The organism is Nakamurella sp. GG22 (assembly GCF_052976845.2).
This window is the reverse complement of the sequence record NZ_JBRIIO020000011.1, coordinates 1-57244: the sequence shown is the minus strand read 5'-3', so window position 1 is coordinate 57244 and position 57244 is coordinate 1. Positions and strand designations below refer to the sequence as shown.

Sequence of the window (57244 nt, the reverse complement as noted above, 5' to 3'; positions counted from 1 at the left end):
CGTTGAGCGTGCTACCGCTACCCGCGAAGCCCCGGGATCGATGGAGGGATGAGTACCGGGCCGAGATCGTCGGGCTGCCTTGGATCCGACAGGTTGCGGAGGCTGCCAGCGCGCTGGCCGGGGCGATCAACCTGCGCTCTGCCTTGCAGGCCGCTGAGGGGGACGAAGTCCTCGCTCCGACGAAGACCTTGTCATGCCGGCTCGGACGCCATCACTTCCGCACCGTCAACCAGGACAACCCGGAGAACCGGAAGTACCAGTTCCGCGAATGCATCTCCTGCGGAAAGTTCAAGGAAGGCCCCGGCGCAGACTTCCCGCGTAACGATCGACCCTTCATGGGCGGCGTCAGCCCATTGAGCTGACCGAAGATGCCATCAGCTTCGCCGCCGAACGGACGCCTGATCCCGCCCACATCTGGCCGGGGACGCCGAGCAGACTCAGGCAGGCTGCGGATGTGCCACCAAGGCGAAACAGTGATCGGTCAGCCGGTGAACACCAACCGATCAAGGTAGGCGTTGCGGAACACCCCGGTGGGATCCAATTCGGTGGCCAGCGCACGGAAGTCGGTGAGCCGGGGGTAGGCCGTGGTCAGCGCGGCAGCGTCGGCCGCGAAGAGCTTGCCCCAGTGCGGGCGCGGGTGGCAGTCCACGATGGCAGTCTCGATGTCGACCAGCAACGCCTCCACCGCCGGTTGCTCGCGTCGCCAGGTGAAGTGGAACGCGACGGTGTCGCGGCCGTAGGCGGGGCTCAACCAGAGATCGTCGGCTGCCACGGTGCGGATCTCGCAGACCTGCAGCAGCGGGGCGATCCGTGGGGCCATCTTGCGCAGCGCGGCGACCACCTCGGACGCGCGGTCCCGGGCGACCAGGTACTCGGTCTGCACCTCGTCGCCGTTGCTCGGGGTGAAGTCGAGCTGGAAATGCGGAAGCCGGTCGTGCCAGGGGCCGGCGATGCCGAACTGACCGGTGCAGACGTCACCGGGCAGACCGGGCAGGGGATGCCGGGCCACCGTCGCCGGAGTCGCACCGAAGAACGATTCCCGGACCCGCCCCGCGGAATCGAAAACTGCTGACCCGGAGTCGTTCTCGCCCATTCTGGTCTTGCACCAGACCTGCGTCACGGTGTCGCCCTGCAGGTCGGTGAACAGGCTGACGCTGTAGGCCGAGGACACGATGTCGGCGATGTGTTCCTCCAGCGCCGACCACGGGAGGTCCTCGAAGACGTCCTGCCGGACGTCGAAGGTCGGTTCGACGTCCAGCGTCACCCGGCTGACGATGCCGAGCGCGCCGAGGGAGACCACCGCGCCGTCGAAGAACTCTTCGCCGCGGGTCAGCGTCCGCAACTCGCCGTCCGCCAGCACGAATTCCAGCGCGCGCACCGCGCCGCCGAGCGCCTGATTCCGCACGCCTGATCCGTGAGTGCCGGTGGCGACCGCCCCGGCGACGCTGATGTGCGGCAACGAGGCCAGGTTCGGCAGCGCCAGGGACCGCGCTTGCAGGGCGGTGGCGAGCCGGCCGTAGTTGATGGATCCGGACACCGTGACGGTGCCGGTCCCGTCCGCCCCCGCATCGATCCGGATGTCGTCGGGAAGACCGGTGGTGTCGATGAGATCGCCAGGAGTGTCGGCGATGTCGTTGAAGCAGTGCCGGCTGCCCAGGGCCTTGGCGTGCTCTGCGCCCGCGACGATGTCCTGCAACTCGGCAACGGAGCCCGGCCGATGGAGCCGGGGCGCCTGGTAACTGTAGTTGCCGGACCAGTTGGTCAACGATGTCATCGCTTCAGGATCCACCGGACCTCGCCGTCGACGATGTGCGGGGTCGGCGCGAGACCCACCCGCCGCGCCACCGCCGCCGACGCCGCGTGCTCGGGATGCACGTGCGCCGTGATGACGTCGGCCCCCTTGACCCGGAGCCATTCGATCATCGCGGCGGCTGCCTCTCCGGCGAAGCCGCTGCCCTGCGCGCCGGTGGCGACCACCCACGCGACGTCCGCCGTCGTCCAGCCCTCCTCCGCCGTGACGGTGGCCTGGACGTATCCGACCGCGCGTCCGTCGTGGCGCAGGATCCAGTTCAGCCAGCACTCGCCGCCGTCCGCCGACCGGCCGGTCACCTGCCGGGCGTAACGCTGACGGAGCTCGTCGATGCCGGGCGGCTCGCCGCCGGTGAAGGCGTACAGAGCGGGATCGCCGAGCACCACGGACATCTCGTCGGCATGATCGACGCGCAGCGGTTCCAGCTCCAGCCGCGCCGTGCTCAGTGGTGCGGCGAGCACCCGCTATCCGATCGCGTCGAGCAGCGCCCCGGCGGCGGACTGCAACTGCGCGGTGGTCAGGCCGGTCGGCGCCGCTGGCACACCCGCTGACGCGGTCGGACCACCGACGGCCACCTCGAACCCGTCCCCGTAGGCGAAGGCCGTGACGGTTCCGGCCGCATCGGTGCCGACATACTCGCCCTCAGCCGACTGACCGTCACCCGCCGCGACGCATCGGCTGACCGCCTCGCCCGATGCGCGCGCGCAGGCTCCGGCTGCGGCCTTCGACACCCGCACGACCAGCTCGGTGCCCGGACCGGTGCCGGGCAGACTGGCCCCGGCGACCGGGTCCGCACCGCAGTCCTGCAGCAACGGCTGCGGTTTCCCGAACGCCCCGGCAGGCAGGGCTGACGTCAGGGCCGCGGCAGCCGTGGGACTCAATGCCGGCCAACAGGATTCTGCGGTGGTCGAGCCCGGCTCGGCGGCGTCCGGCTGCGCCTCGGCACTGCCCGCGGCACTCCCCGCCGCATCCGAATTCGCCCTGCCCGAACTCGCGTCGCCCGAATTCGCGCTGCCCGAATGTGCGCTGCCCGAACCGACGTCGGACGCCGCTGGGGCGGACAGATCCGCCGCGGGCGGCGCCGGAGCCGCCTGCATCGCCGCCTCCGTCGGCGCAGTGGCCGACTGGGAATCGGCGGCCGCCTCCCGGCCGCCGAGCGCCGATGTGTTGGTCGCTCCCGTGTTCAGGGTCAGCGGGATGACGACCGCTGCGACCGCCGCCACCGACGCCGCGGCGACCAGTGCGATCAGCCCGGTGCGGCGCCGGGGGGTCCCGGCGGCACCGCCGCCGATCACCCGCAACCCGCGCCGCGGCGCATCGTCGGCCGGCCGCTCGCTCTGACCGGCCTGGCCGGCCCGGGCCGCGGCGATGACCGAAGCCGCCGTCACGGTGCTGGGTGGGGCCTCCGGATCGTCCGCCAGGTCGGCGAGCAAACCGGCAAGCGTCTGTGCTTCGGGGTCGTCTCCCTGTCCGTCCCGCACCGTCATTCACCTCCCGATGTCGCCGTGCCGAGCCGGGCCAGCGCGGCCTTGAGCGCCGCGAGACCACGGGCGGTCTGCGACTTCACGTTGCCCTCCGAACACTCCAGCGCCGTCGCGGTGCCCGCGACGTCCATTCCCTCGTAGTACCGCAGCACCAGCACGGCCCGTTGACCCGGCGGCACCTCCTCCAGCGCCTGACGCATCAGCTGCCGGTCGACCACCCCGGACGCGATGTCCCCGGCGAAGCTCTCGTCCGACACCTCCGGCAGTGCCTCGACCGCCCGCTCCCGCCGCCAGGGCCGTCGCGACTCGTCGACCGTCGCCCTGACCAGGCACTTCCGCACGAAGGCATCGAGCGCGGCTCGATCACGGATCTGTAGCCACGCTCCGTAGAGCTTGACGAAGGCGATCTGCGTGAGGTCGTCGGCCCGGTGCCAGTCACCGCACAGCAGGTAGGCCGTCCGCCGCACCCGATCACGGCGCGCGGTGACGTACGCGGAGAATTCCGCCTCCTCCTCCGGACTCACCGAGCCTCCCGCTGTGATGGTTGGACGGACCGTGTCCGGTGGATGGTTGCACGGACCTCCCGCCCGTACCGCCCGGCGCGTCGTCGGGCACCATCAACAGTCGTGCCCGCTCCCCTGTCGATGTCCACCCGCACCACCGGGTGGGCGCTGTTCGGGCTGCTCGCCGTCGCCGCCGCGTGGGGCTCCAGCTTCCCGCTGACCAAGGCCCTGCTCGACCGGATGACGGCGGTGAACTTCCTGGCCGTCCGGTTCTCCCTCGCCGCCCTGCTGATGATCATCGTCTTCTTCCCCGCGCTGCGTCGGTTGTCCCGCAGGTCACTGGTGCGCGGGCTGTGGCTCGGAGTGGCCTACGGCATCGCGCAACTGCTGCAGACCGTGGGCCTGCAGTACACCCCGGCCAGCATCTCCGGCTTCATCACCGGCATGTACGTCGTGCTGACGCCGCTCTGCGCGGCGCTGCTGCTGCGCAGCCGGATCGGCCGGCGGGTGTGGCTGGGCGCGGGCATCGCCACCGTCGGGCTCGCCCTGCTGGGACTCAACGGGCTGTCGATCGGCTTCGGCGAGGCGATCACCCTCGCGTCGGCGCTGATCTACGCCGTGCACATCGTCGGGTTGAGCGCCTGGTCCGACGCCCGGGAGGCACTGGGCCTGGCGACCGTGCAGCTCACCGTGACGGCGCTGGTCAGCGTGCTGGCGGCGTTCGTCGTCGACGGTGGGATCGTCCTGCCGAGCACGGGTTTCGACTGGCTGGCGATCCTCTACATGGCCGTGGTCTCCGGCGCGGTCGCGATGATCGTGCAGTCCTGGGCACAGGCCCACCTCGCTCCGTCACGGGCGGCGATCACGATGGCCACCGAACCGGCCTGGGCGGCGCTGTTCTCGATCCTCTTCCTGCACGAGGCACTCACCTGGCGGATGGCGGTCGGCGGCGGGCTGATGCTCGCCGCGATGATCATCGTCGAATCCGGGCCGCCGCCGAGAGAGCCGTCACCCGAGGTTGCGCCGGCGCCGACGGCCACCGGATGACGGACTCCGCCTACGGAATCAGATTGACGGCCTCAGATTGACGGACTCCGGTTGACGCAGACGCGTCAGCCGGCTCCCAGCCCGGACCGCAGTCCTGCAACCCCGAGGGCTGGACCGGCGGGCGGCCAGTCCAGCCACACCGCCCACGGGCCACCGCCGACGAGCAGCCGCCGCAGACCAGGTGGCACTTCCGCGCGGAACTCGTAAGGCGGTTCCGATCCGGTGCCGGCCGCTCCGTTCCCGTCGACGGACATCAGAGGAAGGTCTGCGGTGGCCGGGGGACCACCCCTCGACCCACCGGCCGGCCGTGACGACCGTGTGCGGTCGATCAACCGACGGACCGCCGCACTGGCTCCCCACGGCCACCGCTGGCCGGTCTGCACGGAGGACCTCGACGTGAGGTCGGCGGCGCCCAGCCGGGCGATCGCCAGGTACTCCTGCACCCTGTCCTGCGCCGCGATCTCCGCCGGTTCCGGATGGGTGGTGTCGAACAACGCGACGGTCGTCCCCACGGCGGTGATCGCGACCGATGACACCGAATCAGGGGCCGCAGGAACGGTGATCCTGTGCTCGCCGAGTCCGACGGTGTGCCACGGCCCGTGCACCGGCGCCGCCACCCACCAGCAATTGCGGCCGGACTCGCCGTCGCCGGCCGGCAGGACCCCGTGCGACGCGAAGCGGTCCGGGAACCCGTCGAGCAACAGCTCCGCGGACGGCACCGACGCGGCCCCGCCGATCAGCAGGAAGGACTGGTGTCCCCGCGCCCACACCCCGGAAGTCGCCAGTGCGAGCTGCGCGGCCGGCGAGGACCAGGTCAGGCTGCCATCCCCGGTGACCCGGAAGCCGTCGGCACGCGGACGCGGCGCGAGAGCGAGCTCGGTGAGCAAATCCGGCCGGACCGTCAGCGGGACACGGGGATCCCGGCCGCACGGGTCCGCGAGCACCGCCGTGTAGGCACCGACCGGCAGCCGCCCGGCGATCGAGCCCACCCCGACCGCGCACCTCGCCCCGGACCCGTCCTCGATGATCAGCATCGCGTTCGGGTCCGGAGAGCGCAGATGCACATCTCCCTGGGCCGCCGATGCCAGCACCGGCGGCACATCCGAGTCCTGCCCGAAAGAGCCCTGCACCGCCGGGCCCTGCACCGCCGGGCCCTGCACCGCCGACCCGTCCGACGGTTGAGGCACCTGGCTCACGCGTGGGCCGTCCCGGTCGACGGCCGCCGCGAACGGTGCGAGGACCAGCGACGGATTCGGGCCGGTCACGAACGGGGTAACGGGCAGCACCGACGTCAGGTACGGCTCCAGCGAGGACCATCGAACGCCCATCCGATCGCCCACCGCGGCGCTACCGGGACCGTCCACACTCAGCGCGGCGAGCAGCGCCGCCGTCAATCGACCGGTCCTCTCGCGGCCGGACAGCCCGTCGGTCCCGGCGGGTGGAAACGTCTCGAGCCGGAACTGCATCGCCGTGCCCGCGCGTCTTCTCGGCGCCGCGGTGCGCTCCAGCGAGCGCACCGCCGGGTGCGGGCCGGGCAGCCCGGGCGCGCCGCGATCGGCGTCGATGATGGTGACCACCGCACGAAAGTCCATCTGGGCCAGGCATCCGGCGAGCTCCTCGACCGCAACCCCGACGGCTGCGGCCGGCGTGTTCCCGGAGTCCGCCACCGGCACGTCCGCCACCGGCGAGTCCCCGACCGGTAGCAGGATCAGCGGCTGCGCCAGGTATGTCGCGCGGATGGAGGGACATCCGCGTGCGGCGATGTAGACGTACAGCCGGTCGCCGGAGCTGCTACCGAGAAGGCGGTCGATCTCCGCGGCGAGCCGGCCGTGATCCGCGGGACCATCGACCCGGACATCGTCCGGCAGCGTCGTCCCAGGGCCGGCGCTCACCAGCATCCGCAGGTCCGACGGCGCGACGCCGCCCTCGATCAGCAACCACTCGCGCATCGCCAATGCGTCCAGAACCGCGCTCTCCCAGCCTGCTTCGGGGCCGGCGCGGTGGCGTACGTCGGAATAGTCGTCGCACCCGACGACGAGCGCGGCGACCTTCATCGGGGGGCTCGTGAAGCCCACACCTTCGGCCGGCCGGGTGGCCCTCCACGGTGCTGCTGCCAGGCTCTCATCGTGCGGGTGTCCTCCGGATCCGGGCGGGGTCGGGCATCCCCCGAATCTTGGGACACCCGACCCGGGCCCGCTCGGCGAGCACACCCGATCGACCCAGCCCGGAGCGCACCGGGTCGACCGCGCCGGATCAGGACGCCAGCGTCGCCTGCCAGAGGATCGGCAGGGTCGGCTGTGCGGACCCACCGGCCGGCTCGGCGGTGATGGCGACAACGTTCTCGCCGGCCTGGGTCTGCGCCGCGACGATCTGCTGCTGGCCGGCCGAGGCCTCCGGCAGAACGCCGAGCGAACGCGGTTGCTCGCCCGCGATCGCCCACAGCTGGTACGTGCGGTCCGACGGCAGAGCCGGTAGGCCGGTGACGTCCACCAGTGCAGCCCCGCAGGACGGCGCGTAACTGACCGATCCGCGGCCGGTGGCCGGGGTGATCTGCGTCCGGTCCGCGGCCTGCGCGATGCACTGCTCCGGGGTCGGTGCGGCCTCGTTGTCATCGCCCGTCCGGTTGACCGCGACGAAGGTTCCGGCGCCGATGACCACCGCGGCAACAGCGGCCGCGATCAGCGCTGCCGGCCGCCGGTACCACTCGAGCCTGACGACTTCTCCATCGGGCTTGTCTTCGGCGGCGTGCCGTCCGCGCGGCCTGCCCGAGTTCTCGCGCGCGGGCGGGCCGGGTGTGACCGGAGGTTCCGGTGTGGACGGTGGCGGTGCACTTTCCTCCGCCGGCTCAACTGGCCGGACCGGTGACGAACCGGTGAGCGGCGGCAGCTGCGCGGTGACGGCGATGCGGGCCATGATCGCCTGACGCAGGGATGCGGGCGGCACCTCGGCGGCGGCGGAGCCGAGCAGCGCGGCGGTCTCCAGGAAACCGACCAGCTCGGCCGAGCAGGATTCGCAGGAGTCGAGGTGATCTCTGACCTCGGTCACCTCGTCGGCCGGCACGGCGTGCAGTGCGAAGGCTGCGGTGTCCAGGTGCGGATCAGCGGTCATGACGCCACCCCCAGGCAGTCGCGCAGCCGGATGAGGCCGTCCCGGAGCCGGGTCTTGATCGTCGGCAGCGGAACCGTCAGCAGTTCCGCCACCTCGCGGTAGGTGTAGCCGCTGTAGTAGGCGAGGGTGACCGATTCGCGTTGCAGCTCGGTCAGCGTCTTCAGGCAGCGACGGACGGCGGTCCGCTCGAACGCCGACTCCACCGCTTCCACGACCGAGTCGACGTCCCGCTCGGTGGAGGCGTGCGCCACCTTGGCGTCGCGGTCGGCGGATGCCTGTGCTGACCGCACCCGGTCGACCGACCTGGCGTGCGTCAACGTCATGATCCAGGAGGTTGCCGAACCCCTTCCGGCGTCGAAACGGCTTGCCCGGCGCCAGATCTCGAGAAAGACCTCCTGGGCGACCTCCTCGGACTGGCTGGGGTCGCGGACGATTCGCCTCGCCAGGCCGAACACCCGGGCGCCGAACGTGTCGTAGAGCCGCTCGAAGGCGTCCTGACGACCCATTGCGGTCAGGCGGAGAAGGTCTTCGGCTGCGGTGGGCAGGCCAGTCGGCGGGTCGGGAACAGCGGACAGTGACCGCCGCGCCGTTCCCGGCGCGGACCGGTCCTGCCAGGAGGACTCCGGGGGAGGCATCGGCTCATCCTTTCGGCCCGGCTCGAAGGTTCACCGGGCGGGTGTTCTGTGGTGGTGGTTCGGTACGGAGCCCGCCCCGGATGGCTCATTGCTCGTGATGATCTTGTGACGGCACAGGTAGGGCCGGCCACCGATCAACGGACCGTTCCTTACGAAACGGTGACACACCGGTAGATCCGCCCGTGGGAGGCGGACGATGAAAGCGTGACCGAGCCGACTCCGCAGCAGCCCGTGAAAGTTTCTCCACGTTCGGCCCATCCGGAGGCTGCCGGAGCGCGAATCCCTGGCATGACCCGATCAACGCCCCCCAGCACCGAGCGTCCCGGCCCCGCGTCGGGCACCGGTGCCCCGGAGGACCGGCAGCCGTGGCGGCCCGGAATCGCCGCGGCGGCACTGGTCGGCGTCATCGCCATGGGCATCGCGATCGGACTGGCAGAGCTGCTGGCGGCCCTGGGTCAGTGGTTCGGCCTGCTGAACACGCCCTCCGCTCCGATCTTCTCGCTCGGCCAGACCTTCATCCAGTTCACTCCGGAGTGGCTCAAGGAATTCGCCATCCGGACCTTCGGTGAGAACGACAAGAACGCACTGACTGCAGGAATGGGGATCACCCTGGTGGTGGTCGCGGTCGTCATCGGCATCATCGGCAGACGCAGCCCGAGGCTTGCCGTCGCCATCACCGGCGCGCTGATCCTGGTCACCGCCGCTGCCGTCCTCAGCCGGACCGGCGCCTCGATCCTCGATGTGCTGCCGATCCTGATCGGCGGCGCGGCCGGCATCTACTTCCTGGTGGTCGTCTTCCGGCGCCAGCTCGACCCCGCTGCTGCATCGCCGGCCGCGGCCGCAGTCACCGGTACCGCTACCGGCACCGGCACCGGCACCGGCACAGTCGGCCCGGAAACCGATACCGCCACGACCACCGACGACAACCCGAAGGCGCTGCTGACCGGTGCGTCGCATCCGATGGGTCGGGCCGGTTCCGCGACGCACCCGATGAGGAGTGTCGCTGCCGCGACGGCGAGCCGCCGGCAGTTCTTCAAGATCGCCGGAATCGGCGCCCTGGTCGCCGTCGCAGCCGGCGCACTGACCCGCTGGATCCCCAGCTCCGCCGAGGTGGCCGCCAGCCGCGACCGGGTCGCCCTTCCCACCCCTGTCGAGGTCGAGAAGGTCGACGTCGCCGCCATCAGGCTGGACGTCCCCGGCATCACGCCGTTCGTCACCGACAACGCCGAGTTCTACCGCGTCGACACCGCCTTCGCGGTGCCGCGGGTGACCACCGACGACTGGCAGCTGCGAATCCACGGCGGGGTCGACCAGCAGATCACGCTCACCTACGACGACCTGGTCGCGATGCCGACGGTCGAGCGCATGATCACCCTGACCTGCGTCTCCAACGAGATCGGTGGCGACCTGGCCGGGAACGCCCGCTGGCAGGGCGTCCGGATCGCCGACGTGCTGGCGATGGCCGGCCCGCAGGCCGGATTCGACTGTGTGCTGTCCACCAGCGCCGACGGGTTCACCGTCACCACGCCCATCGAGGCGCTCACCGACGACCGGGACGCCCTGCTGGCGTTCGGGATGAACGGCGAGCCGCTGCCCGTGGAGCACGGTTTCCCGGTCCGGATGGTCGTTCCCGGACTGTACGGATACGTCTCGGCCACCAAGTGGGTCGTCGACCTCGAGGTGACCAACTTCGCCGATCAGAACGCGTACTGGACCGACCGCGGATGGTCCGCCACGGCGCCGATCAAGACCTCGTCGCGGATCGACGTGCCCAAGAGCTTCGAGCAGGTCTCGAAGGGCAAGGTCGCCGTCGCCGGTGTGGCGTGGGCTCAGCATCGCGGCGTCACCGGTGTGCAGGTGCAGATCGACGACGGCGAGTGGCAGGACGCCACCCTCTCCGGCGATGTCAGCATCGACACCTGGCGGCAGTGGGTCTACGAGTGGGACGCGACCACCAGCGGTACCCACACCATCCGCTGCCGGGCGGTCGATCCCACCGGGCCGCAGACCGATCAGGTGCAGGGGGTGATGCCGGACGGCGCGACGGGATGGGATTCCCGATCGGTCACCGTGACCGCCTGACGCAGCCGCGTACACCGGAAACCCGCGCAACGAACCGCCCCGCACCGCATCCGTAGGGAGCAATGGGTCGGTAGTAACACGCAGTACCTGCATCGTCACCCGGTGCAGCCTCACCTGTGAGCAGACAAGCCTCACCACCCCGGCGCCGACACTCGGCGCCCACTCTCCAAGGAGCACACATGATGATGAAGCGCGCCCTCACCCTGGTCGCAGGTGCCGCACTGGCCCTGACACTGGCCGCCTGCGGATCCAATTCGACCACCGCATCGAGCAGCACCTCCGCCGCCGGCTCGGCGGCCAGCTCGGAAGCGATGACGTCCGAGGCGATGACCTCCGGCGCGATGACCTCCGACGCCACGGAGTCGGGCGACATGTCGTCCGAGGCGATGGAGTCGGGCGCGATGTCGTCAGACGCCATGTCCTCCGGCGAGATGGCCGCTCCCGCCCTGGTCGGCGCGGGCTGTGCCGATTACGCCAAGGCCGTCCCGACAGGTGCCGGCTCGGTCGACGGAATGGCCCAGGACCCGGTGGCGACCGCAGCGTCGAACAACCCGATCCTGACCACCCTCACCGCAGCCGTCTCCGGCAAGGTGAACAAGGACGTCGACCTCGTCACGACCCTGAACAACGGGGAGTTCACCGTCTTCGCACCCGTCGACGATGCCTTCAAGAAGATCGACGCCGCGACGATGACCAAGCTCACCACCGACGCGAAGCTGCTCAGCGGCATCTTGACCTACCACGTCGTCCCCGGCCAGCTCTCGCCGACCGACGTCGTCGGCACCCATGCCACGGCCAACGGTGCCGAGCTGACCGTCACCGGTTCCGGTGACAACCTCGAGGTCAACGGTGCCAAGGTGATCTGCGGCGGCGTCAAGACCAAGAACGCGACCGTCTACCTCATCGACACCGTGCTGAGCCCGCCGGCCAGCTGACAGTTGCAGTTCCCGCCGGCCGTGCGCCGGTGGGCCGGGGCCGCCGATGGATTCATCCATCGGCGGCCCTTTTTTCGACCCCGGATCCATGCGGCCGCCGGTCCCACGCAGTGCCTGTCCGGACGGTGCTGTCTTGCATCATCCGGCTCCGGGGATCACTCTCAGGGGTCGGCGAAGAACGGTCGGCGATGGTCGACCACCGATGGGAGTTCCCGATGAGCACGCCCGCCGAGCCGCCGGAACGAACTTCCGCGACGGCGCTGGCCGAGGCGGTGCGGCGCGCCGCCGCCCGCAGGTCAGCCGTCGATCCGACGACCGCGGCGATCGAGATGGCCACCGAGTCGGGGCCCTGCGACGCGGCCTCGATCACCCTGCTCGGCCGGAACAGATCGCTGACGACGGTCGCCTCGTCGAACGATCTGGTCAGAGCGGCGGACAGCCTGCAGTACGAGCTGGACGAGGGCCCGTGCCTGGACGCGGTATGGACCGACGGCCTGTTCGTCGTCCCGGACCTGATCGCGGACGGCCGATGGCCGCGCTGGGCGCCGCGGGCGGCGGAGCTCGGGGTCGCCGGGATCATGGCGGTGCACCTGTTCACGGACAGTGCCCTCGGCGCGCTGAACCTGTACTCGCTGCAGCCCCGCACCTACGACCACAGCGACGTCGAGGCGGCGCGGATCATCGCCGCGCACGCCTCGGTGGTGTTGGCGTACTCCCGCACGGAGCAGAACCTCTGGCAGGCGATCGACTCGCGGAACCTGATCGGCCAGGCGCAGGGCATCCTCATGGAGCGGTTCGGGCTGAGCCCCGACTCCGCCTTCGCGGTGCTGCGCCGCTACTCGCAACACCACAATCGCAAGCTGGCCGTACTTGCCGAGGAACTGGTCAGCACCGGACGGCTGCCGGGGCTCGGCAACCAGGACGGCGAAGCCGGCGGCCAGCACGACCTGGACGACTTGGATGATGCCGAAAGAGATGAGATGACCGGTTCCGCAGGTTAAATCCGCGAAACATGCGCCGTGTAGCTTCGACCCACCGCGGAGTCGGCATCGCGTTCAGGCGGTCACGGTATGAGGAAAAGGGGACATCGTGTGCGGACTGAGCGGTGAGTTCAGGTTCGACGGCGGCGCCGCCGATGTTCCGGCCGTCGCCTGCATCTCCGCCGTCATGGAGCCCCGCGGACCGGATGGGCACGGCCTGTGGCACGAGGGACCGGTCGCGCTGGCACACCGCCGGCTCGCGATCATCGACCTCTCCGAGACCGGCGCACAGCCGATGGTGGACGCCGAACTGCGGTTGGTGACGGTCTTCAACGGCTGCATCTACAACTACAAGCAACTGCGCGAGGAACTGCGGGGCTACGGCTACCGGTTCTTCTCCACCTCGGACACCGAGGTGCTGGCCAAGGCCTACCACCGCTGGGGGGTGCGCTGCGTCGACCACTTCTTCGGGATGTTCGCCTTCGCGATCCTCGAGCAGGACACCGGCCGGTTGATCCTGGGCCGGGACCGCCTCGGCATCAAGCCGATGTACCTGTCGCACACGGCGAACCGGTTGCGTTTCGCCTCGTCGTTGCCGGCGCTGCTGGCCGGGGGCGACATCGACACCTCCATCGACCCGGTCGCACTGAACCACTACATGACCTTCCACGCCGTCGTTCCCGCACCACTGACGATCCTGTCCGGTGTCCGGAAGCTGCCGCCGGCCACCGTCCGGACGGTCGAACCGGATGGCCGGACAACCGATCTGACGTATTGGTCGCCGTCCCACGCACGCCAGGAGGCGTACGCCGGGCTGACCGAGGACGACTGGGAGCAGCTCACGCTGGAGACCCTGCAGACCGCTGTGCAGCGCCGGATGGTGGCCGACGTGCCGGTCGGGGTGCTGCTCTCCGGTGGCATCGACTCGAGCGTCATCGTCGCCCTGCTGGCCGACGCCGGGCAGCACGGGCTGCAGACGTTCAGCATCGGGTTCGAGCGGGTGGGCGACCGGGAAGGCGACGAGTTCGAATTCTCCGACATCGTCGCAAAGGAGTTCGACACCGACCACCATCAGCTGCTGATGCCGTCCGGGGTCGTGCTCGACGGCCTGGACGGCGCGGTGCAGGCGATGAGTGAGCCGATGGTGAGCCACGACTGCATCGCGTTCTACCTGCTGTCGGAAGCGGTGTCCAAGCACGTCACCGTGGTGCAGTCCGGCCAGGGCGCCGACGAGCTGCTGGCCGGTTACGACTGGTATCCGCCGCTCGACGGCATACCGCCGGAGCAGGCGCTGGACGTGTACGCCGCGCACTTCTTCGACCGCGATCACCGCACCATGGCCGGCATTCTGCAGCCGCGCTGGTTGACGCCCGACGACCCCAGCCGAGATTTCGTGCGGGAGCACCTCTCCCGGCCCGGCGCCACCACCGCACTGGACAAGGTGCTCCGGCTCGATTCGCAGATCATGCTCGTCGACGACCCGGTCAAGCGGGTCGACAACATGACCATGGCCTGGGGACTGGAGGCGCGGACACCGTTCCTGGACCACGAATTCGCCGAACTCGCCGCCGCCTGCCCGCCGGAGTTGAAACTGGCGCACGGCGGGAAGGGTGTGCTCAAGGAGGCCTCCCGCAAGGTCCTGCCGGCGGCCATCATCGACCGCAAGAAGGGCCACTTCCCGGTACCGGCGATCATCAACCTCGAGGGGCCGTATCTGGATCGGGTCCGTGAAGCACTGACCGCACCGGCCGCCAGGGAACGCGATCTCTTCCGGCCGGAGTACGTGAAGATGCTGCTGGACGCGCCGAACACCCACCGCACGACTCTCGGTTCCAACCAGCTCTGGCAGCTCGGGCTGCTCGAGATGTGGCTGCAGAAGCTCGGGATCGGCTGACGCTGTGCTCGACAGCTCGTTCCCGTCGGTTCCGGAACGGTCGACGGGACCCGACATCGCCGCGATCGTCGAGGAGATCGCCGGCGTCGTCGGGGCGTGGTGCCCTTCGCTGTCCCCGGACGGGCACCGCATCGCCTACGTCACCGATCGGTCCGGACTTCCGCGCCTCGAGGTCGCCCAGCTCGACGCGTCCGGCGAACACGCGAACGCGGCCCCGCGCACCGTCTCGCTGCCCGATCAGGAGGTGGTGTCCGTCGCGTGGTCCCCGGACGGTGAATGGCTGACCTACCTGGTCTCACCGAACGGGTTGATCCGCGCCGAGCTGCACGCCATCCGGCCGGACGGCACCGATGCCAGGGTGCTCGCCGGAACGGACCCGCTCGCAACGGTTTTCGCCGGCTGCTGGACGAGCATCCCGAACACCTACGCCTTCTCGATGGCCGACGGCACAGGCCCGGACGCGGACGTCTGCCTGGTCGACGTCACCTCGCGCACCGTCCGGATCGTGACCAGGGGCGGCTTCCACACCGTGACGTCGGTGTCCCCGGACGGGCGGCGGTTCCTGGCCCGGCGGGGCACCCGCGGACGCCGCCACCTCGTGCTCGGCGACCTGCCCGACGACTGGACCCGCGACATCGACACCGCACCGCCGGCCCCACCGATGCGCCTGCTGGCGGCCGACTTCCCCGAGCCCGGAACGGATCTCGCCGAGGAGGGCAGGTTCTCCCCGGATGGCACCGCCGTCTACCTGCGGACCTCCGCCGGACGGGATCGGGCCGCGCTGGGCGTCGTCCCCCTGCTCCCCGACGGCAGGCCGGGGCGGCTGCGGATCCTGGCGGCGCGGGAGGACGCCGACCTCGAGTCCTACGCCATCCTGCGCGGCGCCCCGACCGGCGCCGATCCGGATCCCACCGGCGGGGATCTCGAGGCGCTGCTGATCTGGAACGTGTGCGGCGTCAGTGAGATCGAGATGGCCGACCTCCCGTCCGCCGGTTCCGGAGTTCCCGGCGCGGAAACGGCGCGGCGGGTGCGGTACCGGGTGGACATCGGCGACCGGGTGATACCCGGGTGGTCGATTCCGCGGGACAGCAGGTCCGGCATCCTCGAGCTCACCGAACCTGTTGCCCCGCGCAGCCTTTATCACGTCGACCTGTTCCACCCGGGCGAGCCGGGCAGGAAACCGGAGATCCCGCGGCGGATCACCGGCCTCCCTGTTCCCGAACTCGACCCGCAGCGGTTGGTCGTGCCGGACTCGATCACCTACCGCTCGCTGGACGGGCTGGCCCTGCAGGGGCTGCTCTACCGGCCGACAGGCACCACCGCGCCGGGACCGACCGTCGTGCTGTTGCACGGCGGCCCGGAAAGTCAGGAGCGGCCGGCCTTCTCGATCCTGATCCAGTCGCTGGCGGCCGTCGGCATCACAGTCTTCGCGCCGAACGTCCGCGGCTCGACCGGTTTCGGCGGCGCCTTCACCGCGATGGACGACCTCGCCCGCCGGGAATCGTCCTTCCAGGACGTACCGGCGACGGTGGCCTTCCTGATCGCCGCCGGCATCGCCCATCCGCGCCAGATCGGCGTGCACGGCTGGTCCTACGGCGGCTACCTGGCGCTGATAGCACTGACACGCTGGCCCGAACTGTTCGCGTCCGGCTCGAGCCACGCCGGGATGTCGGACCTGCTCAGCTTCTTCCGCGAAACGGAACCATGGATGGCTGCGGCCTCGGTCACCGAGTACGGCGATCCCGAAACGGACAGGGCGATGCTGACCGATCTCTCACCCCTGCACTCCCTGCACCTGGTGCAGGGTCCGACCCTGCTGGTGCACGGCGAGCAGGACACGAACGTCCCGGTGGGCGAATCCGTCCGGGCACACGCCGCGCTGCTGGCCGCCGGCGTGCCCACCGAATTGCTGCTGCTGCCCGGGGAAGGGCACACGATCGTCGGGCACGACGGCCGCATCTCCTCCACCCAATCGATCGTCGAGTGGCACACCAGGTGGCTCCAGTGACTGCCGACCCCGCCGACACCGATGCACCCGCGATCCTCGAGGGATACCCCGCCGGACCATTGGACGAGGCCGTCACCCCGGAAGGCCGGGTGCGGGAGGGATATCGGGACATCGTTGACGCGCTGGAGAGCACCGGCATCGACAAGCTCCGCGCCGCAGCGGCGGACCTGGACCGGGTGCGGGTCACCGAGGGCATCTCCTTCATCGCCGACGTCGAGGGTGAACTCCGCGAGCAGCCCTTCCCGCTCGATCCCGTCCCGCGGGTGCTGTCGGCAGCGGACTGGACCACCATCGGCGCGGGGTTGCGGCAGCGAACCCGGGCACTCAACGCTTTTCTCGCCGACGTGTACGGCGAGGCGCGGATCGTCAGCGACGGGGTGATCTCGGCAGCGGTGGTGCACAACTGCCCCGGCTTCCTCCCTGCTGCGCGCGATCTGGCGCCCGGCGGGCGGCCGCGGGCCACCGTCCTCGGGTTCGACCTGCTGCACGCACCGTCCGGTGAATGGGTGGTCCTGGAGGACAACCTGCGGGTGCCGTCGGGCCTGGGATACGCGGTGGCCAATCGGCGCACCGCCGCCGCGGCACTGCCGATGCTGCATCCGTGGCGGAACCTGCTCTCCCCCGAAACCGTGGGCGGCGCGCTGCACGAGGCACTGTCCGCGGCGGCGCCGCCGGGGTGCCGCCGGCCGACTCCACAGGTCGCGGTGCTGTCCGACGGGCCGGAGAACTCCGCGTGGTACGAACACCGCCTGCTCGCCGACGCGATGGCGGTCCCGGTCGTCACCCCGGCGGACCTGCGCGGCGACGCCGACGGTGTGACGACCGAGATCGACGGCCTGTCGGTCGGTCTCGACGTCCTGTACCGCAGACTCGGGGATGACGAGATCGTCGTCGGCCCGGCGACGTCGCCCGATGTCAATGCGATGCTGGCCCGGGCAGCGGCGGCCGGCTCGGTGTCCCTGGTCAACGTGCCGGGCAACGGCGTCGCGGACGACAAGGCGATGTACGCGTTCGTACACACGATGATCGGCTACTACCTGGCTGAGGACCCGCTGATCGGTGATGTCGGCACCTGGGTACTGGCCGACCCCGCCCAGTACGCCGGGGTCCGGGACCGGCTGCACGAACTGGTCGTCAAACCCGTCGACGGGTCGGGCGGCGCGGGGGTGATGATCGGCCCCGACCTGACTGCGCAGCAGGTCGCCTCCATGCGGGCCGAGGTCGCCGCCGCCCCTGAGCGGTTCATCGCGCAGGAGGTGATCCGGTTCTCCTCGCATCCGACCCTGACGCCGGAGGGGCTGCGGCCGCGGCACGTCGACCTGCGGGCGTTCGCGCTCGCCGGCCCGGATGGTGCCGTCACCGTTCCCGACGTCGCACTGAGCCGGGTCGCCCTGGAATCGGACGGCCTGCTGGTCAACTCGTCCCGCGGTGGCGGCTCCAAGGACACCTGGCTGCGCCGCTGACCCACCGCGGTCCCTCACCGCCAGTGGCCAGTTACTCACAGCTCGAAAGCAGCGCGGCCCAATGCGGCGCTGGGGGCGGGTGCACGGCGTCTGCCGGACGGTTTGAACCGCGACGAGCCGGGCTACATGACTACCGGAGTGTTAAAAAGCAGCGCTTCACGGTTCGTCCCACACGAGGTATGACGCATGCGTGTGCTCGGTGTCAATGCCATCTTTCACGACCCGTCGGCCGCTCTGGTCATCGACGGCGAAATCGTGGCAGCAGCCGAAGAGGAACGTTTCAGCCGGCGTAAGCACGGCAAGCGGCCGGTGCCGTTCTCGGCCTGGGAACTCCCCGAAGCAGCGATGCGCTGGTGCCTGTCGGAGGCCGGCCTGCGTCCGCAGGACATCGACGCGGTCGCCTACTCGTTCGACCCGGCGCTCGCGAAACCGGCTGACTCCATGGGCCTGTCGGATCCGTGGGATCACCTGCGCGTCACCTATGCCGAGAACGCCCCCGGATTCCTCGCGACCGCGCTTCCCGGGCTGGATCGCGAAGCCGTGCGATTCGTCCCTCACCACGTCGCGCACGCGGCATCGGCCGGGCTGGCCGCACCGCACCGCAGCAGTGCCGTGCTGGTCCTTGACGGCCGCGGCGAGCGGGCTTCGCACCTCGGCGGCCGGTATGTCGACGGTCGACTGGAGATCCTTGCCTCGCAGGAACTTCCGCACTCCCTGGGGCTGTTGTACGAATCGCTGACCGAGCACCTGGGCTTCCTGCGCAGCAGCGATGAGTACAAGGTGATGGCGCTGGCCTCCTACGGCCGTCCGCGGTTCCTCGAAGAACTGCGCGAGTCCATCTACGCGGACGGCAACGGCGGCTTTGTCGCCGAAGTGCCCGACTGGTCGAAGTGGTCGGCGCCGCGTATCGATGACGGCAGCTGGGGCGGCGACGATGCCGACCTCGCGTGCTCTGTGCAGCACCGACTGGAAGAGGTGCTGGTCGACCTCGCCTCGTGGCTGTACGACCAGACCGGCGAGAAGGTGCTGACGATGGCCGGCGGCACCGCACTGAACTGTGTCGCCAACTCGCGCATCTGGCGCGAAACCGGCTTCGAGGACGTCTGGGTGCAACCCGCCGCCGGCGATGCCGGGACGGCGCTCGGTGCTGCACTGCAGGTGTCGGCCGACAACGACGAACCACCGTCGACGATGAGCACGGCCGCCCTGGGCCGCGGCTGGCGCGACGACGACCTCGCGGCCTGGTTGCGCGCCGCGAATGTCCCGTTCAGCACTCCGGACGACCTGTCCGGCGAGGTGGCCGACGTGCTGGCCGCGGACGGCGTGATCGCCTGGTTCGACGGCCGCAGCGAATTCGGTCCGCGGGCGCTCGGCCACCGGTCACTGCTCGCGCATCCCGGCCGCGCCGAGAACCTGGAGCGGCTCAACGACGTCAAGGGCAGGGAGCAGTTCCGCCCGGTGGCGCCGATGGTGCTGCTGGAGGACGCCGCGGAGATCTTTTCCGGCGGGCCGATCCCCAGTCCCTTCATGCTGTTCGTTCACGAGGTCGCGCCGCAGTGGCGGGACCGGATCCCGGCTGCCGTGCACGTCGACGGCACCGCCCGGATCCAGACGGTCGACGCGGCGACGCAGCCCCGGCTGGCGTCGATGCTGCGCGAGTTCCGTGCCAGGACAGGCCTTCCCGTCGTCATCAACACCAGCCTGAACACCGCCGGCCGGCCGATGGTCGACGACCCGCGGGACGCGCTGGAACTGTTCGGCTCGGCCCCGGTCGACCTGCTGGTCCTCGGGCCCCACCTGGTGCGCCGCGGAACGCTCTTCGGGACGGCCTCCGGGTGACGGAGATCCAGTACTCGATCGTCATCCCGACCATCGGCAGGCCGTCGCTGGACCGGTTGTTGGCCGGGCTCGTCGTCGCCTCCGCTCGCGGTCCCGTGCCGGAGCAGGTCGTGCTCGTCGACGATCGGCCCTTCGACGGGGCGGACAACGCCCCGCTGCGGATCCCCGATGAAGCCTCGACCGGACTGCCGTGGCCGGTGCAGGTCGTGCGGTCCGGCGGCCGCGGGCCGGCAGCGGCCCGCAACGCCGGCTGGCGGTCCGCGCCGTCGCCGTGGATCGCGTTCCTGGACGACGATGTCGAGGTCGGGGACGACTGGGCCGAGTGCCTGGCGGCCGACGTCGCGTTGGCAGCGGACACCGTCGGCGGCATCCAGGCCGAACTGGTCGTGCCGTTGCCCGAGTGGCGCCGGCCCACCGACTGGGAGCGGAACACGGCCGGCCTGCAGAACGCCGCCTGGATCACGGCCGACATGGTCTACCGGCGTGCGGCTCTGGAGTCGGTGCACGGTTTCGACGAACGCTTCCCCAGGGCCTACCGGGAGGATGCCGACCTCGCGCTCCGGGTGCAGCGGGCCGGCTGGCGGCTGACCAGGGGAAGCAGGCTGACCACACATCCGGTCAGGCCGGCGGACGACCTGGTCTCCGTCCGGCTGCAGGCCGGGGCAGCCGATGACGCATTGCTGCGGGCCCTGTACGGCCGGGACTGGCGCGACGCCGCCGCGACCGGCCGCGGCCGTTTCCGTTGGCACGTCGCAACTGTCGGAGCCGCAGCCGGCGCGCTGACCGCGGCGCTCGGCCGGCGACCGCGGGCGGCCGCCGTGCTCGCTGCCGGCTGGTCCTTGCTGACGGCCGACTTCCTCCGCCGGCGGCTGGTCCCCGGGCCCCGTCCGGGCGATGAGGTATGGCCCGCCGAGTTCCGCCGGATGGCCACCACCAGTGCCGTCATCCCGTTCGCGGCGGTGGGCCACCGACTGACCGGCACTGCCCGACATGGACTCTCGGCGCCGGCCTGGCCGGTTCCGATCGCCGCGGTGCTCTTCGACCGGGACGGCACTCTCGTCCATGACGTGCCGTACAACGGCGACCCCGACAAGGTTCGGGTCGTCGACGGTGCCCGCGAGGTGCTGGATGCGCTGCGCTCCGCCGGCATCCGGATCGGCGTCATCAGCAACCAGTCGGGCATCGCCCGCGGGCTGCTGACCGCCGAAGACGTGACCGCGGTCAACCGTCGGATCGAGAACGAGCTGGGGCCGTTCGACGTGTGGGAGATCTGCCCGCACGGCCCGGATGACGGCTGCGTCTGCCGTAAACCCATGGGCGGCATGGTCCTTCGGGCGGCCGCTGCGCTGGGCGTCGCCCCGTTCGAGTGCGCGGTGATCGGCGACATCGAGGCGGACATGCTGGCGGCGCGAGCCGCCGGAGCGACCGGGGTCCTGGTGCCGACACCGGTGACGCTGGCCGTCGAAATCGACCGCGCGGACCTGGTCGCCAGCTCCCTTCGGGACGCCGTGGACATGGCAACCGCCGTTCGCACAGGCACCGCAGAGCCGGCGACAGCCGCTCGCCCCGCGGAACGGGTGGCGGCATGAACCGGGTCCTCGGGGTACGACTGGACAGCGACGGCGATGTGCTGATCACCGGGCCGGCCGTCCGGTCACTCGCCCACACCGCCGACCGGCTGGACATGCTGGTGTCACCGGCCGGCCGCGCGGCCGCCGAACTGCTGCCGTCCGTCGAGGACGTGCTGGTCTTCGACGCACCGTGGACCGGCTTCGCGCCGTCCGACGTCGACCAGGGCGCGATCCGGGCGCTGGTCTCCCGGCTCCGGCGCCGGCACTACTCGAAGGCGGTCATCTTCACCTCCTTCCACCAGAGCCCGCTGCCGATGGCACTGCTCGCGCGGATGGCCCGCATCCCGTTCGTCGCCGCCACCAGCGTCGACTACCCGGGCTCGCTGCTCGATGTCCGGCATCACCGGCGCGACGGCCACGAGGTGCAGGCCGCGCTCGACCTGGCCAGTGCCGCGGGTGGCCGGCTGCCGGCCGGCGACGACGGCCGACTGAAGCTGAAACAGCCACTGCCGCAGCACAATCCGGTGCCGATCAAGCCGTACGTGGTGGTCCATCCCGGCGCGTCCGTACCGTCCCGGGCACTGACCGCCGAACACGCGGCCGGGCTGGTCGGGGCACTGTCCCGGGCCGGCTGGCCGGTCGTGGTGACCGGTGGGCCGGGCGAGCGCGACCTCGCCGAGCTCGCTGCCGGGGTGACCGCGATCGATCTATCGGGTCGCACCGACCTGCCCCAGTTGGCCAGGGTGCTCACCGATGCCGCGTGTGTCGTCGTGGGCAACACCGGGCCGGCGCACCTGGCCGCAGCGGTCGGCACACCCGTCGTCTCGCTCTTCTCGCCCGTCGTGCCGTCGGAGTGGTGGCGCCCCTACGGAGTGCCGACGGTGCAACTGGGCAATCAGCTCGCCGGGTGCCGGGACACCAGGGCCCGTGACTGCCCGTTGCCCGGACACCCGTGCCTGAGCCAGGTCTCGGGCGATGACGTGGTCGCGGCCGTCGATCGGCTGACCGCGCATGCCGTTGCGGGGGTGCCCGGATGAGAGTGCTGATCTGGCATGTCCACGGCTCGTGGACGACTTCGTTCGTCGCCGGCCCCGACCAGTACCTGATACCGGTGCTGCCGGACCGCGGGCCCGACGGCCGCGGCCGGGCACGGACCTGGGACTGGCCGCCGAATGCTGTCGAGCTCACCCCGGAACAGCTGCGAGACAGCTCGATCGATGTGGTCGTGCTGCAACGCCCGGTCGACCTGGAACTGTTGCAGCGCTGGACCGGGCTCAGGGCCGGCATCGACATCCCGGCTGTCTACGTCGAACACAACGCCCCGGGCGGGACCGCCGCGGGCAGCCGGCACCCGCTGACGGAGCGGTCCGACATCACCGTCGTCCACGTCACCGCGTTCAACCGGTTGATGTGGGACTGCGGGGTCGCGCCGACGACCGTCGTCGAGCACGGAATCGCGGACCCCGGTCACCTCTACACCGGGGAGTCGGCGCGGGTCGCGGTCGTCGTCAACGAACCGGTGCGCCGGTGGCGTGTCGCGGGAACCGACCTGGTGCAACAGCTCTCGCGCGACATCCCGCTGGAGGTCTACGGCATGGGGATGGCGGCGCTCGCCGAGTTGCTGCCCGTATCGGCCGGTCACCTGCACGACGACGTCCCGCAGCGACAGATGCATTCGCTGCTGGCGACCAACCGGGCCTACCTGCATCCGTACCGGTGGACCAGCCTGGGTCTGTCCCTGATCGAGGCGATGACGATGGGGATGCCGGTGATCGCGCTTCCGGTCACCGCAGCCCCCGAAGCGGTCCCGCCGGACGCCGGGGTGCTCAGCTCCGATCCCGCCGTCCTCGCAGCGACCGCGCGGCGGTGGCTCGCCGATCCCGCCGAAGCCGCGGAGCGCGGGGCCGCGGCCCGGCGGCACGCGCTGGCCACCTTCGGACTCGACCGTTTCCTGACCGATTGGCAGCACGTCTTGAAGGAGGTGACCGCATGAGGATCGCCATGGTGTCCGAACACGCCAGCCCGCTGGCCGCACTGGGTGGCGTCGACGCGGGTGGGCAGAACGTGCACGTCGCCGCACTCGCGCTGGGCCTGGCCGCCCGCGGCCACCGGGTCCGGGTCTACACCCGCCGGGACGCGGCGGATCTCCCGGAACGGGTGGCCCTCGGACCGCGCGCGGAGGTGGTGCATGTGCCCGCCGGTCCGGCCGAGCACATCGCGAAGGACGACCTGCTGCCGTACATGGCCGGCTTCGGCCGCTGGATGGCCGACTCCTGGCTGCAGGACGGCGTTCCGGACCTGGTGCACAGCCATTTCTGGATGTCGGGCATCGCGGCCCTGGAGGCGGCCGACGCCGTCCCGGTGCCGCTGGTGCACACGTTTCATGCGCTGGGCACCGTCAAGCGCCGGCACCAGCACGACCGCGACACCAGCCCCGCCGAGCGGCGCGACGCCGAGCCGCAGATCGGGCGCAGCGTCGACCGGGTGATCGCAACCTGCACCGACGAGGTGGAGGAACTGCGCCGGATGGGCGTGCCCGCCGACGCCGTCCGGGTGGTGCCGTGCGGCGTGGACACCACGCTGTTCAGCCCCCGGGCGCGTACCGACACACCGGCGCAGGGCGGGTCCGCCGGGACGGTGCTCTGCGTCGGACGACTGGTGGAACGCAAGGGCGTCGACACCGTCATCGAGGCGGTTGCCGCCCTCGCTGGCGTGCGCCTGCTGATTGCCGGTGGCCCCGAGAAGTCGCTGCTGGGAACCGATCCCGAGGCTCAGCGGCTGATCACGCTGGCCACCGAACACGGCATGACGGACCGCATCGAGTTACTCGGCAGCGTCGGGCACGAGCAGATGCCGGCCCTGATCAGAGCGTCCGACCTGGTCGTCTGCACGCCCTGGTACGAACCGTTCGGCATCGTACCGATCGAGGCCGCGGCCTGTGGCACAGCCGTCGTCGGCTCCGCGGTCGGCGGTCTGCTCGACACCATCGTCGACGGCCGGACCGGCACGCTCGTTCCCCCGCGGGATCCCGCCGCCACCGCGCGGGCAATCGGTGACCTGCTCGCCGATCCCGACCGGCGCGCCGGGTACGGCCGCGCCGCCCGCATGCGCGCGCTCTCGCTCTACGACTGGGCCTCGGTATCGGCGGCGACCGACCGGGTCTACCGCTCCGTGGTCGCCGCTGATCACCGCTCGGAGGTGTCCGCATGATGGCCGCCAGCAACTGGATGGAAGAGCACGAACGCGAGGTCAGGGTCGCGATGACCGGCCTGCGCCGGGATTGGCCGCGGCTGCAGAGCTGGGGAAACCAGCTGGCGGACACCTTCGCCCGTGGCGGCCGGCTGCTCGCCGCCGGCAACGGGGGCAGCGCCGCGGAAGCGCAGCATCTGACGGCCGAACTCGTCGGCCGCTTCCTCAAGGAGCGGCGCGGCCTGTCCGCCATCTGCCTCAGTGCCGAGACATCAAGCCTGACAGCCATCGTCAACGACTACGGCGCCGAGGAGATGTTCGCCCGGCAGGTCGATGCGCACGGCCGGCCGGGCGATGTGCTGCTGTTGTTGTCGGCGTCCGGGCGCAGCCCGAACGTGCTGCACGCGGCCGACCGTGCCCGGGAAGCCGGCATCGTCACCTGGGCGATGACCGGGCCGGGGCCGAACCCGCTCAGCGCCCGCTGTGACGACGCCGTCCTGGTCCGGGCGCCGTCCACCGCCGCGATCCAGGCCATCCATCTGATTGCCGTGCACGGACTGTGCGCGGTGGTCGACGCCGCCGTCTCGGATCGGGGCGTTCTGGACACCGCTCTCCGCGAGAGCGTGTCGGAGCCCACCGGCGCGCGGCAGCTGCGCACCGGACGGCACGAGCTGCACACCGCCGCGCTGGACTCGGAGCTCACCGGATGACGGCCAGGGCGCCACGCTCCACCGGCCGGCCGCATGTCGTCGTCGTCGGCGACGTGGTCCTCGACCGCGACCTGGTGGGCACCGCCGAGCGGCTCGCGCCGGACGCGCCGGTACCGGTCCTGGACGTCAGCTCATTGCGCGAGACACCCGGCGGCGCAGGGCTTGCGGCCCTCCTCGCTGCCGGCTCCGGCGCGCGGGTCACGCTGGTCGCGCCGATCGCGGACGATGACGGCGGGGCACGCCTCCGGGCGCTGCTCGAACCGCACGTCGAGCTGATCGCGGTCGGGCACCAGGGGCCTACGAGGCGAAAGACCAGGGTCCGCAGCAGCGGGCAGTCCCTGCTGCGAATCGACGACGGCGGGCCCGGCCGGCCCACCGATCTCCCGGTCGAACGCATCGGCAGGGCGCTCGCCACCGCGGACGCCGTCCTGGTCGCCGACTACGGTGCGGGCACCACCACCGACCTGCGGATGCGGGACCTGTTGACCAGCGCGGCGTCCCGGGTCCGGATGGTCTGGGATCCGCACCCCAAGGGCGGACGGCCGGTTCGCCGGGCCACCCTGGTCACGCCCAACCTCTCCGAGGCGACCGCCGCGGACCGCGCACTGAACGGGGCCGACCCGTCCCCCGGCGCGGACTCGCCGCCCGGTACGGACCCGTCCCCCGGCGCGGACTCGCCGCCCGGTACAGACTCGTCCCGCGGCGGCCCGCACCGGTCGGCCCACCCGGACCTGCTCGCGCTGCGGCTGCGCGCCGCCTGGTCCGCGGACGCCGTCTGCGTGACGGCCGGTTCCGACGGCGCCTTCCTGGCCACCACCGACCACGAGTCGCAGTTCCTGCCCGCCCCGATCGTCCGGGGCGGTGACTCCTGCGGCGCGGGAGATCGTTTCGCCGCCACCGCCGCTGTCCGGCTGGCGTTCGGCGACCTGACGTCCGAGGCCGCCGCGAGCGGGGTCCGCGACGCGTCCGCCTGGGTCGCCGACGGAGGCACCGGCTCGTTCCGGATGCCGGACGGCCCCATGGCGGAACAGCCCGTCCCCGATGGCATTCCGACGCCCGACCGGCTGGACGGGCTCGCCCGACGGCTCCGCACCGGCGGCCGGACCCTGGTGGCCACCGGCGGGTGCTTCGACATCGTGCACGCCGGCCACGTCGCCACCCTGCAGGCAGCCCGCAGGCTGGGTGATGCGCTGGTCGTGCTGATCAACTCCGACGCGTCCGTCGCCCGGCTGAAGGGCCCGGAACGGCCGCTGATCGAAGCCGCCGACCGGGCCAGGGTCCTGGAGGCCTTCGACTGCGTCGACGCGGTCGTGATCTTCGACGACGACGACCCGCGGACCGCGCTCGAGCAGCTCCGGCCCGACATCTGGGTCAAGGGCGGGGACTACGGCGGCACCGAGCTTCCCGAGGCTGCCACCGTGCAGGCGGGCGGCGGGCGGGTGGTCTTCCTGCCCTACCTGACCGGCCGATCCACCACCAGCATCATCGAGCGTTCGCGCTCGCAATCCGAACAACCAGCGTGAGAGGAACCATGACACCCCCCATGACCACCACCAATCCGACCGCCGAGAGCACACGACCCGGTGCACCGCGGACCGTCGGCACCGTCTACGTGACCGGCGGCTCCAGCGGTCTGGGCGCCGCCGTCGTCGCCGCGGTCGCGGCGGCCGGCGGCACGCCCGCCGTCATCGACCGGGTCGCACCCGCCGGTGATGTGCCCTATGCCCTGGCCGATCTCTCGGATTCCGCGGCGGCGGCGTCCGCCGTCTCTACCCTCGTCGAGAGCGTCGGCGCACCCGACGCCGTGGTCACGGCGGCAGGCACGGACGCCTGCGGCCAACTCCTCGACATCGACACCGAGGACTGGGAGAAGGTCGTCCGGGTCAACCTGTTCGGCACCGTCGCGGTGATCAGGGCGGCGCTGCCGTACCTCGAGAAGAGCCGCGGCACCGTCGTCACCGTCGCATCCACCCTCGGACTCAAGGGGGTCAGCGACGCGACGGCCTACTGCGCCTCGAAGTTCGCGGTGCGCGGTTTCACCCACGCGCTGGCCGCCGAACTGGCAGGGCGGGTCGGCGTCACGCTGCTGATTCCCGGCGGCATGCGGACGGCCTTCTTCGACGGCCGCACCGAGCAGTACAAGCCGGGCCCGGACGCGGATCTCGACGATCCCGCGAACACCGCCAACGCCGTCCTGACAGCGCTGCGCCAGCCCGTCGGCAGTGAGATCCGCGAGATGCTGGTGATGGCGTCGGGCGAGAGCTCCTGGCCGTGACCGTCGGATCCGGTCAGGATGAGCGGGCGGGCGTTGCGCCCGCGGCGGGGCAGGCCGTCGGCAGTGGCACCGCTGCCGGCGGGATGATGGCCGCCGCCCTCGCCCCGGCACCGTGTACCGACAGCGCCGATGCGGTGCTCGTGCTCCGTGCGCTGGGCCTCGGAGACGCCCTCACCGGCATTCCCGCGTTGCGCGGCATCCGGCGCGCCTGGCCGGGCCGGCGCCTCGTGCTGGCGGCCTCGGCGCCGATCGGCGGCTGGTTGCGCGGCCTCGGCGTCGTCGACGAGGTGCTGGTCACCGACGGTCTCGCGCCGTTGAACTGGCCGCCGAAGGGATGGATAGGTGCCGGCGGCCACCTCGCCGTCAATCTGCACGGGAGCGGCCCGCGCAGCCACCGGGTGCTCGAGATGACGGCGCCCGCAGAGCTTGTCGCCTACCGCTGTCCGCTGGCCACGCATCTGTCCGGCCCCGAGTGGCGGCACGACGAGCACGAGGTCGATCGCTGGAGCAGGTTGATCGTCGCAGCCGGTGGTCGTTGCGACGCCACCGACCTCTGGTTACCGAACCGGGTCGAGCGGGGGGAGGACGTCGTCCTGCACCCCGGGGCCGCGAGTGGGTCCCGACGGTGGCCGGCCGAACGGTGGTCCATGGTGGCCGCTGAACTCGCCCGACAGGGGCATCAGGTGGTGATCAGCGGTGGTGCGGTGGAAATCGCGCTGTGCCAGGACATTGCCGAGCGGGCCGTCCAGGACGCCGGTGCCCGACATGCAGCTGTGCGGGTGGACGCCGGCCGCGACCTGTTCGGGCTCACGGAACTCGTTGCCGGGGCACAACTGCTCATCTGCGGCGACACCGGGGTCGCCCATCTGGCCACCGCTCTGCGGACTCCCTCGGTGCTGTTGTTCGGACCCACCCCGCCCCGGTGGTGGGGGCCGCGGATCGACCTGGACAGGCATCGCGTGCTGTGGAAGGGCGACCGCGGCTATCTCGGGGATCCGCACGACGAGAGCATCGACCCTGTGCTGGAAGCGATCTCCGTCGATGAGGTGATCGACGCGGCGACCCGGAAGCTGCCCGCACTCGTGCCCGCTGACGCCGAGCCGGCCGCGTCAGCGTTCCAGCCGGCGCAACGGGCCAGCTGATCGCTGCCGCGGCCGGCTTGATCGATGCCGAAGTGCTCGTTGCCCGGTCGGGTATCGCCGCCGCAACCGGTAACGCTGAAGCGGTTGGTTGATCGTTGCGGCACGGCGGTTCTCAAATCGACGGTCGGGTCGGGTCCGGTGCCGTCGGATCCGGCGAGACCGGTCCGGGGCTCGGGAACGGCTGGCCGGGGTCGGGATTGACCGGGCCGGGCTCGGTGGGCGGTGGCGGCTCCAAGGGGACGGGTGGCCGGTCAGGTGACAGCGGTCCGTTGGGTTCCGAGATCGTCATGCTGCTCCTTCCAAGGGGCGTCCTGCCGAAATGCGCTCTGACAGCGGCGACCACGGCCCGGCGGCGTGCCGAGACCGCGGTCGCACTGTTTGCGTTCCCGCCGGGGCGGAGCCCAAACCGCTGCAGCACTACGGATTTACTGTCAGTCCTTCGGCATCAGCGCAGTGGATTCAGCGCGCCGACTCCGTCCCACGACCCGTCTCGCTCTGCAGCCGGTCGATGTGTTGCGAGGCTTCCGCCTTGGTCAGGTTGCCGGGCAGTTCCTCGCCGGCTTCCCTGGCCAGGGTGTCCAGGTAGCTGCGCTGCGGACCGGTCATCGGCTCGTCGCCGGTGACCCACTCGTCGGGATCCTTGCTTGCCGCGCTGGAGGGGTCGGGTCGGGCACCGCCAATGGTGTCCGTTTGATCCTGGCCTTCAGCAGTTTCTGTTGCGCTAGAGGCATTGTCGGAAATGTCGGTGTCATTCTCGAAGAGATCGCTCATGTCTTCAGAGTAGGCGCGCCCACCGACAGGGCGTGGAGAGCACCGGCGCCGGCGCCGATGCGGCGACACCGATCACAGTGCCAAATGGGCGACCGGGTTCGACGGCTGCCCTGCACGGGGAGTTGAATCGACAGATCAGCGGCAACGTGGGGCGGGTGGTGCAGCGTGGTGGCGGGCGGCGACGGACCCGGCGCGGACGATCTCGAAGAGGCGCTGCTGTTCTCGGTGACGAGCCACACCCAACGGTTGTGCGAGCTCTGTCTGCGCATCCTGCCGGTGCAGGGTGCATCGGTGGTGGTGCGGAGTGGCGCCAACCACCGAGAGATGGTTTACGCCACCGACGACGTCATCACCCGGCTGGACGACCTGCAGTTCGTGCTGGGTGAGGGACCGTGCATCGACGCCTACCTTCACCGGTTTCCTGTCATGGCACCGGATCTGGGCAGTGCGGAGTCGGCAGACCGGTGGCCCGGTTACGCCCGCGAAGCGACGTCAGCCGGCGCTGCCGCGGTTTTTGCCTTCCCCCTGCAGGTGGGCGCCGTCCCCTTCGGCATCCTCGAGCTGTACCGGCACACGGCGGGTTCGCTGGACGAAGCGCAGACGGCGACTGCCCTGCTCATCGTCGACGACATCGTTCGCGTTGTGCTGCAGGAACTAGCCTCGGTCCAGCTGTCGCCGACGCCTACGAACCCGACACCGCTGTTCGGCCGGGGCGAGATCCCGCAGGCAACGGGCATGGTCGCCGTGCAGCTCAATGTCTCGATCCCGGAGGCACTCGCCCAGCTGCGGGCGGCGGCGTTTGCGCAGAATCGCACGGTCCAGCGGGTGGCGGAGGACATCATCGCCAGGCGGTACACGTTCGCCGAGGCGGACGCTGAGGGCTGAGCGCCCCGTTCAGCCCCGTGACGGGTCGGCCGGGCCCCGGGCGGGCCACCACAAATGGCCGACTGCGGCATCGTCCGCGTCGTCGTCGATGAGGTGCGCCGCGATCCCGGCGATGGTGATCACCCCGACGAGGACGCCGTCGTCCACCACCGGCAGCATCCCCAACGGCTGCCGCAGCACCAGGCTGAGCACCGCGGCGTCAGCGACCCGGTCCACCTCGACGGCGGGCTGTGAGCCCTGAACCAACGCGCCGACACACATCTCCCGCGGATCGGCCGCCGCCGCGACGCAGTGCTCGACGATGTCGCGCTCGAACACCATCCCGATGAAGTCGTTGTGCGCGCCCGCGACCGGAACCGACGAGACGCCAAGAGCCCGCATTCGCCGAGCGGCCAGCACGACGCTGTCCGACTCGTCCAGACACTTCAGCGCCGGTGCCATCAGCTGTCGCGCGTCCATCGCAATCACGCTCCCTCTCCGGTCCTCGGCGGCAGTGACGGACCCTTCCGACGGCCTGGGTGACGTCCAACGCCGACCTTCGTGACGCCGGATGTCATCGGCTCGCCTCGGCCAACTGGGATACCGGAATGCGGCGCCGGATCACACCCGCGGCGATCTGGTCGACGGTCTCGTCGTGCGTCATGGCGTACCGGCGGAGCTTCGCCAGTGCGTCGGGAGCAGGGATGTCGTGGGCAACGCTGACCATTCCCATCGCGATGAGGACCTCGTTACGGCCGACCGCTCCGGGACCGTCCAACCACAGCGGATCCGGCGACGTCTCGGCGAACACATCGTCGTCGAGCAGGCTGTTCGTGACCTCGGCAGAGACCGCCGCGACGTCGGCGAGGTCGAGACCCTGCGCCTCCTCGGCACCGGTGCAGTACAGATCGACCGACCCGACTCCGCCCAGCGCGCCACTGAGCGGAAAGGCCAGAATCGACCGATATGGCGTGGCCGACAGCAGACGTCGGTGGAAGTCCGGCCAGCGCTCCGCGAGGACGGGCGCGGTGGCGAGTACCGGCGAGGCCGTCCGATGAGCATCGAGGCACGGTCCCTCGTCTGCGGTGAACTGCAGTCGCTCCGCACGGGCTGCGTCGTCGTCGCTCGCCCCGACAGGCACCCGGATGTCGGTGCCGCTGAACATGCTGATGCCGGCACCGGCGATCGGCAGCACCGCCACGCAGGCCCTGGCCAGTTCGACCGGGACCAGCTCGGGGGCCATCGTCTCGTCGCGAAATGAGGCGTACAGGGAGGCGAACTTCTCCGCGATGGTCACGACAATCCTTTCGCACAGGCAATTGATCCTTCCTTTTCAGTTCCCCGGACGGTGCGGGGAAAACACACCGAACCGTGCGCTGGAGCACGTGCCGCAGCCTCCGTGCACACCGCGGCGTGCTCGTTTCGCCTGCCGGGCGCCCGGCCGGCTGTGACGAATGATGACGTTTGGTGAAGGAGCGTCGTGGGCATTGACCACAGGTCCGGGCGAGCGCAGCCGGCAGAGCGCACGGAGGTACGGGGGAATGAGTACTGCTTCACCGCACGACAGGACGCCACCGGCAGGCCGGTCGCGGCAGCCGGAGACGTCACCCAGCGAGTCCTTTTCGGGGACCCGGCCCGGCGATGCAGGTCCGCGGCCCGGCGGCGGCGGTCCCGGCGGCGGCGCTCCCGGCGGCGGCGACGCGGCCGAGTGGACGCCTCCGCCGTACCAGCCGGCACCTTTCCCGGCGGACCAGCCGGCACCCGACAGCACCGCCACCGGACCGATCCCGGTCGTTCCGCCGGTGTCCACCGCCGGCCCTCAGGGCCCGCTGACCGGCTCCGTGTCGGGTGGCCCTCCCGCGCACAAGCACTCGAGGGCGGGTGCGGCCTGGGTCGCCCTGATCGTCGCAGCGGTCGTGGTGATCTTCCTGCTGATCTTCGTCATGCAGAACTCCGGACCGGTCCAGGTCCGCTTTCTCGGTTTCGAGGGCACCATTCCCCTGGGCGTGGCGATGGCATTCGCCGCGGTCGCCGGAGCGCTCACCACCGCCCTGCTCGGCACCGTCCGCATCCTGCAGTTGCGAGCCCGTGCCCGACGGGCGGCTGCGGGTCGCTGACCACCCGGCGCACCCCGCCTGCCTGTCCTTCCGCCTCGCGGTTTCAGTCGGCCGGCAGCTGCAGGTTGCTGTCCAGTCGGCCAGCGGCTTCAGCTTTGCTGTTCAGTCGGCCAGCATCTTCAGCACGGCTCGTTCGATGCTCGGCGCGGCCCCGATGACCGGCAGCCGCTCCGGCGGGATGCGCCCGTCGTCCGCCGTGCTGCTGGCCATCCCGCGCTGGACCCGGGTGACGGCAGGGGCGATGGTCGTGCCCTCGCGGAAGAGCTCGATGGCGCGGGGGTTGATGTACGAGCCCCGGCACACCGTGGGTGTGTTTCCCAAATTCTCGGCAACCGCCTGGACCGAGCGGCTGACCGCCTTGTCCAAAGCCGTCCTGCTCCAACCCTTGTCGGCCGGGTGGTGGAGATGCTCGTCGGCCATCGCCACCGCGGCGAGAACCGTGCCATGCCAGGTGCGGAAGTCCTTGGCCGATACATCCAGGCCGACGACCTGCTTGACGTAGGCGTTGATGTCCTCGCTGGTCACCCTTCGCCACTCGCGCCCTTCCCGGTACACCAGCAGCGCGTCCAGCTCGCCGCTGCGTCGTCGCAGCAACGACTGCATGACCTCCAGCAGCACCGGGTCCTCGATGATCTCGGTCCGCGGGATGCCGGACTTGGCGACGTACTCGAACACCAGCGCGCCGCGCTGCCGACGCACGTGGTCGCGGCGCAGCGTCGACAGACCGTACGAGCCGTTCGTCTCGGCGTAGATCTGCCCGCCGATCCGGAAGTGGCCGCGGTCCAGCAGCCGGAAGGCGATACCGAGCACCCGCTCCCGGCTCGGCGAGGACAGCGAGAGATGTTCGGCCACGATGTTTCTGGCCTCCGGGAGCGCCGCTCCCAGCTCCAACACCCGGCTGTGCTTCACCCTGTTCCGGTTCGCCTGCCAGTCGGGGTGATACAGGTACTGACGGCGTCCCGCCGCGTCGGTGCCGACCGCCTGCAGATGCCCGTTGGCGTACGGCGTGATCCACACCTGTTGCCAGGCAGGCGGTATCACCAGAGTCTCGATCCGCCGCCGGACGGCCTTGTCGGTGACGACGCCCCCATCGGCGTCCAGGTAGGTCCAGCCGCGTCCGCTCCGGCGTCGGGTCAGTCCCTTCTGGCCGGGATGTGTACGACGCAGGCGTGGCACGGGATCGCCCTTCCCCGCTCTGCTGCTACTGCCCGCCGGGCGAGGTCATCTTCGCGTGCAGCGCGGCATTGACCTTCTCGGGCAGGATCTTCGCGGCGGCCGTCTGCAGCTTGTTCATCACCGTTCCGGCGACCACGTGGTCTTTGCCGTCCATCAGCGCCGTAAAGCCCTGGTGGGCGACCTTCGCCGGATCAGCCTTCGGACCCTGGCCGGCCGGGGTGTCCTCCATGCCTGCCCTGTCGAAGAACTCGGTGTCCGTCGGGCCAGGCATCAATGCGGTCACCGTAACGCCACTGTCCTTGACCTCATGACGAATCGCCTCCGCGAACGACAGCACAAAGGCCTTCGACGCCGCGTAGGTCGCGTAGAACGGGCCCGGCATGGTGCTGGCGACCGACGCGGTGAACAGCAGGCGGCCCTGGCCCTTGGCCACCATGTCCGGCAGCAGACCCTTGGTCAGATGCACGACCGACGCGACGTTCAGCTCGACCAGGTTGAGGTCGGCCTCGAGCGGCGTCTCGACGAACGGCCCGGCGTTGCCGACGCCCGCGTTGATCGCCACCGCGTCCACCGCGCGCTGGGTCGACTTGATGACGGCCAGCAGTTCCTCGACGCCGGCGTAGGTGGCCAGGTCGGCCCGCACCGCACGCACCGGGGCCAGCGGGCGGGAGAGCGCCTTCGCCGCATCGATCACGCCCGCGTCCTCCGCGCAGATCAAAACGTCGAAATCCGCGGCGACGAATTCCTCCGCCAGGTGGTATCCGATGCCGCTGGACGCACCCGTCACTACCGCAAGTGGTTTCACCGCTGTGGTCATCTGGTCCTTCTCTCGCGTCACCCGTGATGGCCGGGACCGTTGTCCCGCTGTACTTCTCGGTCTGTGCTTCTCACTTCTCGGTCTGTACCTCTCGTCCGACCGATACCCGTCGGTGAGCCCGGCGAAACAGCGGGACCCCTCATCCGGCGCGTGCTGCTCGGCAGGTTGACAGGAGCGTAGGAGGGAACCCGAACGGGTAAGGAGCGCGTCGTCCGGACGGCGCAGCCCCCCAGGTCTGGCCGGCTGAACCCACCATGCCGGCCAGGCCGCAGCATCCTTTGCCGCAATCCTTCGACCATCCGTGCACCATCCTGCTGGATGGTGCTACAGTGATGCAGACGGCGGAAAGGTGGACCCCCAATGGCCGAGATCGAGAAGTCCGAGAAGATCACCATCAACCTCGGTCTCGTCGACCTCGGTGAGATCGACCTACTGGTCGGCGAGGGGTTCTACGCGAACCGCACCGACTTCATCAGGACCGCCATACGCCGTCAGCTCGAAACCCGTTCCGGCGCAGTGCGAGACACCGTCGAGCGACGGACCCTCGCGCTCGGGACGGTGCAATACGACCGCGCCCAGTTGGAGGCGCTGCGCGACCAGGGCCGCACGGTGCACCTGCGGGTCCTCGGTCTGGGCAGCATCGCCAACGACGTCTCACCCGAACTTGCACTTGCCACGATCGAGTCCGTCGAAGTACTCGGAGCATTCCGGGCCCCGCGCGCCGTCAAGGCCGCACTGGCCCACCGAACCGTCTGACCGACCGCTTCCTCCGCGGTACCGCGACACCCGCGTCACCGCACGACCCCTCATGCCGTCGGCGTGAGGATATCAACGCGCACAACACCTCTGGAGTACAACCATGCCCGCATCAAGCTCGATCCGCGAGTTTCCCACCCACCAGCAGGACACCGACGGGGAGCATCCATCCCCGAATCAGGAGGCCACCGACCGACAGGCGGCCCTGAACCGGGCGATCGCACTGATCCGGCGGACCACCGAATCCGTCGGCATCTCCGGGCCGGGCGGCCATGTCGCCGCAGTCAACCCGAATCTTCCTGACCCGACAGGCATTCTCGCCCAGCTCGGACTGACCGGCACTCCCCGGGTTCCGGCGCAAGACGGCGGCAAAAACGTCTCGGACTGGAATGTGTCGGACGGGAATGTCCCCGGCGATGGCACGCCGGCCGGAGGTGCGCGGACCCGCGACCGGATCGCTGCCGCCCTGAAGAATCTGCCCCGCCCGAGCGGGATGCTCGGCGACGGGGGCACCGGACCGCTGGCCGGCCTCGCCAACGGACTGCAGGGCCTTCGCCTGCCCAGTTCCGACAGCGGACCCAGCGCAGCTGCGGCGGCCGCAGCGGCCGCGGCGGGCGGCGAGATCCGCCACCTCTCGCACAGCGAGCCGTCGGGCTCGAGGAATTACGACCTGTACATCCCGACGGGCTATCACGGCCAGCTGGTTCCGTTGATGGTGATGTTGCACGGCGGCACACAGAACGCCGCCGATTTCGCCGCCGGGACGGGGATGAACGCGCTGGCCGAGCAGCACACGTTCCTGGTCGCGTATCCGGAGCAGGCACGCTCGGCGAATCCGCAGGGGTACTGGAACTGGTTCCGCCCGGAGGACCAGCGGCCCGGAGCCGGTGAGCCCGCGATCATCGCGGGAATCACCCGCGCCGTCATGCGGGAGCACTCCATCGACCCCGCACGCGTCTACGTGGCCGGACTGTCCGCCGGTGGTGCGATGGCCGCCGTGATGGCAGCGACCCACCCGGACCTGTACGCGGCAGCGGGTGTGCACTCCGGCCTCGGGTACCGCAGTGCGCAGGACGTCCCGTCCGCCTTCGCCGCCATGCGGTCGGGTGGAAACCCCTCCCCCGCCGGCTCCGCCCGGGTCATCGCCTTCCATGGCACGGGGGACTCCACCGTCGCACCGGTCAGTGCCGAGAAATTCATTGCCGCAAGCACATCGGCGGCCGCACGATCCGGGCCCGTCAGGTCGTCGACGAGCAGCGGCCGCGGCGGGGACGGAGCCCGTGCGTACACCAGGACCGTGCACACCAGCGCGGACGGCACCGTCATCGCCGAGCATTGGGCCGTGCACGACGGCGGCCACGCGTGGTTCGGCGGCAACCCGGTCGGCAGCTACACCGACCCCCAGGGCCCGGACGCCTCGGCCGAGATGGTCCGCTTCTTCCTGTCCTGAGATCGCACGCCGATCGGTGCACCCGAACCGCCGGTGCACCCGTTCCACCGATGCACCCGTTCCACCGATGATCATGAGGCCCAGTACACGACACACCGAGCGTTTCCCGGGACACGCCGATGACGCTGTGCTGGGCCGCATGATCATCAACGCACGGCGGTCAGCGGTTGCTCAGCAGCGGCGCGGATACCGAGTCCACTGAACGTCCACCTTGCGGCGAGCGGAGTGTCGCTGAGTCTGCGCAAGAGAGCGGTGCAGTCAACGCACCGGTTCGGGCGTTCCAAAGGTCGCGTGCCGCTGTCGCTCTCGGCACAGAGCGTTGCTCGAGCCGGGTGCGGGTTGCTCACCCCGCAGCATGAGCAGGGAGCATGGGGGTCGAGTAAGACCCGTTGTGCTTGACGTCCGTCGGCGCTGGTCGGCACGGCACCCAGCCCCAGCCCAGCTCAGCTCAGCTCAGCCCAAACCAGCTCAGCACCAAATAGCGAAAGGCCCGGGATCTTGCTGCTTCCCGGGCCTTTCAACGTCCTACTTCACCGCCCGGCAACGACAAAGGACTGTCGGAGCCGGAGTCAGGCGAAGGTCAGCTGGTCGCGCTCTGCTGGACACGGTCCTTGGAGTCGGCGGCCTGGCCCTTCACGTCCTGAGCCGCAGAGGTGCCTTCCTCCTTGACCGTCTGAGCAGCATCGGTCGCGGTCGACTTGACCTCTTCGACGGCCTGCTGAGCCGGCTCCTGCAGATTGCTGGCCACCTCCTTGGCGGCGTCGGTCAGTTTGCTGACCACGGGCTCCGCCTGGTCCTTGATCGCCTGCGCAGCCTCCTGCTCCTTCTGGCTGGCCGGAATCAGCGACGAGACCAGCAGGCCCGCGCCAAAAGCGATCAGCCCGGCAGCGAGCGGATTGCCCTTCGCCTTGCTCGCGACGGTGCTGGGCGCATCGGAGATCGTGTCGCTGACGACGCCGACCGCACGGTGCCCGGCGTCGCCCGCATCGGAAGCTGACCCCATGATGGACTCCTTCACCGAGACTGCGGCTCCCCGCACCCGGTCGGTCTGCCGGCGAGCGATGCTCGACGGATTGACTTTTTCGCCGAGCGCGTTGACGTTCTCGCTCAGGTCCGTGCGCGTCCGTTCGATCTCACGACGGATCTGTTCCGGATCGTTGGTCATGCTCGGTCCTCGTTTCCTTTGAGTGCGTCAGGGATCTTCTTGACCGTTGCGGTCGTCTTCGGCATGCCGCGGACACTCCGCAGTTCCTTGCGCCCGACCTGGACGAGGACCAGTGCGATCACGGCCCAGATCACCGCGACGATCAGCGCGGACCAGCCGAGGCCCGTCGCCGAACCGATCGCCCACCACAGGGCGACGGACAAGAACAGCAGCACGAAGTAGCCGGCAACCGCTGCGCCGGAGAGCATCCCGGCGCCTTTGCCGGCCCGGGAAGCCGACTGCTGGACCTCGGCCTTGGCCAGCTCCACTTCTTGGCGGAGCAGGGTGGACAGGTCCTGCGTGACCTCGGAGATCAGTTCGCCGAGCGACCGTTCACTCACCCCCATCGGATCCGACGGGTGCCTGCCCGTTTCCGTCGGCGAGCTCATCGGGTCAGATCCCCCTGCGTGCCGCCGACGCCCCCGGTCGTCGTGCCGTAGCCCGAGGTACCGGAGCCAGTCGTGCCGTAGCCCGTCGTGCCGTAGCCCTCCACCGGCGGAATGGCCTGTACTGCAGGAACATCACTGCCCATCAGCAAAGCGTCATCCTGGCCGTAACCGGCCGCGTAGCCGGCGGTGCCGACCGCTCCGTAGCCGGTGTCGCCGACCACCGGACGCGGCGGGTAGGTCGAGCGTCCGTCAGCGATGCCCTGCTGGGAGTTGCTGTTGGAGGCGCTGAGGCCCTTGGCCAGCCGACCGGCGATGATGCCGGCGCCCAGCGCGATGGCCAGGTACGCGCCCGGACGACGCCGGGCGAACGACTTGACCTCCTCGACAAGGCTTGCCGGGTCGCGACGGTCGAGCCAGTCGGCGATCTCATGCGCCTTGTCGGACGCCATCCGGGCGACGTCGGAGGCGACGCCGTCCTTGGGCTGCCCGTTCAGCAGGCTCTGCACCTCGTCGGCCAGTGAATGCAGGCCACCTGCCACCCGCTGCTGCTGCGTCGCGGCCTGATCGCTGACCTCGGTCCGCGCCTGGTCGAACAATTGCCGAGCCTGGTTACCCACCTCGGCAGTGACGGCGCCGGCCTGCTCCTTGACGGTGCCCGCGACCTGGGTCGCCGACTCCTTCGCGGTCTGCGCAACCTCGCCTGCCTGCTGCTTCGCAGCTCCGGTGGTGGAGCTCTCCGCTCCGTTGCCGGTCGGCGTCACGCCGTAATCGGCGGGGTGCGACTCCAGCGGTGCCGACGGGTACGTCGACCCGCTGGTCGATGTTGTCGAGAATCCTTCGCTCATTTGATCCGTTCCTCTCTTCATGGGATGTGCCGGATCGACTGGGGCGGCCGTGTCGCCGCCCTGCGAGTCGATAAGTACCCTGCCATCCGGCCCTGAATCGAAAACAACCCGCCGAATTCGTGCCAACGGCGGAAGGTGACCGTGCAGTGCAGTTCCGTGACGAATGCACCACGGAGTGTTTGGTCGTTCCACAATCGGGCAACCAACACATGTCCGATCCGACGTCCGCCCCGGCTGCAGCAAGCCGCTGCCGGACAGGGAGTCTCAGCCCCCAGCGGGTCGGTGGAACGACGACGATATCAAGCGACGAGGGGCATAGATGGCCGAGCGAACAGCCGGAACAGAGACAACGGACCGAACCCGGCAAGACGTCGAAACGCCGGATAAACCGGACAGTCCGACCGAATTGAGCAAACCTTCCTGGAAATACATCCTGGGGAAGTCGGTACGGGAGTTCTCGAAAGATCAGTGCACGGATCTCGCTGCCGCACTCACTTATTACGCGGTGCTCGCACTGTTCCCCGCCTTGCTGGCAATGGTCTCGTTGCTCGGTCTCATCGGCCAGGCGAGCACCACGGAATCGCTGGTCGGGATCCTGGACGAGGTCGGCGCCGGATCGGTCGCCGGCACGATCCGTGGGCCACTGCAGGAACTGACCCAGAACTCCGCGGCGGGCCTCGGCCTGATCCTCGGGCTCGCGGGTGCGCTGTGGTCGGCTTCGGGTTACGTCGGAGCGTTCGGCCGGGCGATGAACCGGGTGTACGAGATCGACGAGGGCCGGCCCTTCTGGAAGCTGCGTCCGTTGATGATCGTCATCACCCTGATCGCTGTCATCTTGGCCGCCGTGGTCGCCATCGGTCTGGTCGTGACGGGCCCGCTGTCCCGTGCCATCGGGGACGCCATCGGGCTCGGCGAAACTGCCGTGACGGTCTGGAACATCGCAAAGTGGCCGGTGTTGGCAATTCTCGCTGCCCTGGTGGTCGCGATCCTCTATTACGCGACGCCGAACGTGAAGCAGCCGAAGTTCCGCTGGATCAGCATCGGCGCCGTCGTCGCGATCCTCACCTGGGTGATCGCGTCGGCAGCATTCGGTTTCTACGTGTCGCAGTTCTCGAACTACAACAAGACCTACGGCTCGCTGGGCGGCGTGATCATCTTCCTGCTGTGGCTCTGGATCACCAACCTTGCGCTGCTGTTCGGTGCGGAACTCGACGCGGAGATGGAGCGCGGCCGGCAACTCCAGGCAGGCATCCCGGCCGAGCGCGAGATCCAGTTGCCGCCGCGGGACACCACCGCGATCGACAAGAAGGCCGCGCAGGCCGAGAAGGACATCAAGCAGGGAGAGCGGCTGCGGCGCAGTGCCGGCGAGACCGCCACGGAAACCGCGGACAGCGGCCGATCAGGAAAGACTGACAGGACCACCGCCAACGCCGACAGCAAGGAGAACTCACGATGAGCCAGCCCGTGGAACCCAACGATCCGGACCAGAACGGCGATGTGCCCGATGCACCCGACGGCATCGGCATCGGCGCGGACAGCGAACCGGACACCTTCGAGCCGGAAGAGCCGGAAGTCTCGTGACCCCGTGCGGCATGCACCGCTGATCCGTCGCGAATCGCGAAGGAAGGCGGCGAGAGCGGTCGCTCTCGCCGCCGCGGTGCTGTCCACCACGTCCTGTGCTGCCCTGCGCCCCGATGCCGAGACGGCGGGTCGGGTCGCGTCGGATTTCACGACCGCCGTGACGGCCCACGACACCGGCGCTGCCTGCTCGTTGCTCGCGCCGGCGACCCGCTCAGAGTTGGAGTCGGACGGAAGCTCCTGCGAACAGGCACTTCTCGACAAACAGATTCCGACGGGCGGCGCCATCGAGCACACCGCCGCGTTCGGTCGCAGCGCCCAGGTCGTGCTGCGCGGCGACGTGGTATTCCTGTCGGATTTCAATGGCCGGTGGCTGGTGACCGCGGCCGGTTGCCGCCCGGAGCGCGACGCTCCCTACGACTGCGCGCTGACCGGAGGATGAGCCATGCGAGCCGCATTCTGGACATACCTGGCAGCCATCGCGGTCGGACTCGGCTATTTCATCGTCATCGGCTTCCTGGGTCGATGACGAGACAGTCAAGCCACGAACGCACCATTGAGACGCTGGAACGACGAAGCCATGAAAACGATCCGCGACAACGGACTGGCAATCTTCTTCGGCGCCCTCTTCCTGGCGGCGTTGATCGGCCAGGCGCTGACCGGGGTGGCCGTGTACAACAGCGAGCAGACGGCAGCCGGACTGCCCGACATCTCTTTGCTGCAGTACGTCACGTCATCGAGTTTTGCGGTCGACGTCGCCGAGAACTGGCAGTCGGAATACCTGCAATTCCTGCTGTTCATCCTGTCCACCGTGTGGTTGGTACAGAAGGGTTCGCCCGAATCGAAATCGCTCGATCAGCAGGGCACCGAGTCCGACGAGGAGCAGAAGGTCGCCGAGCATTCGGATGATCGTTCGCCCCGATCGGCCCGTCGCCGCGGGCCGCGACTAGCGCTCTTCTCGCGTTCCCTCGGCATCGTCATGGGCGTGATCTTCGCCGGGAGTTGGTGTGCGCAGTTCGTCGCCGGCCGGGCCGCCTTCAATGAGCAGCGATTCCGGGATCTCCAGGACCCCGTCGACTTTCTCGGTTACCTGCACTCCGCGGATTTCTGGAATCGCAGCCTGCAGAATTGGCAATCGGAATTCCTCGCCGTCGGCAGCATGGCTGTGCTGTCGATCTACCTCCGGCAGCGCGGATCACCCGAATCCAAACCGGTGGGTGCGCCGCACACGGCGACCGGCGTCGAGGGATGACCTGACCGCTCGGCTTCGCCGGACGTCCGCAACCGAGCACGCCACGATCGCGTGCGGGGTGGGGTCGCACAGATCACCGGCCGGATGATGCGGCTACGGGCGTGAGCGCGACCCGCGCGGGGTACACGCCCAACGGCCGATGTAGGGCCGGCCGGAGCAACACCGGTCCGACACGAAGGGGTATCCGTGACTCCCACAACAACCGTCGATGCGGTCGTCATCGGTTCCGGTCCCAATGGCCTGGTGGCGGCCAACGCACTGGTCGATGCCGGCTGGGACGTTCTGGTCGTCGAGGCCCAGGACACGGTCGGTGGCGCGGTCCGCAGCGCCGAGGTCACCGCCCCGGGCTTCTGCAACGACCTGTTCAGCGCCTTCTATCCACTCGCCGCGGCATCGCCCGTCATCCGGGATCTGGAGCTGTCCAGGCACGGGCTGGAATGGATCAAGGCGCCGGACGTTCTGACACATGCGCTCGACGACGGCCGGGCGGCGGTGCTCTCGACCGACCCCAACACCACCGCCCAGAGCATGGACTCGTTCGCCGCCGGTGACGGCCAGGCCTGGCTCGACATGTTCGCGCACTGGCAGCGCATCCGGGACCCGTTGCTGGACGCCCTGTTCACCCCGTTCCCGCCGGTGAAGTCGGCGCTCTCGCTGCTACGCAAGCTCGGCACGGCCGGCACGATCGATCTGGCCCGGCTCGCCGTGCTGCCCGTCCGCCGACTGGCCCAGGAGAACTTCCGCGGCGAGGGCGCCGGGCTGTTGCTGACCGGGAACGCCCTGCACAGCGACCTCGGCCCGGACGCGGCCGGCAGCGGGGTGTTCGGCTGGCTGCTCGCCATGCTCGGCCAGGACGTCGGGTTCCCGGTACCCAAGGGCGGTGCCGGACGGTTGTCCGGTGCGATGCACTCCCGGTTCATCGCCGGCGGCGGGCAACTCACGACCGGTACGGCGGTGACCGCCATCGAGATGAAGGGCGGCAGGGCCACCGGCGTCCGATGTGCGGACGGCACGCTGGTGCACGCGCGGAACGCTGTGCTGGCCGATGTCTCCGCCCCGTCGTTGTACCGGGACCTTGTCGGGCTGCAGCGCCTGCCCGCGGGGATGCAGCGCGAACTCGACCGCTTCCAGTGGGACTACGGCACGCTCAAGATCAACTGGGCGCTGGACTCGCCGGTGCCCTGGCGAGCGGACGGCGCCCGGGGCGCGGGCACCGTGCACCTCGGGGTGGACGGCAACGGGTTCATCGATTACGCCGCAGACCTGACCTGCGGGCGATTGCCGCGCAAACCGTTCGTGCTGTTCGGGCAGATGACGACGACCGACCCGACCCGGTCACCGGCCGGCACCGAATCGGCGTGGGCGTACACGCACGTCCCGCAGGGCGTCGAATGGTCGGCCGAACAGATGGAGCAGCACGCGCTGCGGGTGCAGGACTCGATCGAGCTGCTCGCACCCGGTTTCTCGTCGAGCATCCTGGCCAAGAGCCTGCAGACCCCGGCCGGCCTCGAGGAGTCCGACGCCAACCTCGTGCAGGGCGCGACCAACGGCGGCACCGCGAGCATCCACCAGCAGCTCTTCTTCCGGCCCGTTCCCGGCACCGGCCGGCCCGAGACGCCGATCCCGGGCCTCTACCTGGCGAGCGCTTCGGCACACCCCGGCGGGGGTGTGCACGGTGCCTGCGGGTGGAACGCCGCTCTTTCCGCACTCGGCGCGAACAGCCGCGTCGGCGCGGTTCGGCGTCAACTGAACAGGACCGCCTGGGCGAGGTTGCTCCCGTCGGGGAAGTCCTGACCGGAGCGCCCACGGCTCAGCTGGCCGGGCTCACCTGCATACCGGGCACGGGGCACACGCCACCGAGCGGGAGGCACCCATCGGGCACCGCGCGCGGCACCTGGTCTGGCCACGCCCACTGACACGTCAGCAGGGACTTTCGGCTCAGAACGGCCCGCGGACCCTGCACACGTGGCACTGGGCGCGGGACGAGTCGGTGCCGCGCGAAGCAGACCGGCGCACAGCACGTCCCCGCGCGGTGAGCGGCGTGCTGCGGGCCCCGCGCGAAGCCGACCGGCGCACAGCACGTCCCCGCGCGGTGAGCGGCGTGCTGCGGGCCCCGCGCGAAGCGAAACCCTCAGGCGCCCGCCTGGCCGGAGGACCCACCGGGCAGCGCCTGCTCCAGCCGCAGCCGGTAGCGGCCCTCGGCGATCAACGCCAGGCGGCGCAGGGTTTCCACGTTCCGCGGGCCGATGGCCAGCTGCCGGACGGGTGCCGGTATGGCCCGGCCGGGGCCCGCGGTGGCGTCTTCGGTGATGCTGACCGTGGTGTGCTCGGCGCGCTCCGGGGTGAGCGTGATGGAAATGTGGGCCTCGCCGATCGGCCATCCCCTGGCCTTCAGCACCAGCTCGCGTTCGGGCTCGGACCGTACGACGTCGGTGCTGTCGTCGATCAGCAGCGGCCAGAGGCCGACGGAGTGATGGATCCGGCTGCCCTCGTCCGGCCAGTTCCGGTCGACTTCGCGGATCCTGGATGCCCCGACCACCCAGGTCGCGTACTGCCAGCCGTCGGCGAGCACCGACCACACGACGTCGGCGGGTGCGGCGACCACCTTGCTCACGACGGGCTTGCCTTCTGTGGGGCTGCCCTTGCTGGCCTCGGGCGCCGAGTCCTTACCGGGCTGCCGGCCCGACAGGCTGACCTCCGCGGCGCCTCCGGCGGATTCGGTGCCGACCGAAGATCCGACCGCAAAATCGACCGAGGCATCGTGCGATGACTGGGGAGCGCGACCGACGTCGGACATGAGGCAAACCTCCGGGCGATGAGCGGCGGCGCAAGGCCGGCTGACGACGAGTGGTGTGGACCGTGCCCCGCAGAGGGGCTCTCGGAAGCAGTTCCCCGACGGCACCGCGTTCAACCCGTTGCCCGAGGTCGCGGCGGTTCGGCGGACCCCGCCAGGCTGATATTCTCAGCCCGGCTGCACCGCCGTGCGGACCGGGTCGACGATGCCTCGTGGGTGGTTCGTACCGGCCGGATTTCCTGGTCCTTTGTCAGCCACAGCTCGCCGGAACAGTGCGAGCCCTCCCTCGTGCCGACCGATTCCGTCGCTGCTCGAGTCGATTTCAGTACGAAGACACTCACCCGATGACGGGATGATCCGCGGCCGCCGGTGGTTGAACCAGCCTGCCTCGGGGAACCGCCATGCCACGCATCACCCGCCCCGGAAGAGGCCATCAACATGTCGATCGGGATCGAGAGATGACCACACGTATTGCCCTGGTCTCGACCTACCCGCCGCGCCCGTGCGGTATCGGAACCTTCTCGCGCGACCTGCGTTCGGCGTTGTTGGAGGCGGACCCGACGATCGAGGTCGACGTGCTGTCGATCATCCGCGATCACCACGCGATCCAGGAGCCCGAGGTCCTGTCGGTGATCCGGCAGGACGTCCGGGCGGACTACGTCGCCGTGCCGGCGTTGCTGGACGGGCGAGGTACCGACGTCGTGCTGATCGAGCACGAGTACGGCATCTTCGGCGGCGAGGCCGGGTCCTACGTGCTGTCCCTCGTCAAGGACCTGAACCAGCCGTACGTCGTCACCCTGCACACCGTGCTGTCCGAGCCGACCACCGAGCAGGCAGCCGTGCTGGGGAAGCTGTGCCACGGGGCGGCGCTGGTCAGCGTCTTCACCGAGACGGCCCGCAGCATGGTCGTCGACGCCGGTATCGCGCCGGCCGGGCGGGTGCGCGTCGTCCCGCACGGCGCGCCGACCATTCTGCTGCCCGAGGTCGTCCGCGCCGCCGGCAGCGCCGCCGTAACTGCCGCAGCACCGACCGTGGGCCGGACCATGGCCCACCTGGAGGGCAGAACCGTGCTGTCCACCTTCGGCTTGATCTCCGCAGGAAAGGGCATCGAGACCGCGATCGCAGCACTATCGGACATCGTTCAGCTGCACCCGGAGGTGCTTTACCTCGTCGCAGGTCAGACGCACCCCGAGGTCGTCAAGGAGGAGGGCGAGCGGTACAGGCTGTCGCTCGAACGGCTCGTCCGCGACCGCGGGCTCGAGCACCACGTCCAGTTCCTCGACCGGTTCCTCAACATGGAGGAACTCGCGTACCTGCTGTCCTCCACCGACCTTTACCTCACGCCGTACCGCTCCCGCGAGCAGATCGTCTCCGGTGCGTTGACCTTCGCGGTCGTGGCCGGCTGCCCCGTGGTGTCGACGCCGTACTTCTACGCCGAGGATCTGCTCGCCTCCGGGGCGGGCATCCTGGTCCCCTTCGACGACCCGAGTGCCTTCGCCGCCGGCGTGCTGCAACTGCTGGACAACCCCGAGCAGCTGGCGGCCGCGGCACGGGAAGCACGCCGGGTGGGGGCCGGCCTCAGCTGGCCCGCGGTCGGCGCGCTGACCGTGGACGTGCTACGTCATGCGCAGGGACTCGGCGTTCCCGCCGAGGGCGGCGTCGGCCCGGGCCGGGTGGCGTCATCGCCCTCGATCCGGTCCGATCACCTGCTCACCCTGGTGGACGACGTCGGCATCGTCCAGCACGCGGACGGCGTCGTCCCGAACCGGGCCAGCGGCTACTGCGTCGACGACATGGCCCGGCTCCTGATCGTCGCGCTCGGCCTGGACCGCGAGTCCGACGACCGGACGTTCAGTCGGATGGTCACGGTCGGGCTGAGCTTCCTGCGCTACGCGTGGGATCCCAAGGCCGGCGGAATGCACAACTTCATGGCCTACGACCGGCGCTGGCTGGACGAACCGCACAGCGGCGACCACCTCGGTCGAACAGTGTGGGCACTCGGGGCCGTCGTCGCCGCCCACCCGCCTCGGGCCGTCGCCGGGCCGAGCCTGCGACTGCTGGAGGAACTGGCGGACACCGTCGAGCAGACGGACAGCATGCGCACCATGGCGTTCTCCGTCATCGGACTCACCCGGCCACCGCTCGGCTCACTCACGCCGCGGCTGCAGCGGCTGCTCGAGGTCCTCGCCGAACGGCTGACGTATTTCTACACTTCGTTCAGCACGCCCGACTGGCAGTGGTTCGAGGAGAGCCTGACCTACGACAACGCCCGGCTTCCGCAGGCCCTGATCGCGGCCGGCCACCGGCTGGGCAGGGCGGACATGCTGGCCGCAGGCCTGGAGGCCCTCGAGTGGTACGGCGCCCAGTGCCTGCTTGACGGTCCCGCGGTGCGACTGGTCGGCAACAGCTGGCACCGGACAAAGGACAGCCCGCACGCCGCACCCCAGGACGGTGACGAGCAGGCGCTGGACGCCGCGGCTCTCGTCGAGGCCCTGACCGATGCGTTGACGGCCACCGAGCAGCGCTCGCACGGCGCGCGCGCCGTCCGTGCGTTCGAGTGGTTCCTGGGCCGGAACCGGCTGGGTGAGCCCGTCTACGACTTCGCCACCGGCGGTTGCCACGACGGGCTGTCCGCGAACAGCCTGAACGACAACGAGGGCGCGGAATCCACCCTTGCGTTCTTCCAGGCACTGCTGGCCCTGGAGGCGGCGGGACTCCAGTCCTCCCTCCCCCAACCGTGATGCGGCACGACTTCCCGGCCGTCGGGCGCACCGCGTGAAGGTCGCCATGCTGGCCCCGGTTGCCTGGCGCACGCCGCCGGTGCACTACGGCCCGTGGGAGCAGGTCACCAGCCTGATCACCGAGGGGCTGGTCGCGCTCGGCGTCGACGTCACCCTGTTCGCATCCGCCGACTCCATCACCTCGGCAAAGCTGGACAGCGTGACGGCGGTTCCCTACGCGGACCACCCGGAGGTCGACGGCCGGGTCGCCGAAGCCCTGCACGTGGCGCACGTGCTGCACCGGTCGGGCGAGTTCGACCTGGTTCACAACAACCTCGACTGGCTGCCGCTGAGCTTCATCGAGGTCTGCGCCGCGCCGATGGTGACGACCGTGCACGGCTTCTCGAACCGCGCGATCCTGCCCGCCTACCGGTTCGCCGAATCGACCGGACGTTCCTCGCTCGTCTCGATCTCCGATGCCGACCGGGTCGCCGACCTGCGCTATGCCGCGACGATCTACCACGGCATCGACCTCGAGCTGCTGCCGTTCTCGGCGGCCGGCGGCGTGGATCTGGTCATCCTCGGCCGGATCTCCCCGGAGAAGGGCACCGCCGAGGCGATCGAGATCGCCCGCCTCGCCGGTCGCCGACTGGTGATCTGCGGCATCGTCCAGGACGCCCAGTACTTCCACGACCGGGTGGAACCGCACATCGATGACGACAGCGTTGTCTACCTCGGTTCGGTCCAGCCAGACCAGCGCGCCGCGGTGCTCGGCTCGGCGCACGCGCTGCTGCACCCGATCGCCTTCGCGGAGCCGTTCGGGCTGTCCGTCGTCGAGTCGATGGCTTGCGGCACACCGGTTGTCGCCTACCGGCTCGGCTCGATGCCGGAGGTGGTCGACGAGGGCGTGACGGGCTTCCTGGTCGACGACGCGACCGCCGCGGCCGCCGCCGTCGATGCCGTCGGCGACCTCGATCGCGGCAAGTGCCACGCCACCGCTGCCGCGCGGTTCAGCGCCGAACGCATGGTGCGGGACTACCTTGCCGTATATGAACAAGTCCTCGGGCGTCGTGGTCGGTGACGGCTTGTTCGCGCGTGCGCGCGGCAACCCGCTGCTCGCACCGGAACGCTGGCCGTATCGCATCAATGCCGTGATGAACGCCGGCGCCACCATGGTCGGGAACGACACGGTGCTGCTCTGCCGGGTGGAGGACCGCCGCGGCTTCAGCCATCTGACCGTCGCCAGGTCGCATGATGGCGTCTCCAACTGGGTCGTCGACAACGAGCCGCTGATGGCGCCCCGGCCGGATCATCCCGAGGAGGAATGGGGCCTCGAGGACCCCCGCATCACCCGGGTCGACGAACTGGACGCCTGGGTGATTGCGTACACCGTGTTCGGCGCCGCCGGGCCGGCCGTCGCGCTGGCCACCACCACCGACTTCGCGTCGGTGAAGCACCTCGGTGTGGTGTGCGTCCCGGAGGACAAGAACGCCTCCCTGCTGCCGCGGCGGATCAACGGCGAGTTCGTGCTGTTCCACCGGCCGGCGGCGGTGACCGGCGGACGCGCCGATGTCTGGATGTCCCGGTCAGCCGATCTGCACAGCTGGGGAACGCCGGAGCCGGTCTTCGGCGCCCGGCCCGGCGGATGGTGGGACTCCGCGCGGATCGGCGTGGGGCCCCCACCGATCGAGACGGAGCGGGGCTGGTTGGTGGTCTACCACGGCGTCCGCACAACTGTCGCCGGCGAGCTGTACAGGGCCGGACTGGCACTTCTCGACCTGGACAACCCCGCCCACGTCCTGAAGCGGTGTGACGAATGGGTCCTGGGCCCGTCCGAAGACTACGAACTCAGCGGGGACGTTCCCGGCGTGGTCTTTCCCTGCGGGCTGATCCACGACACCGACAAGGGCGTGCTCCGTTTGTATTACGGCGCCGCGGACTGCAGGGTCGGGATGGCCTCGGCGAAGTTCGACGAAGTGATGGCCTTCATCGACGAGCACGGCTGAGGAACCCCGCGAGACGCCGATGTGGCACCCGGGTGTCCCGGGTGCCACATCGTCATTCTGTTTGGTGACTCGCGCCTTCGGTGCGCCGGGCGCTAGCGCCGGTCGTGACCTGAACCCTGGCCCACCCGTTCCCCGTCGGACTCGGTGTGGTGCACCACGTCCGGGTCGTCTGCATCGACGGTCAGGGCGTCGGAGCCCTCGCCGTCAGCCGCTGCAGCGGCCAGTTCCTCGGGGCCGTCCGTATCTTCGTCGGGCAGCGGGTTGCGCAGCGACGCGATGATCGAGACGGTCAGCGCGATCACGATGACGCCCAGCGACACCAGCGACGGGATCTCCGGGATGGAGGTCGAGATCACCTTGTGGCCGGCCTGCAGGAAGAGCTTGACGCCGATGAACGCCAGGATGAAGGCCAGGCCCTTGCCGAGGTAGTGGAACTTCTTGAGCATGCCGGCGAGCAGGAAGTAGAGCGCCCGCAGACCCAGGATGGCGAAGGCGTTGCTGGAGTAGATGATAAAGGTGTTGTCGCTGACCGCGAGCACTGCGGGAACGCTGTCGACGGCGAAGATCAGGTCGGCGGCCTCGATGGCGACCACGACCGCGAACAGCGGGGTGGCAATGCGCTTGCCGGCTTCCTTGTAGAAGAACTTCGTGCCGCGGTACTCGTCGGACACCGGGACGATCTTGCGGAGCAGGCGCACGGCGAAACTCTTGCCGGGATCGATGCTCTCGTCGTCGTCCTTGATCAGCTTGTAGGCGCTGTAGATGAGGATGGCGCCGAAGACGAACAGGACCGCCGTGAAGGTGGAGACGATGGCGACACCGAGCGCCAGGAAGATGCCGCGGAAGATCAACGCGCCGATGACGCCGTAGAACAGCACCCGGTGCTGGTACTCACGGGGGACCTTGAAGTAGGCGAAGATCAGCGCGAACACGAAGAGGTTGTCGACGCTCAGTGATTTCTCGAGCAGCCAGGCGGTGGTGAACTCGACACCGGCATCGGCGCCGAGGGTGAAGAAGATGACGACGGCGAAGATCAGCGACAGGCCGACCCAGACGGCGCTCCAGATCGCCGCTTCCTTGAACTTGATGATGTGCTCGCCCCGGTGGGCCAGCAGATCGATGGTCAACATGATCACGACCACGGCAGCGAATGCGGCCCAGGCCCAGAACGGAACTGTCACGGGGTTTCCTCGATGCAAGATTGGAATGCCTGAGTTGCCGGGGCGGACCGCTCCGACTTCTCCACTGTGCCGACTTCCGGGCTGCCGATCCACGGCATCATCACGCTGTCTTCGGCGTCTGATCCTGCCGGGATTCGGCAAAGAGGACGGTTTCAGCGGCGATCCGGCCAGCCCAGCAACCGTGCCCCGGTGACGGCGGTCTGCAGTTCGAAGCGCTGTGCCGGATCGACCGGATCCCGGCCCGTCAGCTGCGCGACCCGTTCCAACCGGTAGGTGAACGCCCGGACCGACAGATGCAGCGACCGGGCGCCGAGCGAGGCGTTGCCGCCCGCGGCGAAATAGGCCTCGAGCGTTTGCAGCAGTTGCTCGGCGCCGCCTCTCGCCCCGGTCAGCGGGGTCAGCACGGCGTCCACCAGCTCACGCATGGCCTCCTCGTCACGGACCAGGACGCGCTGCACCATGAAGTCGGCTGCGTCGAACACCCGACCGCTGCCGCCGAGCCGTCCGCCCAGTCGCAGAGCCTCGCGAGCCTGCTCGTAGGACAACCGCACTCCGCCCGGCCCCTGGTGGGGTCGCCCCACACCGATGCGCCAGTCGCCGACCTGGGCCGTTCGCCGCAGCTGCACACCGGTGCCGCCGATCGCGGGGAGGCTGCCGGTCAGACCGGTGACGACCTGCTCGACGGCGCCGCGATCAGGGGCCGCGAAGATCACCACCAAGGAGCCCTCCTTGGTGGTGACCAGCGCGTCCGCGTCCGCCTTGCTGCCGAGAATCGAGCGCTCCAGCATCGCGGTGAGCGGTGCGGAATCGGTGAACGGCTGCTCCGCCTCGACGACGACCACGGCATGCGGGCCCGCGAGGGTGAGACCGAAGGACGCGGCCCGTTCGACGAGACCGGCCAGTCCCTGGGTGCCGCCGAGCAGGAGGTCGTCGACGAACTCGCGGCGGGCAGCGGCCTGTGCGGCGACCAGCTGACGCCGTGCCAGCTGATACCCCTCGGTCAGGGCGCCGACCACATCGTCCGCGGCGCGCAACATCAACTCCCCGGCCCTGACCACCGCCGGTGGGTCGACGGTGGCCTGGGCGACCGGCGGAAGCCGGGACCAGAGACGCCAGGCAGCGGAGAGGAAGAGGTCGAGCACCGGCCGGAGAGCGATGCCGCGAGCGGCCGCCTTGCGTCCGGCATCCCGGAACGACGCCAGATTCCTGCGGCTGAGCCGGTTTCCCGCCGTCACCGCGGCGAGCAGCACGGGCAGGAAATCGCCCAGCAGCTCCGCGTCGCCGAGTCCCGCGTCCTTTGCGGCGGCCGCGGCGATGGCCGCCAGTGCGGACTCTTCCGACAGCTCCTGCGCACCGGGCACCGTCGTCATATCGGGCTCAAGGCTACGTGGTGGTGCGGACCGTTCACCGCTGAGTTCGCCGCGTCGCGGCGGTCCGATCACCAGGCGGCCGATCGCTGCCTATCGAATCGCTCGGGTCGGGAGTAGGTATGACGACGGGACCAGGGTCAGGCACGCGGTGATCAGGGACGCGGTGATCAGGGACGCGGTGGTCAGGCACGTCGAGGAGGGCGACCCGCCCGGTGCGGTGTGGGCGGTCGTGGACGCCGACGGTTCGGTCGCCGATCACGCGGGCACGGCCGGTCCGGGCGGCGGCGACATCGATGTGCACACGGTGTTCCGGTTGTCGTCCACCACCAAGCCGATCGTCGCGGCGCTGGCGATGACGCTGGTCGACGACGGCACCCTCGCATTGGACGACTCCATCGATGATCTGCTGCCCGAACTGGCGGACCGTCGGGTGATGATCGATGCCGCCGGATCGGTGACCGACACGGTGCCGGCCCGCCGTTCGATCACCGTGCGGGACGTGTTCGAGTTCCGGTTGGGAATGGGCATGGACTTCTCTGCGCCGTGGCCGAGCCCGTTGATGGCGGCGGCGGCGGAGGCCGGGCTCCCGATGGGACCGCCTGCGCCGCAACAGAACCCGGCGCCGACGAGTGGATGCGCCGGCTCGGCACCCTCCCGCTGGCGTACCAGCCGGGTCAGCGCTGGCTGTATCACACGGGCGCCAGTGTGTTGGGTGTTCTGGCCGCGAGGGCCGCAGGCCGGCCGCTGCCCGAACTGCTCGAGGATCGCCTGCTGATCCCGCTCGGCATGAGCAGCACCGGGTTCGGGGTCCCGCAGCAGGCAGCTGACCGGTTGGGACCGCTGTGGACGCCCGCCGAGGATGACGGCGCCCCGCAGGTGTACGACCTGGCGGACGGTCAATGGGCGACGGCGCCGGTCTTCCCCGATGCAGGTGACGGGCTGGTCTCCACCGTCGGCGATGTGGCGGCCTTCGCCGCGATGCTGGCTGCCGGGGGCGTTGCCGGCGAGCGACGGATCCTCAGTGCCGCCGCCGTCCGGGCGATGACTGCTGCGCAGGTCGGCCCGATCGACGACGCGGGGATGGGCTGGGGACTCGGGATGGGCGTGCGTGAGCGGGACGAGCCCGGCGGTCGTCATGCCGGCAGTTACGGCTGGGACGGCGGCCTGGGAACGTCGTGGTGGACGGACCCGGTGTCCGGGGTGACCGCCATCCTGCTGACGAATCAGACCTGGTCCTCACCCCAGCCGCCACCGGTGTTCACCGACTTCTGGTCGGCCGCCTTCAGCGGTCAGTGACGACGGAATGGTCCGGACGGGGCATGTGAATCCGAGTGCTCGACGAGCAGAACTCGCTGTGACGAGCGCCACATTCGACCGTTGACGGTAGATCCCGGTGGTGCTTGGTTGAGCATGCGCCGTGCTCAGTGCGCGGCTCGTCGGCACTGGAGGCCCTGTGAGCAATCGGTCCGCCCGTTCACTTCTCACCCTCGCCGTCTGCACCGTGCTGGTGGTGACGACAGTCGGCACGATCCCGGTGGCGGGCGCGGCGCCACCCGCCCCGGCCGCGGTCACCGGCTCCACCCCCGGACACCACCGACCCGACCCGGTGCTGTTCTTCGCCGCGGACGGCATGCGGCAGGACATCGTCGAGCGGTACGCCCGGCGCGGCTCCCTCCCGGCGATGCGCGAATTGCTGCGCAAGGGTGCATCGGCCACCGGCGGTGGGCTGCTCACCCAGGCCCCGCCAAATACCGGTGCGGGCTGGTTCAGCCTGGCGACGGGTGCCTGGCCGGCAGTGACCGGATCGACCAACAACACGTTCCACATCAACGGACAGCCGTTCGGCAACCGGACCTCCGCCTTCGACCCGGGCGTCCTGCAGGCAGAGACCATCGCGCAGTCGGCCGAGCGGGGCGGCCTCAAGGTCGCGCAGATCGAGTGGGCGGGCGGCCGTGGCGGCACCATCAACGGACCGACACTGGACTTCCGGGCGACTCTTTCCGGCCGAGGCGTCGCCACCAACTACATTTCCGCCGCCGACGACCCGGCGTTCACCGCGTCGTTCGGTCTCCAGTTCGACCACCCGGACGGGTTCGCCGGCAACGCCCCCTTCGCGGACGCGGCGCCCACGGCCGCCGTCGGCTGGACCAACGTCCCGACGAGTTACAACCCGGCGCAACAGATGCGGCTCCGGATCGTCGACGCCGGCACCGACAAGTACGGCCTGAATGCGTACCTCTACGACAGCACGAACGACGGCCGCACCAATTACGACCGGGTGTTGTTCGCCCGCGGAAAGGACGGCGCCACCAAGGTGGCGGACCTGCGGCAGGGCCAACTCGCAGACGTCAAGGTGGCCGTCCAGGGCGGGGCCCTCGACGGCAAGACCGCGGGGTTCCTGCTCAAGGTGGAACGGCTCCGCCCGGACCTGTCGCAGGTGCGGCTCTTCCACACCTCGGTGGCGCGGGCGAACGCCAGCTGGCCGACCTGGCCGGGTGCCTCCGGCTTCACCGGTGACTTCGCGGAGTACGTGGCCCAGCGATTCCCGAGTTCCACGGCCGCTGACTTCGCGGTTCTCGAGGCCGGGATCGTCAGCGAGGAAACGTATGTCGAGCAGGGCCTGTACTGGGAGAAGAGCACCCGCCCGCTCGCGACCTACATCCTGGACACCTACAAGCCCGACCTGGCCCTGGTCGGCTACCCCGTCACCGACGAATTCCAGCACCAGTTCCTCGGGCTCGTCTCGAAACGACTCCCGAACGGACAGCGCAATCCCGCGTACGACGACGTGCAGGTGAACGGGACCCCGGATGGTCGGGTCGCCCAGCGGGAGGCGTTCATCCGCCGGGCGTACCAGGGCGCCGACTCGATGCTGTCGCTGGTCCAGCGGAAACTCCGTCACGAGACCACCTTCGTGTCGTCCGACCATGGGTTCGCACCGCAGTTCGCCGCGGTCGACGCCAGCAGGGTGCTGGTGAACCTCGGCCTGCTGTCCACACCGCAGACGTCCAATTGCCGGCCGGCCACCGGAGAGACCATCGGAAAGGCCAAGGCCTGCTGGGCGGGCGGGACGGTGCAGATCTACCTGAACCTCGCCGGGCGCGATCCTGCACCGCCGGGCGGGCCGTACCAGCAGGTCAAGGCCGCGGATGAAGCAGCGACGGTCGCCGCCATCAAGGCCGCTTACCTGGCCGTCGCGGACCCCAACGACTGGACCGGCGACGGGCAGCCCGAGGGCTGGAAGGTGATGGACCGGGTCTACAGCAAGGCCGAGGCCCGGTACATCCCGAACGGGGCGGGGTCCACGGCCAACATGGCGCACCCGACCCGTACCGGTGACGTGGTGGCGTTCGCCTACCCGCCGTACCAGTTCGACGCCGCGACACCCGGCACCCTGGTCGCCCGATCGGCATTCTTCGGCCAGCACGGCTACGTCCCCGACGTGCAGAACCTGTCCGCCAACGTGAACATGCGGGCGACCTTCCTGGCCGGCGGTGACGCCATCTCCCGCAAGCGGGTCAGCGGAGTTCGCACGATCGACATCGCCCCCACCATCGCCTATCTGCTCGGAGTGCCGCTGCCGCAGCAGAGCCAGGGCCGGGTGCTGCTCGACGTGCTGCGCAACGGGCGTTCGGTCACCCCGTTGACCGTCCTGGGCCTGAACGACTTCCACGGACAGCTGGACCCGACGACGCTGTCGGTCGACGGCATCAACACGCCCGTTGGTGGCGCGGCCACGCTGGCGACCCTGTTCGACGAGGACGCCGCAGCACTTCCGAAGCCGGCACTGCTGCTCGCCGCCGGTGACAACGTCGGCGCATCGCCGCCCAACTCCGCGTTGCTGGAGGACAAGCCCGCGATCGACGTCGAGAACGCCTGGGGCCTCGACGCGACGTCCTACGGCAATCACGAGTTCGACTTCGGGATCGAGCGCTTGCTCCAGCAGCAGGAGCGGGCCGACTTCCCGTTCCTGGCCACCAACATCGTGGACGAGGAGACGGGGCGGGCTCCGTCCTGGGTGCAGCCATCGGCGGTGTTCACCGTCAACGGGGTCAGGGTCGGCGTCATCGGCGCCGGCCTGGAAGACACCCCCGAGCTCGTCTCGGCCGGGGCGACCGCGGGGCTGACGTTCCTACCCGCGGCGGAACGCATCAAGGCCGAATCGGAACGGTTGCGCCGCAAGGGCGTACGGGTGCAGATCGTGGTCATCCACGAGGGCACCGCGAATGGAACCAACGCTGTCGACGGCACCCCACCAACCCCGTGGGAAGGGCCGATCGTGGGCATCACCGAGGCGTTGCAGAGCACCACAGTGGACGCCGTCATCGCCGGGCACACCCACCGGGTGTCCAACCTGATGGTCGGGAAGATCCTGGTCTCCGAGGGCATCAACGCCGGCGCGAGCTATTCCACTCTGCAGCTGATGGTGAAGGGCGGCGATGTCACCTGGGCGGGCGGATCGACCAGGATCGCCACTGCATTGGGCGTCGCGCAGCGGCCGGACATCAAGGCGATCGTCGACGACGCCAACGTGCAGACCGCCCCGCTCCGCAACCAGGTGATCGGCACCCAGAGCGCCGACATCAAACGCGATCCGACCCGGCTGAATGAGTCCGCGATGGGCAATCTCGTCGCCGACGCGACGCGACGGAAGTATCCGGGCGTCGAGGCCGTGCTGACCAACTCCGGCGGCCTCCGGGCGGATCTCAATGCGAGCCCGCCGTCGACCGGCGAGGAGCAACCCGGCGAGATCACCTGGGGTGAGGTGTTCGCCGTGCTCCCGTTCGGCAACACCACCGTGACCCTCACCCTCACCGGGCAGCAGCTGACGGACGCGCTGCTCAACGGGCTGTCCCCCGCATGCAATCCGCAGATCGCAACAGGCCGGTTCCCGCAGGTGTCGGGGCTGAAGATCACCTACCGCTGCAACGGCACCACACCTGTCATCACCGAGCTCTCGAAGGCACCGGACGGCCCGAACGGCACTCTGACGCCGATCGGTCCGACGGACACCATCCGCATCGTGACCAACGACTTCATGTACACCGGTGGCGACGGCTACACGGCCCTGCGTGACGGAACCGACGTGCTGCTGACGGGCAACCCGTTGCTCGACATCGTCATCGACGACATCCGTGACAACTCCCCGATCTCGGCGGCAGTGGAGGGCCGCATCGTCCGCGAGGTGCCGTGATCGGCACGCCCGGGTAAACGAAACGGGGGGGTAAAAAAAAAAAAAAAAAAAAAAAAAAAAAAAAAAAAAAAAAAAAAAAAAAAAA

The 57244-nt window shown here is 69.9% G+C and carries 51 protein-coding genes (1 of these 51 cut by a window edge); 32 read left to right on the top strand and 19 right to left on the bottom strand.

Annotated elements, in window-relative coordinates:
* On the top strand, positions 1-362 hold the 3' portion of the coding sequence (locus ACVBEQ_RS12695) for a hypothetical protein (protein WP_447153665.1). It extends 61 nt beyond the left edge of the window; only the last 362 of its 423 coding nucleotides appear in the window; its start codon lies off the left edge, out of view; it ends in the stop codon at positions 360-362.
* 119 nt (positions 363-481) lie between these two features.
* Here ACVBEQ_RS12695 and ACVBEQ_RS12690 read toward each other — a convergent pair whose 3' ends face one another.
* The 4 genes from ACVBEQ_RS12690 to ACVBEQ_RS12675 are packed head-to-tail and all read right to left on the bottom strand — an operon-like array spanning position 482 to position 3818.
* Positions 482-1774: a D-arabinono-1,4-lactone oxidase gene (locus tag ACVBEQ_RS12690; protein ID WP_447153664.1), complete on the bottom strand. Its 1293-nt coding sequence runs from the start codon at positions 1772-1774 to the stop codon at positions 482-484.
* Positions 1771-2271, bottom strand: coding sequence for a GNAT family N-acetyltransferase (locus ACVBEQ_RS12685; protein WP_447153663.1), 501 nt, complete (start codon positions 2269-2271; stop codon positions 1771-1773). The genes ACVBEQ_RS12690 and ACVBEQ_RS12685 overlap by 4 nt, the downstream gene beginning before the upstream one ends.
* A 3-nt stretch (positions 2272-2274) precedes the next feature.
* On the bottom strand, positions 2275-3297 hold the full coding sequence (locus ACVBEQ_RS12680) for a hypothetical protein (RefSeq protein WP_473163175.1): 1023 nt from the start codon (positions 3295-3297) through the stop codon (positions 2275-2277).
* The gene (locus tag ACVBEQ_RS12675) at positions 3294-3818 is read right to left on the bottom strand and encodes a SigE family RNA polymerase sigma factor (protein WP_447153661.1); all 525 of its coding nucleotides are present in this window, start codon (positions 3816-3818) and stop codon (positions 3294-3296) included. The genes ACVBEQ_RS12680 and ACVBEQ_RS12675 overlap by 4 nt, the downstream gene beginning before the upstream one ends.
* 102 nt (positions 3819-3920) lie before the next feature.
* Here ACVBEQ_RS12675 and ACVBEQ_RS12670 point away from each other — a divergent pair, with 102 nt between their 5' ends.
* On the top strand, positions 3921-4844 hold the full coding sequence (locus ACVBEQ_RS12670) for a DMT family transporter (RefSeq protein WP_447153660.1): 924 nt from the start codon (positions 3921-3923) through the stop codon (positions 4842-4844).
* 65 nt (positions 4845-4909) lie between these two features.
* On the opposite strand, the gene ACVBEQ_RS12665 is transcribed toward ACVBEQ_RS12670, so the two are convergent.
* From ACVBEQ_RS12665 to sigK, 3 genes are all read right to left on the bottom strand, one after another.
* Positions 4910-6898: a hypothetical protein gene (locus ACVBEQ_RS12665; protein ID WP_447153659.1), complete on the bottom strand. Its 1989-nt coding sequence runs from the start codon at positions 6896-6898 to the stop codon at positions 4910-4912.
* 199 nt (positions 6899-7097) lie between these two features.
* Positions 7098-7952 carry an anti-sigma factor domain-containing protein gene (locus tag ACVBEQ_RS12660; protein WP_447153658.1) on the bottom strand — a complete coding sequence of 285 codons (855 nt, stop codon included), beginning with the start codon at positions 7950-7952 and terminating at the stop codon, positions 7098-7100.
* Positions 7949-8587 (bottom strand): ECF RNA polymerase sigma factor SigK, encoded by a 639-nt coding sequence (gene sigK / locus ACVBEQ_RS12655; protein ID WP_447153657.1) that lies wholly within the window; start codon positions 8585-8587, stop codon positions 7949-7951. Before sigK ends, ACVBEQ_RS12660 begins: the two co-directional genes overlap by 4 nt.
* 288 nt (positions 8588-8875) lie before the next feature.
* Here sigK and ACVBEQ_RS12650 point away from each other — a divergent pair, with 288 nt between their 5' ends.
* The 15 genes from ACVBEQ_RS12650 to ACVBEQ_RS12580 all read left to right on the top strand — a co-directional run bounded on the left by ACVBEQ_RS12650 (position 8876) and on the right by ACVBEQ_RS12580 (position 28675).
* Positions 8876-10669, top strand: a complete 1794-nt coding sequence (locus ACVBEQ_RS12650) for a molybdopterin-dependent oxidoreductase (protein WP_447153656.1) — start codon at positions 8876-8878, stop codon at positions 10667-10669.
* A gap of 179 nt (positions 10670-10848) precedes the next feature.
* Positions 10849-11604 (top strand): fasciclin domain-containing protein, encoded by a 756-nt coding sequence (locus ACVBEQ_RS12645; RefSeq protein ID WP_447153655.1) that lies wholly within the window; start codon positions 10849-10851, stop codon positions 11602-11604.
* A 215-nt stretch (positions 11605-11819) separates the two neighbouring features.
* Positions 11820-12605, top strand: a complete 786-nt coding sequence (locus ACVBEQ_RS12640; protein ID WP_447153654.1) for a GAF and ANTAR domain-containing protein — start codon at positions 11820-11822, stop codon at positions 12603-12605.
* Positions 12606-12693: 88 nt separating this feature from the next.
* Entirely contained in the window at positions 12694-14478 is a 1785-nt protein-coding gene (locus ACVBEQ_RS12635; RefSeq protein ID WP_447153653.1) for an N-acetylglutaminylglutamine amidotransferase, read from the top strand.
* A 4-nt stretch (positions 14479-14482) separates the two neighbouring features.
* A complete protein-coding gene (locus ACVBEQ_RS12630) occupies positions 14483-16486 on the top strand; it encodes a S9 family peptidase (protein WP_447153652.1) in 2004 nt (667 codons plus the stop codon).
* Complete coding sequence (locus ACVBEQ_RS12625; RefSeq protein ID WP_447153651.1) at positions 16483-17949, top strand: circularly permuted type 2 ATP-grasp protein; 1467 nt, start codon at positions 16483-16485, stop codon at positions 17947-17949. Before ACVBEQ_RS12630 ends, ACVBEQ_RS12625 begins: the two co-directional genes overlap by 4 nt.
* A gap of 186 nt (positions 17950-18135) precedes the next feature.
* On the top strand, positions 18136-19788 hold the full coding sequence (locus ACVBEQ_RS12620; protein ID WP_447153650.1) for a carbamoyltransferase family protein: 1653 nt from the start codon (positions 18136-18138) through the stop codon (positions 19786-19788).
* A complete protein-coding gene (locus ACVBEQ_RS12615; protein WP_447153649.1) occupies positions 19785-21377 on the top strand; it encodes an HAD-IIIA family hydrolase in 1593 nt (530 codons plus the stop codon). The genes ACVBEQ_RS12620 and ACVBEQ_RS12615 overlap by 4 nt, the downstream gene beginning before the upstream one ends.
* Complete coding sequence (locus tag ACVBEQ_RS12610) at positions 21374-22396, top strand: glycosyltransferase family 9 protein (RefSeq protein WP_447153648.1); 1023 nt, start codon at positions 21374-21376, stop codon at positions 22394-22396. Before ACVBEQ_RS12615 ends, ACVBEQ_RS12610 begins: the two co-directional genes overlap by 4 nt.
* The gene (locus ACVBEQ_RS12605; RefSeq protein ID WP_447153647.1) at positions 22393-23352 is read left to right on the top strand and encodes a glycosyltransferase; all 960 of its coding nucleotides are present in this window, start codon (positions 22393-22395) and stop codon (positions 23350-23352) included. Before ACVBEQ_RS12610 ends, ACVBEQ_RS12605 begins: the two co-directional genes overlap by 4 nt.
* Complete coding sequence (locus ACVBEQ_RS12600; RefSeq protein ID WP_447153646.1) at positions 23349-24569, top strand: glycosyltransferase; 1221 nt, start codon at positions 23349-23351, stop codon at positions 24567-24569. Before ACVBEQ_RS12605 ends, ACVBEQ_RS12600 begins: the two co-directional genes overlap by 4 nt.
* Positions 24570-24586: 17 nt before the next feature.
* A complete protein-coding gene (locus ACVBEQ_RS12595) occupies positions 24587-25258 on the top strand; it encodes a D-sedoheptulose-7-phosphate isomerase (protein WP_447153785.1) in 672 nt (223 codons plus the stop codon).
* Entirely contained in the window at positions 25255-26781 is a 1527-nt protein-coding gene (locus ACVBEQ_RS12590) for a PfkB family carbohydrate kinase (protein ID WP_447153645.1), read from the top strand. Before ACVBEQ_RS12595 ends, ACVBEQ_RS12590 begins: the two co-directional genes overlap by 4 nt.
* A gap of 20 nt (positions 26782-26801) precedes the next feature.
* A complete protein-coding gene (locus ACVBEQ_RS12585) occupies positions 26802-27533 on the top strand; it encodes an SDR family oxidoreductase (protein ID WP_447153644.1) in 732 nt (243 codons plus the stop codon).
* Positions 27530-28675, top strand: a complete 1146-nt coding sequence (locus tag ACVBEQ_RS12580) for a glycosyltransferase family 9 protein (protein WP_447153643.1) — start codon at positions 27530-27532, stop codon at positions 28673-28675. The genes ACVBEQ_RS12585 and ACVBEQ_RS12580 overlap by 4 nt, the downstream gene beginning before the upstream one ends.
* 112 nt (positions 28676-28787) lie before the next feature.
* Here ACVBEQ_RS12580 and ACVBEQ_RS12575 read toward each other — a convergent pair whose 3' ends face one another.
* Positions 28788-28964: a hypothetical protein gene (locus tag ACVBEQ_RS12575; RefSeq protein ID WP_447153642.1), complete on the bottom strand. Its 177-nt coding sequence runs from the start codon at positions 28962-28964 to the stop codon at positions 28788-28790.
* 170 nt (positions 28965-29134) lie between these two features.
* The gene (locus ACVBEQ_RS12570; RefSeq protein WP_447153641.1) at positions 29135-29446 is read right to left on the bottom strand and encodes a DUF3072 domain-containing protein; all 312 of its coding nucleotides are present in this window, start codon (positions 29444-29446) and stop codon (positions 29135-29137) included.
* A 165-nt stretch (positions 29447-29611) separates the two neighbouring features.
* On the opposite strand from ACVBEQ_RS12570, the gene ACVBEQ_RS12565 reads away from it, so the two are divergent.
* The gene (locus tag ACVBEQ_RS12565) at positions 29612-30331 is read left to right on the top strand and encodes a GAF and ANTAR domain-containing protein (protein ID WP_447153640.1); all 720 of its coding nucleotides are present in this window, start codon (positions 29612-29614) and stop codon (positions 30329-30331) included.
* A 9-nt stretch (positions 30332-30340) separates the two neighbouring features.
* Here ACVBEQ_RS12565 and ACVBEQ_RS12560 read toward each other — a convergent pair whose 3' ends face one another.
* Together ACVBEQ_RS12560 and ACVBEQ_RS12555 are read right to left on the bottom strand one after the other, a co-directional pair.
* Complete coding sequence (locus ACVBEQ_RS12560) at positions 30341-30790, bottom strand: CBS domain-containing protein (RefSeq protein ID WP_447153639.1); 450 nt, start codon at positions 30788-30790, stop codon at positions 30341-30343.
* 94 nt (positions 30791-30884) lie between these two features.
* Positions 30885-31607, bottom strand: a complete 723-nt coding sequence (locus tag ACVBEQ_RS12555; protein WP_447153638.1) for an ANTAR domain-containing protein — start codon at positions 31605-31607, stop codon at positions 30885-30887.
* A gap of 244 nt (positions 31608-31851) precedes the next feature.
* Here ACVBEQ_RS12555 and ACVBEQ_RS12550 point away from each other — a divergent pair, with 244 nt between their 5' ends.
* Positions 31852-32427, top strand: a complete 576-nt coding sequence (locus ACVBEQ_RS12550) for a lipopolysaccharide assembly protein LapA domain-containing protein (protein ID WP_447153637.1) — start codon at positions 31852-31854, stop codon at positions 32425-32427.
* 102 nt (positions 32428-32529) lie between these two features.
* On the opposite strand, the gene ACVBEQ_RS12545 is transcribed toward ACVBEQ_RS12550, so the two are convergent.
* Positions 32530-33603, bottom strand: a complete 1074-nt coding sequence (locus ACVBEQ_RS12545) for a DNA topoisomerase IB (RefSeq protein ID WP_447153636.1) — start codon at positions 33601-33603, stop codon at positions 32530-32532.
* A 25-nt stretch (positions 33604-33628) separates the two neighbouring features.
* Positions 33629-34420 carry an SDR family NAD(P)-dependent oxidoreductase gene (locus ACVBEQ_RS12540; protein ID WP_447153635.1) on the bottom strand — a complete coding sequence of 264 codons (792 nt, stop codon included), beginning with the start codon at positions 34418-34420 and terminating at the stop codon, positions 33629-33631.
* A gap of 360 nt (positions 34421-34780) precedes the next feature.
* Here ACVBEQ_RS12540 and ACVBEQ_RS12535 point away from each other — a divergent pair, with 360 nt between their 5' ends.
* A complete protein-coding gene (locus ACVBEQ_RS12535; protein WP_447153634.1) occupies positions 34781-35176 on the top strand; it encodes a CopG family transcriptional regulator in 396 nt (131 codons plus the stop codon).
* Between the two features lie 103 nt (positions 35177-35279).
* Positions 35280-36626 (top strand): extracellular catalytic domain type 1 short-chain-length polyhydroxyalkanoate depolymerase, encoded by a 1347-nt coding sequence (locus ACVBEQ_RS12530; RefSeq protein ID WP_447153633.1) that lies wholly within the window; start codon positions 35280-35282, stop codon positions 36624-36626.
* Positions 36627-37206: 580 nt separating this feature from the next.
* Here ACVBEQ_RS12530 and ACVBEQ_RS12525 read toward each other — a convergent pair.
* From ACVBEQ_RS12525 to ACVBEQ_RS12515, 3 genes are read right to left on the bottom strand one after another with little or no spacing between them, the layout of a single operon-like run.
* A complete protein-coding gene (locus ACVBEQ_RS12525) occupies positions 37207-37791 on the bottom strand; it encodes a DUF3618 domain-containing protein (protein ID WP_447153632.1) in 585 nt (194 codons plus the stop codon).
* Positions 37788-38219: a phage holin family protein gene (locus tag ACVBEQ_RS12520; protein ID WP_447153631.1), complete on the bottom strand. Its 432-nt coding sequence runs from the start codon at positions 38217-38219 to the stop codon at positions 37788-37790. Before ACVBEQ_RS12520 ends, ACVBEQ_RS12525 begins: the two co-directional genes overlap by 4 nt.
* Positions 38216-39064, bottom strand: coding sequence for a hypothetical protein (locus tag ACVBEQ_RS12515; RefSeq protein WP_447153630.1), 849 nt, complete (start codon positions 39062-39064; stop codon positions 38216-38218). The genes ACVBEQ_RS12520 and ACVBEQ_RS12515 overlap by 4 nt, the downstream gene beginning before the upstream one ends.
* A gap of 406 nt (positions 39065-39470) precedes the next feature.
* Between ACVBEQ_RS12515 and ACVBEQ_RS12510 the strand changes: the two genes are divergently transcribed.
* From ACVBEQ_RS12510 to ACVBEQ_RS12490, 5 genes are all read left to right on the top strand, one after another.
* Positions 39471-40520, top strand: coding sequence for a YihY/virulence factor BrkB family protein (locus ACVBEQ_RS12510; RefSeq protein ID WP_447153629.1), 1050 nt, complete (start codon positions 39471-39473; stop codon positions 40518-40520).
* Positions 40517-40645, top strand: coding sequence for a hypothetical protein (locus ACVBEQ_RS12505; protein ID WP_447153628.1), 129 nt, complete (start codon positions 40517-40519; stop codon positions 40643-40645). Before ACVBEQ_RS12510 ends, ACVBEQ_RS12505 begins: the two co-directional genes overlap by 4 nt.
* Positions 40646-40649: 4 nt before the next feature.
* Positions 40650-41084 carry a hypothetical protein gene (locus tag ACVBEQ_RS12500; RefSeq protein WP_447153627.1) on the top strand — a complete coding sequence of 145 codons (435 nt, stop codon included), beginning with the start codon at positions 40650-40652 and terminating at the stop codon, positions 41082-41084.
* Positions 41085-41222: 138 nt separating this feature from the next.
* Positions 41223-41894 (top strand): DUF6766 family protein, encoded by a 672-nt coding sequence (locus tag ACVBEQ_RS12495; protein ID WP_447153626.1) that lies wholly within the window; start codon positions 41223-41225, stop codon positions 41892-41894.
* Between the two features lie 186 nt (positions 41895-42080).
* Positions 42081-43688 carry a phytoene desaturase family protein gene (locus ACVBEQ_RS12490; protein ID WP_447153625.1) on the top strand — a complete coding sequence of 536 codons (1608 nt, stop codon included), beginning with the start codon at positions 42081-42083 and terminating at the stop codon, positions 43686-43688.
* 337 nt (positions 43689-44025) lie between these two features.
* On the opposite strand, the gene ACVBEQ_RS12485 is transcribed toward ACVBEQ_RS12490, so the two are convergent.
* The gene (locus ACVBEQ_RS12485; RefSeq protein ID WP_447153624.1) at positions 44026-44691 is read right to left on the bottom strand and encodes an SRPBCC family protein; all 666 of its coding nucleotides are present in this window, start codon (positions 44689-44691) and stop codon (positions 44026-44028) included.
* 455 nt (positions 44692-45146) lie between these two features.
* Between ACVBEQ_RS12485 and ACVBEQ_RS12480 the strand changes: the two genes are divergently transcribed.
* From ACVBEQ_RS12480 to ACVBEQ_RS12470, 3 genes are read left to right on the top strand one after another with little or no spacing between them, the layout of a single operon-like run.
* Entirely contained in the window at positions 45147-47429 is a 2283-nt protein-coding gene (locus ACVBEQ_RS12480) for a glycosyltransferase (protein ID WP_447153623.1), read from the top strand.
* A gap of 46 nt (positions 47430-47475) precedes the next feature.
* On the top strand, positions 47476-48489 hold the full coding sequence (locus ACVBEQ_RS12475; protein ID WP_447153622.1) for a glycosyltransferase family 4 protein: 1014 nt from the start codon (positions 47476-47478) through the stop codon (positions 48487-48489).
* Positions 48458-49414, top strand: coding sequence for a glycoside hydrolase family 130 protein (locus tag ACVBEQ_RS12470; protein ID WP_447153621.1), 957 nt, complete (start codon positions 48458-48460; stop codon positions 49412-49414). The genes ACVBEQ_RS12475 and ACVBEQ_RS12470 overlap by 32 nt, the downstream gene beginning before the upstream one ends.
* A gap of 92 nt (positions 49415-49506) precedes the next feature.
* On the opposite strand, the gene ACVBEQ_RS12465 is transcribed toward ACVBEQ_RS12470, so the two are convergent.
* Both ACVBEQ_RS12465 and ACVBEQ_RS12460 read right to left on the bottom strand, forming a co-directional pair.
* Positions 49507-50595: a TerC family protein gene (locus ACVBEQ_RS12465; protein WP_447153620.1), complete on the bottom strand. Its 1089-nt coding sequence runs from the start codon at positions 50593-50595 to the stop codon at positions 49507-49509.
* A 152-nt stretch (positions 50596-50747) separates the two neighbouring features.
* A complete protein-coding gene (locus ACVBEQ_RS12460; RefSeq protein WP_447153619.1) occupies positions 50748-51965 on the bottom strand; it encodes a PucR family transcriptional regulator in 1218 nt (405 codons plus the stop codon).
* Positions 51966-52113: 148 nt separating this feature from the next.
* On the opposite strand from ACVBEQ_RS12460, the gene ACVBEQ_RS12455 reads away from it, so the two are divergent.
* The 3 genes from ACVBEQ_RS12455 to ACVBEQ_RS12445 all read left to right on the top strand — a co-directional run bounded on the left by ACVBEQ_RS12455 (position 52114) and on the right by ACVBEQ_RS12445 (position 57159).
* The gene (locus tag ACVBEQ_RS12455) at positions 52114-52740 is read left to right on the top strand and encodes a serine hydrolase domain-containing protein (protein ID WP_447153618.1); all 627 of its coding nucleotides are present in this window, start codon (positions 52114-52116) and stop codon (positions 52738-52740) included.
* Positions 52623-53261 (top strand): serine hydrolase domain-containing protein, encoded by a 639-nt coding sequence (locus ACVBEQ_RS12450; protein WP_447153784.1) that lies wholly within the window; start codon positions 52623-52625, stop codon positions 53259-53261. The genes ACVBEQ_RS12455 and ACVBEQ_RS12450 overlap by 118 nt, the downstream gene beginning before the upstream one ends.
* A 157-nt stretch (positions 53262-53418) precedes the next feature.
* Positions 53419-57159, top strand: coding sequence for a 5'-nucleotidase C-terminal domain-containing protein (locus tag ACVBEQ_RS12445; protein ID WP_447153617.1), 3741 nt, complete (start codon positions 53419-53421; stop codon positions 57157-57159).
* Positions 57160-57244: the final 85 nt, after the last annotated feature.

Excerpts from the sequence above, each read along its gene's own strand:
- ACVBEQ_RS12525 (WP_447153632.1), bottom strand. The coding sequence starts at position 37,791 with ATGACCAACGATCCGGAACAGATCCGTCGTGAGATCGAACGGACGCGC.
- ACVBEQ_RS12665 (WP_447153659.1), bottom strand. The coding sequence starts at position 6,898 with ATGAAGGTCGCCGCGCTCGTCGTCGGGTGCGACGACTATTCCGACGTA.
- ACVBEQ_RS12600 (WP_447153646.1), top strand. The coding sequence starts at position 23,349 with ATGAGGATCGCCATGGTGTCCGAACACGCCAGCCCGCTGGCCGCACTG.
- ACVBEQ_RS12460 (WP_447153619.1), bottom strand. The coding sequence starts at position 51,965 with ATGACGACGGTGCCCGGTGCGCAGGAGCTGTCGGAAGAGTCCGCACTG.
- ACVBEQ_RS12590 (WP_447153645.1), top strand. The coding sequence starts at position 25,255 with ATGACGGCCAGGGCGCCACGCTCCACCGGCCGGCCGCATGTCGTCGTC.
- ACVBEQ_RS12680 (WP_473163175.1), bottom strand. The coding sequence starts at position 3,297 with ATGACGGTGCGGGACGGACAGGGAGACGACCCCGAAGCACAGACGCTT.
- ACVBEQ_RS12575 (WP_447153642.1), bottom strand. The coding sequence starts at position 28,964 with ATGACGATCTCGGAACCCAACGGACCGCTGTCACCTGACCGGCCACCC.
- ACVBEQ_RS12690 (WP_447153664.1), bottom strand. The coding sequence starts at position 1,774 with ATGACATCGTTGACCAACTGGTCCGGCAACTACAGTTACCAGGCGCCC.
- ACVBEQ_RS12475 (WP_447153622.1), top strand. The coding sequence starts at position 47,476 with ATGCTGGCCCCGGTTGCCTGGCGCACGCCGCCGGTGCACTACGGCCCG.
- sigK (WP_447153657.1), bottom strand. The coding sequence starts at position 8,587 with ATGCCTCCCCCGGAGTCCTCCTGGCAGGACCGGTCCGCGCCGGGAACG.
- ACVBEQ_RS12605 (WP_447153647.1), top strand. The coding sequence starts at position 22,393 with ATGAGAGTGCTGATCTGGCATGTCCACGGCTCGTGGACGACTTCGTTC.
- ACVBEQ_RS12540 (WP_447153635.1), bottom strand. The coding sequence starts at position 34,420 with ATGACCACAGCGGTGAAACCACTTGCGGTAGTGACGGGTGCGTCCAGC.
- ACVBEQ_RS12660 (WP_447153658.1), bottom strand. The coding sequence starts at position 7,952 with ATGACCGCTGATCCGCACCTGGACACCGCAGCCTTCGCACTGCACGCC.
- ACVBEQ_RS12595 (WP_447153785.1), top strand. The coding sequence starts at position 24,587 with ATGGAAGAGCACGAACGCGAGGTCAGGGTCGCGATGACCGGCCTGCGC.
- ACVBEQ_RS12535 (WP_447153634.1), top strand. The coding sequence starts at position 34,781 with ATGGCCGAGATCGAGAAGTCCGAGAAGATCACCATCAACCTCGGTCTC.
- ACVBEQ_RS12520 (WP_447153631.1), bottom strand. The coding sequence starts at position 38,219 with ATGAGCTCGCCGACGGAAACGGGCAGGCACCCGTCGGATCCGATGGGG.
- ACVBEQ_RS12480 (WP_447153623.1), top strand. The coding sequence starts at position 45,147 with ATGACCACACGTATTGCCCTGGTCTCGACCTACCCGCCGCGCCCGTGC.
- ACVBEQ_RS12560 (WP_447153639.1), bottom strand. The coding sequence starts at position 30,790 with ATGGACGCGCGACAGCTGATGGCACCGGCGCTGAAGTGTCTGGACGAG.
- ACVBEQ_RS12550 (WP_447153637.1), top strand. The coding sequence starts at position 31,852 with ATGAGTACTGCTTCACCGCACGACAGGACGCCACCGGCAGGCCGGTCG.
- ACVBEQ_RS12470 (WP_447153621.1), top strand. The coding sequence starts at position 48,458 with ATGAACAAGTCCTCGGGCGTCGTGGTCGGTGACGGCTTGTTCGCGCGT.
- ACVBEQ_RS12640 (WP_447153654.1), top strand. The coding sequence starts at position 11,820 with ATGAGCACGCCCGCCGAGCCGCCGGAACGAACTTCCGCGACGGCGCTG.
- ACVBEQ_RS12645 (WP_447153655.1), top strand. The coding sequence starts at position 10,849 with ATGATGATGAAGCGCGCCCTCACCCTGGTCGCAGGTGCCGCACTGGCC.
- ACVBEQ_RS12610 (WP_447153648.1), top strand. The coding sequence starts at position 21,374 with ATGAACCGGGTCCTCGGGGTACGACTGGACAGCGACGGCGATGTGCTG.
- ACVBEQ_RS12570 (WP_447153641.1), bottom strand. The coding sequence starts at position 29,446 with ATGAGCGATCTCTTCGAGAATGACACCGACATTTCCGACAATGCCTCT.
- ACVBEQ_RS12505 (WP_447153628.1), top strand. The coding sequence starts at position 40,517 with ATGAGCCAGCCCGTGGAACCCAACGATCCGGACCAGAACGGCGATGTG.
- ACVBEQ_RS12515 (WP_447153630.1), bottom strand. The coding sequence starts at position 39,064 with ATGAGCGAAGGATTCTCGACAACATCGACCAGCGGGTCGACGTACCCG.
- ACVBEQ_RS12495 (WP_447153626.1), top strand. The coding sequence starts at position 41,223 with ATGAAAACGATCCGCGACAACGGACTGGCAATCTTCTTCGGCGCCCTC.
- ACVBEQ_RS12485 (WP_447153624.1), bottom strand. The coding sequence starts at position 44,691 with ATGTCCGACGTCGGTCGCGCTCCCCAGTCATCGCACGATGCCTCGGTC.
- ACVBEQ_RS12530 (WP_447153633.1), top strand. The coding sequence starts at position 35,280 with ATGCCCGCATCAAGCTCGATCCGCGAGTTTCCCACCCACCAGCAGGAC.
- ACVBEQ_RS12585 (WP_447153644.1), top strand. The coding sequence starts at position 26,802 with ATGACCACCACCAATCCGACCGCCGAGAGCACACGACCCGGTGCACCG.
- ACVBEQ_RS12620 (WP_447153650.1), top strand. The coding sequence starts at position 18,136 with ATGCGTGTGCTCGGTGTCAATGCCATCTTTCACGACCCGTCGGCCGCT.
- ACVBEQ_RS12650 (WP_447153656.1), top strand. The coding sequence starts at position 8,876 with ATGACCCGATCAACGCCCCCCAGCACCGAGCGTCCCGGCCCCGCGTCG.